This window comes from Streptomyces sp. NPDC048172 (assembly GCF_043202595.1).
Lineage (GTDB): Bacteria > Actinomycetota > Actinomycetes > Streptomycetales > Streptomycetaceae > Streptomyces.
Map to the genome: position 1 here is coordinate 50,543 of NZ_JBIDAT010000016.1, position 57,671 is coordinate 108,213.

General features: G+C 71.6%; 39 protein-coding genes and 2 pseudogenes (1 of these 41 cut by a window edge). 30 read left to right on the plus strand and 11 right to left on the minus strand.

The window, feature by feature from the left end; genetic code table 11:
• Positions 1-101 precede the first annotated feature (101 nt).
• Both ACGF3A_RS42195 and ACGF3A_RS42200 read right to left on the minus strand, forming a co-directional pair.
• Positions 102-338: an antitoxin gene (locus ACGF3A_RS42195; RefSeq protein WP_393736327.1), complete on the minus strand. Its 237-nt coding sequence runs from the start codon at positions 336-338 to the stop codon at positions 102-104.
• A gap of 45 nt (positions 339-383) precedes the next feature.
• Entirely contained in the window at positions 384-896 is a 513-nt protein-coding gene (locus ACGF3A_RS42200; RefSeq protein WP_393736329.1) for a hypothetical protein, read from the minus strand.
• A 187-nt stretch (positions 897-1,083) separates the two neighbouring features.
• Between ACGF3A_RS42200 and miaA the strand changes: the two genes are divergently transcribed.
• The 6 genes from miaA to hflX all read left to right on the plus strand — a co-directional run bounded on the left by miaA (position 1,084) and on the right by hflX (position 9,187).
• Positions 1,084-2,034, plus strand: a complete 951-nt coding sequence (gene miaA, locus ACGF3A_RS42205) for a tRNA (adenosine(37)-N6)-dimethylallyltransferase MiaA (protein WP_393736331.1) — start codon at positions 1,084-1,086, stop codon at positions 2,032-2,034.
• Positions 2,035-2,142: 108 nt separating this feature from the next.
• Positions 2,143-2,706 (plus strand): hypothetical protein, encoded by a 564-nt coding sequence (locus ACGF3A_RS42210; protein ID WP_393736333.1) that lies wholly within the window; start codon positions 2,143-2,145, stop codon positions 2,704-2,706.
• A gap of 35 nt (positions 2,707-2,741) precedes the next feature.
• Positions 2,742-3,617, plus strand: a complete 876-nt coding sequence (gene dapF / locus ACGF3A_RS42215; protein WP_393736335.1) for a diaminopimelate epimerase — start codon at positions 2,742-2,744, stop codon at positions 3,615-3,617.
• Between the two features lie 130 nt (positions 3,618-3,747).
• Positions 3,748-5,904, plus strand: coding sequence for a RelA/SpoT family protein (locus ACGF3A_RS42220; protein ID WP_393736337.1), 2,157 nt, complete (start codon positions 3,748-3,750; stop codon positions 5,902-5,904).
• 91 nt (positions 5,905-5,995) lie between these two features.
• A complete protein-coding gene (locus ACGF3A_RS42225) occupies positions 5,996-7,531 on the plus strand; it encodes a M1 family metallopeptidase (RefSeq protein WP_393736339.1) in 1,536 nt (511 codons plus the stop codon).
• Positions 7,532-7,696: 165 nt separating this feature from the next.
• The gene (gene hflX / locus ACGF3A_RS42230) at positions 7,697-9,187 is read left to right on the plus strand and encodes a GTPase HflX (protein WP_393736342.1); all 1,491 of its coding nucleotides are present in this window, start codon (positions 7,697-7,699) and stop codon (positions 9,185-9,187) included.
• A gap of 121 nt (positions 9,188-9,308) precedes the next feature.
• On the opposite strand, the gene ACGF3A_RS42235 is transcribed toward hflX, so the two are convergent.
• Together ACGF3A_RS42235 and ACGF3A_RS42240 are read right to left on the minus strand one after the other, a co-directional pair.
• Positions 9,309-10,532, minus strand: coding sequence for a trypsin-like serine peptidase (locus ACGF3A_RS42235; RefSeq protein WP_393736344.1), 1,224 nt, complete (start codon positions 10,530-10,532; stop codon positions 9,309-9,311).
• A 152-nt stretch (positions 10,533-10,684) separates the two neighbouring features.
• A complete protein-coding gene (locus tag ACGF3A_RS42240; RefSeq protein ID WP_393736346.1) occupies positions 10,685-11,905 on the minus strand; it encodes a trypsin-like serine peptidase in 1,221 nt (406 codons plus the stop codon).
• 312 nt (positions 11,906-12,217) lie between these two features.
• On the opposite strand from ACGF3A_RS42240, the gene ACGF3A_RS42245 reads away from it, so the two are divergent.
• The 4 genes from ACGF3A_RS42245 to ACGF3A_RS42260 all read left to right on the plus strand — a co-directional run bounded on the left by ACGF3A_RS42245 (position 12,218) and on the right by ACGF3A_RS42260 (position 19,381).
• Positions 12,218-14,416, plus strand: coding sequence for an IucA/IucC family protein (locus ACGF3A_RS42245; RefSeq protein WP_393736348.1), 2,199 nt, complete (start codon positions 12,218-12,220; stop codon positions 14,414-14,416).
• Positions 14,417-14,460: 44 nt separating this feature from the next.
• Positions 14,461-15,234 carry a GNAT family N-acetyltransferase gene (locus tag ACGF3A_RS42250; protein ID WP_393736350.1) on the plus strand — a complete coding sequence of 258 codons (774 nt, stop codon included), beginning with the start codon at positions 14,461-14,463 and terminating at the stop codon, positions 15,232-15,234.
• Positions 15,235-15,352: 118 nt separating this feature from the next.
• Positions 15,353-17,155 (plus strand): IucA/IucC family protein, encoded by a 1,803-nt coding sequence (locus tag ACGF3A_RS42255; RefSeq protein WP_393736353.1) that lies wholly within the window; start codon positions 15,353-15,355, stop codon positions 17,153-17,155.
• Between the two features lie 156 nt (positions 17,156-17,311).
• Positions 17,312-19,381 (plus strand): ATP-dependent DNA helicase, encoded by a 2,070-nt coding sequence (locus ACGF3A_RS42260; protein ID WP_393736355.1) that lies wholly within the window; start codon positions 17,312-17,314, stop codon positions 19,379-19,381.
• 162 nt (positions 19,382-19,543) lie between these two features.
• On the opposite strand, the gene lexA is transcribed toward ACGF3A_RS42260, so the two are convergent.
• Entirely contained in the window at positions 19,544-20,338 is a 795-nt protein-coding gene (gene lexA / locus ACGF3A_RS42265; protein ID WP_393736357.1) for a transcriptional repressor LexA, read from the minus strand.
• A 463-nt stretch (positions 20,339-20,801) separates the two neighbouring features.
• Here lexA and nrdR point away from each other — a divergent pair, with 463 nt between their 5' ends.
• The 8 genes from nrdR to ACGF3A_RS42305 all read left to right on the plus strand — a co-directional run bounded on the left by nrdR (position 20,802) and on the right by ACGF3A_RS42305 (position 29,430).
• On the plus strand, positions 20,802-21,398 hold the full coding sequence (nrdR, locus tag ACGF3A_RS42270; RefSeq protein ID WP_393736359.1) for a transcriptional regulator NrdR: 597 nt from the start codon (positions 20,802-20,804) through the stop codon (positions 21,396-21,398).
• A gap of 144 nt (positions 21,399-21,542) precedes the next feature.
• Positions 21,543-24,455 carry a vitamin B12-dependent ribonucleotide reductase gene (locus tag ACGF3A_RS42275; protein ID WP_393736362.1) on the plus strand — a complete coding sequence of 971 codons (2,913 nt, stop codon included), beginning with the start codon at positions 21,543-21,545 and terminating at the stop codon, positions 24,453-24,455.
• A 196-nt stretch (positions 24,456-24,651) separates the two neighbouring features.
• Entirely contained in the window at positions 24,652-25,443 is a 792-nt protein-coding gene (locus ACGF3A_RS42280) for an SDR family oxidoreductase (protein WP_393736364.1), read from the plus strand.
• A gap of 93 nt (positions 25,444-25,536) precedes the next feature.
• A complete protein-coding gene (locus ACGF3A_RS42285; protein ID WP_393736366.1) occupies positions 25,537-26,145 on the plus strand; it encodes a YdbC family protein in 609 nt (202 codons plus the stop codon).
• 15 nt (positions 26,146-26,160) lie between these two features.
• The gene (locus ACGF3A_RS42290; protein ID WP_393736368.1) at positions 26,161-26,829 is read left to right on the plus strand and encodes a histidine phosphatase family protein; all 669 of its coding nucleotides are present in this window, start codon (positions 26,161-26,163) and stop codon (positions 26,827-26,829) included.
• A 196-nt stretch (positions 26,830-27,025) separates the two neighbouring features.
• Entirely contained in the window at positions 27,026-27,976 is a 951-nt protein-coding gene (locus ACGF3A_RS42295) for an ADP-ribosylglycohydrolase family protein (protein ID WP_393736370.1), read from the plus strand.
• Positions 27,977-28,012: 36 nt separating this feature from the next.
• Positions 28,013-28,690: a ribonuclease HII gene (locus tag ACGF3A_RS42300; protein ID WP_393736372.1), complete on the plus strand. Its 678-nt coding sequence runs from the start codon at positions 28,013-28,015 to the stop codon at positions 28,688-28,690.
• Between the two features lie 404 nt (positions 28,691-29,094).
• On the plus strand, positions 29,095-29,430 hold the full coding sequence (locus ACGF3A_RS42305; RefSeq protein ID WP_393736374.1) for a hypothetical protein: 336 nt from the start codon (positions 29,095-29,097) through the stop codon (positions 29,428-29,430).
• A 553-nt stretch (positions 29,431-29,983) separates the two neighbouring features.
• On the opposite strand, the pseudogene ACGF3A_RS42310 reads toward ACGF3A_RS42305, so the two are convergent.
• Together ACGF3A_RS42310 and ACGF3A_RS42315 are read right to left on the minus strand one after the other, a co-directional pair.
• Positions 29,984-30,604, minus strand: a pseudogene (locus tag ACGF3A_RS42310) (hypothetical protein); the annotation flags it as partial.
• 264 nt (positions 30,605-30,868) lie between these two features.
• Positions 30,869-33,076 (minus strand): DEAD/DEAH box helicase, encoded by a 2,208-nt coding sequence (locus tag ACGF3A_RS42315; protein ID WP_393736376.1) that lies wholly within the window; start codon positions 33,074-33,076, stop codon positions 30,869-30,871.
• A gap of 140 nt (positions 33,077-33,216) precedes the next feature.
• Between ACGF3A_RS42315 and ACGF3A_RS42320 the strand changes: the two genes are divergently transcribed.
• From ACGF3A_RS42320 to ACGF3A_RS42350, 7 genes and pseudogenes are all read left to right on the plus strand, one after another.
• The gene (locus ACGF3A_RS42320; RefSeq protein WP_393736378.1) at positions 33,217-34,524 is read left to right on the plus strand and encodes a DUF4192 domain-containing protein; all 1,308 of its coding nucleotides are present in this window, start codon (positions 33,217-33,219) and stop codon (positions 34,522-34,524) included.
• 107 nt (positions 34,525-34,631) lie between these two features.
• Positions 34,632-36,794 (plus strand): glycogen debranching N-terminal domain-containing protein, encoded by a 2,163-nt coding sequence (locus tag ACGF3A_RS42325; RefSeq protein WP_393736380.1) that lies wholly within the window; start codon positions 34,632-34,634, stop codon positions 36,792-36,794.
• Positions 36,795-36,982: 188 nt separating this feature from the next.
• Positions 36,983-37,738, plus strand: a complete 756-nt coding sequence (locus tag ACGF3A_RS42330) for an NUDIX domain-containing protein (RefSeq protein WP_393736382.1) — start codon at positions 36,983-36,985, stop codon at positions 37,736-37,738.
• 88 nt (positions 37,739-37,826) lie between these two features.
• Positions 37,827-40,094: an ATP-binding cassette domain-containing protein gene (locus tag ACGF3A_RS42335; RefSeq protein ID WP_393736384.1), complete on the plus strand. Its 2,268-nt coding sequence runs from the start codon at positions 37,827-37,829 to the stop codon at positions 40,092-40,094.
• Positions 40,095-40,335: 241 nt separating this feature from the next.
• A pseudogene (locus ACGF3A_RS42340) lies at positions 40,336-41,193 on the plus strand (FadR/GntR family transcriptional regulator); the annotation flags it as partial.
• Between the two features lie 731 nt (positions 41,194-41,924).
• On the plus strand, positions 41,925-43,547 hold the full coding sequence (locus ACGF3A_RS42345) for an RNA polymerase sigma factor (RefSeq protein ID WP_393736386.1): 1,623 nt from the start codon (positions 41,925-41,927) through the stop codon (positions 43,545-43,547).
• 244 nt (positions 43,548-43,791) lie between these two features.
• Positions 43,792-44,625 carry a serine protease gene (locus tag ACGF3A_RS42350; RefSeq protein ID WP_393736388.1) on the plus strand — a complete coding sequence of 278 codons (834 nt, stop codon included), beginning with the start codon at positions 43,792-43,794 and terminating at the stop codon, positions 44,623-44,625.
• A gap of 581 nt (positions 44,626-45,206) precedes the next feature.
• On the opposite strand, the gene ACGF3A_RS42355 is transcribed toward ACGF3A_RS42350, so the two are convergent.
• Positions 45,207-45,437, minus strand: a complete 231-nt coding sequence (locus tag ACGF3A_RS42355; RefSeq protein WP_136182056.1) for a hypothetical protein — start codon at positions 45,435-45,437, stop codon at positions 45,207-45,209.
• Positions 45,438-45,893: 456 nt separating this feature from the next.
• On the opposite strand from ACGF3A_RS42355, the gene ACGF3A_RS42360 reads away from it, so the two are divergent.
• The 3 genes from ACGF3A_RS42360 to ACGF3A_RS42370 all read left to right on the plus strand — a co-directional run bounded on the left by ACGF3A_RS42360 (position 45,894) and on the right by ACGF3A_RS42370 (position 50,215).
• Positions 45,894-48,017 carry a type IIA DNA topoisomerase subunit B gene (locus ACGF3A_RS42360; protein ID WP_393736391.1) on the plus strand — a complete coding sequence of 708 codons (2,124 nt, stop codon included), beginning with the start codon at positions 45,894-45,896 and terminating at the stop codon, positions 48,015-48,017.
• 111 nt (positions 48,018-48,128) lie between these two features.
• The gene (locus ACGF3A_RS42365) at positions 48,129-48,611 is read left to right on the plus strand and encodes a DUF485 domain-containing protein (RefSeq protein WP_393736393.1); all 483 of its coding nucleotides are present in this window, start codon (positions 48,129-48,131) and stop codon (positions 48,609-48,611) included.
• A 5-nt stretch (positions 48,612-48,616) separates the two neighbouring features.
• Positions 48,617-50,215 carry a cation acetate symporter gene (locus ACGF3A_RS42370; protein WP_393736434.1) on the plus strand — a complete coding sequence of 533 codons (1,599 nt, stop codon included), beginning with the start codon at positions 48,617-48,619 and terminating at the stop codon, positions 50,213-50,215.
• On the opposite strand, the gene ACGF3A_RS42375 is transcribed toward ACGF3A_RS42370, so the two are convergent.
• A complete protein-coding gene (locus ACGF3A_RS42375; protein WP_393736437.1) occupies positions 50,193-51,779 on the minus strand; it encodes an ATP-binding protein in 1,587 nt (528 codons plus the stop codon). The genes ACGF3A_RS42370 and ACGF3A_RS42375 overlap by 23 nt on opposite strands.
• A gap of 203 nt (positions 51,780-51,982) precedes the next feature.
• Positions 51,983-52,954: a sucrase ferredoxin gene (locus ACGF3A_RS42380; protein ID WP_393736395.1), complete on the minus strand. Its 972-nt coding sequence runs from the start codon at positions 52,952-52,954 to the stop codon at positions 51,983-51,985.
• Between the two features lie 138 nt (positions 52,955-53,092).
• On the opposite strand from ACGF3A_RS42380, the gene ACGF3A_RS42385 reads away from it, so the two are divergent.
• The gene (locus ACGF3A_RS42385) at positions 53,093-54,184 is read left to right on the plus strand and encodes a CobW family GTP-binding protein (protein ID WP_393736397.1); all 1,092 of its coding nucleotides are present in this window, start codon (positions 53,093-53,095) and stop codon (positions 54,182-54,184) included.
• Positions 54,185-54,235: 51 nt separating this feature from the next.
• On the opposite strand, the gene ACGF3A_RS42390 is transcribed toward ACGF3A_RS42385, so the two are convergent.
• The gene (locus tag ACGF3A_RS42390; RefSeq protein WP_393736399.1) at positions 54,236-56,701 is read right to left on the minus strand and encodes a DNA topoisomerase (ATP-hydrolyzing) subunit A; all 2,466 of its coding nucleotides are present in this window, start codon (positions 56,699-56,701) and stop codon (positions 54,236-54,238) included.
• 337 nt (positions 56,702-57,038) lie between these two features.
• On the opposite strand from ACGF3A_RS42390, the gene ACGF3A_RS42395 reads away from it, so the two are divergent.
• On the plus strand, positions 57,039-57,671 hold the beginning of the coding sequence (locus ACGF3A_RS42395) for a M16 family metallopeptidase (RefSeq protein WP_393736401.1). The gene runs 729 nt beyond the window's last position; 633 of the gene's 1,362 nt are visible here — the first part of the coding sequence; it begins with the start codon at positions 57,039-57,041; its stop codon lies beyond the right edge, outside the window.

Consider the following 57,671-nt stretch of genomic DNA (forward strand, 5'->3'; position numbering starts at 1 on the left):
GGGGGGGCGGGGGCCCCCGCCCCCGGCCCGCGGGGGGGGGGGGGGGGGGGGGGGGCCCCCCCCCCCCCCCCCCCCCCCCCCCCCCCCACCGCGGGGACCTCTTAGGAGGCGGGGCCTGAGCCCGGGCCGCCCGGTCCGTCGCCCTTCTTGCCGTCGCCCTTGCCGTCGTCCGAGAGCTTGCCGGCCGCGTCCTTGGCCTTCTGGGTCCCGGACTTGATCTGGTTGGTGTACTTGCCCTTGGTCTTGGAGTCCGCCACCTGCGCGGCCTTGTCCAGCCCCTGCTGAACCTTGTCCCCGTGCTGGCCCATCAGACCCTTGACCTTGTCCATGAAGCCCATCGCGGTCACCTTCCTCCCAGCCTGTCCGGGCGGTCCCCGGACGGCTTACTTACGGGCGCTCTCGCCGGCCCCGCTGTCAGCGGCCTCCTCGGCCGACTGCTGCTTGGGGATGCCGACTCCGCCGTCACCGGCTTCGACAGTAGCGCCAGAGCCCTCGTCACCGCTCCGGGAGTCCTCGTCAGGGCCCGCTTCCGCGCCCTTGGCGGCGTCCGCTGTGGCGCCCTCCGTGGTGCCCTCCGCGCCCGTCTCGTCCGCGCCGTCCGCCTTGTCCTCGCCGTCGGCGCCGCTGCCGCTGTCGGTGCTGTTCGAGGTGTCGGTGCTGTCCTTGCCGCCTTCCGTGCCGTCCGGGCTTTCGGCGGCCTCCTTAGAGGCTTCCGTAGAGGCGTCCGTGGCCTTCGCGGAGGCGGTGGCGCCCTCCGTGTCCTTCCGCTCGCCCTCGGGGGCGGGAGCGGGCTCCTCCGCGGGTCGCGCGTCCGCCGCTGATTCCTCCGCGGGAGTGGCCGTGGAGGCGTCCTCCGTTGACTTGCCGGACGAACGTCGGAGAAGCTTCGCAAACACGCCCATATTTACTCCAGACCTTACTCGTGTGGGCGAAATCCCGCGCCTTGCGGAGCGTCTCTTTGCGCCGCTCCGAGGCACCGGTCCGGAACCGGCTGTCGGAACCTCGCAACTGGCAACGACCCCATGAGGGGGGCGTCACGTCGCTCGTTCGAGAAGGCGGGTGGAGGTTTGCGAGACTTACGGGGTGAACTCCCCGACCCCCTCCCTCCCCTCCGCCCCGCCCGTGGTGGCCGTCGTCGGCCCCACCGCGGCGGGCAAGTCCGACCTGGGCGTCTTCCTCGCCCGTGAGCTGGGCGGCGAGGTCATCAACGCGGACTCGATGCAGCTGTACCGCGGCATGGACATCGGCACGGCCAAACTGACCGTCGAGGAACGGCAGGGAGTGCCGCACCACCTGCTGGACATCTGGGACGTGACCGTGGCGGCGAGCGTCGCCGAGTACCAGAAGCTCGCCCGCGCGGAGATCGACAGGCTCCGCGCCGAGGGCCGCTTCCCGGTCCTCGTCGGCGGCTCCGGGCTGTACGTGCGGGGCGCGATCGACACCATGGACTTCCCCGGCACCGACCCGGCCGTCAGAGCGCGTCTGGAGGCGGAACTCGCGGAGCACGGCACCGGACCGCTGCACGCCCGCCTGGCGCACGACGACCCCGAGGCGGCGCGGGCCATCCTGCCCAGCAACGGCCGCCGCATCGTCCGCGCCCTGGAGGTCATCGAAATCACCGGCCGTCCCTTCACGGCCAACCTGCCGGGGCACGAGTCGGTCTACGACACGGTCCAGATCGGCGTCGACGTGGCCCGCCCCGAGCTGGACGAGCGGATCGCCGACCGCGTCGACCGTATGTGGGAGGACGGGCTCGTCGACGAGGTGCGCGAGCTGGAGGCCGCCGGGCTGCGCGAGGGGCGCACGGCCTCGCGCGCGCTGGGGTACCAGCAGGTGCTGTCGGCGCTCGCCGGGGAGTGCGCGGAGGACGTCGCGCGGGCCGAGACCGTACGCGCCACCAAGCGCTTCGCGCGCCGTCAGGATTCGTGGTTCCGGAGGGATCCCCGGGTGCATTGGCTCAGTGGGGCGGAGGCGGACCGCGGGGAACTCGCGGGACAGGCGATGGCGTTGCTCGAAAGGGCGGTCACAGCCTGATCACGTGATGGCATCGGGAAGCCCTGGGCGACGTTGGCAGCTGTCTGGGCGTGCCATCATCGACCATCGTTCGGAGCCGTTAAGCCGGAGTTGGGAGGGCGTGTGGCGATGGATGCCAGCCCTCGTGACGACGACGGGACGCCGGGGGACGGCGTGCGCCGGGTGAAGGACGGGCCGCACCTCCCGGACGCCCGGCGGGGCGCTCCCGAAGATCTTCCCGTCGAGCCGCTCGACGCCTCCCCGGCCCTCGGCGGGCCCGTGGACATCGAGGCGGACCTCGACGAGGACGAGGCGGATCCGGAAGCTCCGCAGGACCTCTCCGAGACCCCCGTGGAGCCGCACGAGCTCCGGCCGCAGCGCAAGCTGCGCCTGTGGCAGCTCGCCCCGATCGTGGCGCTGGGCGCGCTCGGCTCGCTGATGTTCGCCTTCCCGCTGGCCTTCGAGCCCGGGGGCAGCTCGGGCGCCGTCGTCTCGATGCTCGGCCTGCTCATCTGCGGCTGCGCGGCGGGCTGGGGCGTCATGGCCGCCCGCAGGGTCGGGCACACCTGGCCGGGCCTGCCCCCGCGCGGCTCGGGCCGCCGCCCCGACTGGCGCGTGGTCGCGGTGTACGCGGTGGTGGTCTGCACCGTCGTCGTGCTGGCCGTGCTGCGGGTCGCCCGGCTCAGGAGCTGACGAGCTGTATGCGCCGGTCCCGTACGATCGTCGGTGTGACCAGCGCGCAGGGAGTGCCGTTCCTCAAGGGACACGGCACGGAGAACGATTTCGTGATCATTCCCGACCCGGACGGGACGCTCGACCTGTCCCCCGGGGCGGTGGCCCGGCTGTGCGACAGGAGGGCCGGGATCGGCGGCGACGGCCTGCTCAGGGTCGTCCGGTCGGCCGCGCACCCCGAGGCGCGCGCGATGGCCGGGGAAGCCGAATGGTTCATGGACTACCGCAACGGTGACGGTTCGGTCGCCGAGATGTGCGGCAACGGCGTGCGGGTCTTCGCGCGCTATCTGGAACACGCGGGACTGGCCGAGCCCGGCGACTTCGCCGTGGCGACCCGCGCGGGTGTGCGCACGCTGCACCTCGCGAAGGAGGGCGGGGACATCACCGTCGGCATGGGGAAGGCCGAGGTGCCCGAGGGCCCCGAGGGCGAGGTCACCGTCGGCGTGGACGGGCGGACCTGGAGCGCCCGCAAGATCGGCATGGGCAATCCGCACGCGGTCGCCTTCGTGGACGACCTCGCGGACGCCGGGCCGCTGTACGAGGCCCCTGACGTGGCCCCCGCCTCCGCCTACCCCCACGGGACGAACGTCGAGTTCGTCGTCGACAGGGGCCCCTGCCACGTCGCCCTGAGGGTGCACGAGCGGGGCTCGGGGGAGACGCGTTCGTGCGGTACGGGCGCCTGCGCGGTGATGGTGGCCGCCGCCCGGCGCGACGGCGCGCGGCCCGAGCGGGACGGCATGCCCGTGACGTACACCGTGGACGTTCCCGGAGGCCGGCTCGTCATCACCGAACGGGCCGACGGGGAGATCGAGATGACCGGGCCCGCCGTGATCGTCGCGGAGGGCAGAATCGATTCCAGCCTGCTTCCGTAAGAAGCCGGGCGTAAACGTCGCACGATGGGGTGATCCCGCTCACGGCGGGCAATGTCCCGTCAGCGGCGCGTGATGGGGTCGGAGAGCAACACCCCCGAGCCCGGGGCGTGTGCGGAAGCGGGAGGTGCCCATGAGCGCGGTGCGCAGTCTGCGGAAGCTCAGCAGGGCGGCGTTGCTGAGCGCCACACCGCGGGACTCGCTGCCCGACGCCATCGAGCATGTCGCCAAGGTCCACAAGGCGCACCATCCCGGGGCCGACCTGCGCGCGCTGCGCCGGGCGTACGTCCTCGCGGAGTCCTCGCACCGGGGACAGATGCGCAAGAGCGGCGAGCCCTACATCACGCACCCCCTCGCCGTCACGCTGCTCCTCGCCCAGCTGGGCGCCGAGACGACGACGCTGACCGCGTCCCTGCTGCACGACACGGTCGAGGACACCGAGGTCACCCTCGACCAGGTGCGCGGCGAGTTCGGCCCCGAGGTCTGCTATCTGGTCGACGGCGTCACCAAGCTGGAGAAGGTCGACTACGGCGCGGCGGCCGAGCCCGAGACCTTCCGCAAGATGCTGGTGGCGGCGGGCAACGACGTCCGGGTGATGTCCATCAAGCTCGCCGACCGGCTGCACAACATGCGCACCCTCGGCGTGATGCGCCCCGAGAAGCAGGCCCGTATCGCGAAGGTCACCCGGGACGTGCTCATCCCGCTGGCCGAGCGGCTCGGGGTGCAGGCGCTCAAGAGCGAGCTGGAGGACCTCGTCTTCGCGATCCTCCACCCCGAAGAGCACTCCCGTACGCGCGAGTTGATCCGCGAGAACGTCAAGCAGCCCGATCCGCTCACCGAGATCGCCACCGAGGCGCGCAGGCTGGTGCGCGAGGCCGGGATCACGGCCCAGGTGCTCATCCGCCCCCGGCACACCCTCTCGGTCCACAAACTTCTGCTGAAACGTGGCGAGCTGGGCACCTGCGACTTCGGGCGGCTGCTGATCCTGGTCGGCGAGGACGCCGACTGCTACGCGGTGCTGGGCGAGCTGCACACCTGCTTCACGCCGGTGATCTCCGAGTTCAAGGACTTCATCGCGGCCCCCAAGTTCAACCTGTACCAGTCGCTGCACACCGCCATCGCCGACGAGCGGGGACGGGTGGCGGAGGTCCTGGTGCGTACGCGCAGGATGCACCGGGTCGCCGAGGCCGGGGTCATCGCCCTGGGCGACCCGCATGACGGGGGCGACTCCCGGGACGCCCCGGGGGAGACGGGCGAGCGGGCCGACCCCACGCGCCCGGGCTGGCTCTCCCGGCTCCTGGAGTGGCAGAGCCACGCCCCCGACCCGGACACGTTCTGGACGGAGCTGCGGGACGAGCTGGCCCAGGACCGTGAGATCACCGTCTACTGCGCCGCTCCCGGCAGCTCCGCCGCCACGGGCGGCGCCCTGCCGCTCCCCGCCGGGGCCTCCTGCGTGGACGCGGCGTACGCCTGCCTGGGCGAGGCCGCGCACCGATGTATCGGCGTACGGGTCAACGGGAGGCTCACCGCGCTCAGCACGGTGCTGCGGGACGGGGACGCCGTCCAGCTCTTCCTGGAGCCCGCCGCCGCGGCCGGGCTCTCCGGTCCGTCGCCGGAATGGCTCGACCATGTGCGTACGCCAGCGGCCCGTATCGCCATCCGTACGTGGCTGGCCGCGCACGGCTCCGGCCAGAAGGGCGAGGAGGAGCCCGCAGAGGGTGCGTCCACCGTGCCGGGGGAGCACTCCGCGGCCCCCCAGGGCGCGTCGTCCGACGACGGGGCGGACGGGCAGGACGTGCCGGACGCCCAGGACGGCCTGAACGGTCTGGAGGAGAGCGTCCCGCTCGTCGTGGACCTCCCGGACGCGCCCGTACGGCTCGCCCGCTGCTGCACGCCCGTGCCGCCCGACGCGGTCACGGGGTTCGCCGTGCGGGGCGGGGCCGTGACCGTCCACCGTGACACCTGCCAGACGGTGGCCCGGATGGCCTCGTCGGGGCGGGCTCCGCTGGACGTGCGCTGGCAGCAGGGCACGACCGGCTGCCGCGTCACCCTGCGCGCCGAGGCGCTCGGGCGGGCCCATCTGCTGGCCGACCTCACCGAGGCCATCGCGGCCGAGGGGGCCGCGGTGATCTCCGCCGACGTCGAACCCCCGCGCGAGCAGCGCGTCCGGCACACGTACACGCTCCAACTGCCCGACGCGCGGGGCCTTCCCTCGCTGATGCGCGCCATGCTGCGCGTTCCCGGGGTGTACGACGTGACGCGCGCGGCACGGCCGCTGCCCACCGGCTGACGGCGCGTCCCGGGGCGGTCGGCGGCCCCATTCGGGTGGGCCGTCCACGCGTCGCCCCGGCGGCGGTGCCGGGCGCTGATAGCGATGTCCCATGGTCCGCCGCACAGCCTCCACGGCTCTTCCCACAGCCCTTCCCGCACTCGCCCGTGCCCTGCCCCCGCGGCTGCGGCGCGGCGGCGCCGTGGCCGCCGGTGTCACCGTGACGGTGCTCTCCCTCGTCGCGGCCGCGCTCCCGGCGCCCGAACCGCTCGGCATCGGGGACCGTCTCTTCCCGACGCTCGGCAACCCGGGCTACGACATCGGCTCCTACGACATCGCGTTCCGCTACAGCGGCGACAAGAACAAGCCGCTCCAGGCGCGTACGGTCATCGACGCCCGTGTCACCGCGGACCAACTGGACCGCTTCAACCTGGACTTCGCCGCGGGCACCGTCCGCTCCGTCCAGGTCAACGGAATGGACGCGCGGTACGAGCGCACCGGTGAGGACCTCGTCGTCACTCCCGCCGTCCCGCTGCACAAGGGGACGAACCTGCGGGTCGACGTCCGGCACACCAGCCGCACCAAGGGCATCGCCCATGGCGCGTGGGTGCACACCAAGGACGGTCTCGCCATGGCCGCGCAGGCCGACGCGGCGCACCGCGCGTTCCCGTCCAACGACCACCCGTCCGACAAGGCGCGCTTCACCTTCCGCCTGACCGCGCCGAAGGGCATCACCGCCGCCTCCGGCGGCACCCTGACCCGCCGCGACCGCGCGGGCTCCGCGACGACCTGGACGTACCGTCTGGCGCACCCGATGGCGACCGAACTGGCACAGGTGTCGTTCGGCCGTTCCGTCGTCCCGCGCAGGACAGGGCCGAACGGCGTGCCCGTACGGGACGTCGTCCCCAGGGATCAGCGGAAGGCCCTGGAGCCCTGGCTGAAGAAGACCCCGGCCCAGATGGAGTGGATGGAGCGCAGGGTCGGCCGGTACCCGTTCGAGAACTACGGGCTGCTCGTCGCCGAGGCGCGGACCGGGTTCGAGCTGGAGACCCAGACGCTCTCCCTCTTCGAGAGGGACCTGTTGACCTCCAGCGCGTACCCCTCCTGGTACAAGCAGTCGGTCATGATGCACGAACTGGCGCACCAGTGGTTCGGCAACAGCGTCTCCCCGCGCGAATGGAGCGACCTGTGGCTCAACGAGGGCCACGCCACCTGGTACGAGTGGAACTACGGCGCCGGACTGGGCGGCACCCCCCTGACACGCAGGGTGCGCGCCGCCTACGGCCAGTCCGACGACTGGCGCGCCCGGTACGGGCCGCCCGCCGCGCCGCGCGCCGCCAAGGACGGCAAGCGGTCGGAGATCTTCCGGCCCACGGTCTACGACGGCTCGGCCGTGGTGCTCTACGCGCTGCGCCAGAAGATCGGCAAGGCCGCCTTCGACCGGCTCCAGCGCGTCTGGGTCGCCGAGCACCGGGACGGCAACGCCTCCACGGCCGACTTCACCCGGCTGGCCAGCCGGATCTCCGGCCAGGATCTCGGCGGATTCCTGCACGCGTGGCTGTACGACAGGAAGACCCCGCCGATGCCGGGCCACCCGGACTGGAAGCAGGCCGAGAAGCCGAAGCGGAGCGGTCCCCAGGGCCGCTAATACGGGTGACGGGGCCCGCGCGGCGTGCGACCATCGCTGGGCCGGACGCCGCGCGGACGGGACAGTGAACCGTTCAGGCGGGAGCGCCAGCAGGTCACGGGGAATCTTCTCCGGGGCACGGGCGTTCTTCCGGTACAGAAGATTTCCCTCGACGTAAGGATGCACTTGACCCTCTCCTCCTCCCTTCCACAGAACGGCAAGCGCCTCTCCCAGACGGACCGCCGAGCCGACGCCCTGATGGAAGAGGACGTCGCACGGAGTGACGTGTTCGACGGGGACCGTGACGGTGAGCAGTTCGACCGCTCGGACCGTGCGGCACTGCGACGGGTAGCGGGCCTCTCCACCGAGCTGGAGGACGTCACAGAGGTCGAGTACCGGCAGCTCCGCCTGGAGCGCGTGGTGCTGGTCGGCGTCTGGACCTCGGGCACGGCGACCGACGCGGAGAACTCCCTCGCGGAGCTCGCGGCCCTGGCCGAGACCGCCGGAGCCCTCGTGCTCGACGGCGTCGTCCAGCGGCGCGACAAGCCCGACGCGGCGACGTACATCGGTTCGGGCAAGGCCATCGAGCTGCGGGACATCGTCCTGGAGACCGGTGCGGACACCGTCGTCTGCGACGGTGAGCTGACCCCGGGCCAGCTCATCCACCTGGAAGACGTCGTCAAGGTCAAGGTGGTCGACCGCACCGCGCTGATCCTCGACATCTTCGCCCAGCACGCCAAGTCCCGAGAGGGCAAGGCCCAGGTCGCCCTGGCGCAGATGAACTACATGCTGCCCAGGCTGCGGGGCTGGGGCCAGTCGCTCTCCCGGCAGATGGGTGGCGGTGGCTCCGGTTCCGCGGGCGGCGGCATGGCCACGCGTGGTCCCGGTGAGACCAAGATCGAGACGGACCGGCGGCGGATCCGCGAGAAGATGGCGAAGATGCGCCGGGAGATCGCGGAGATGAAGACCGGCCGCGACATCCAGCGCCAGGACCGCAAGCGCCACAAGGTGCCCTCGGTCGCCATCGCCGGATACACCAACGCGGGCAAGTCCTCGCTGCTCAACCGCCTCACCGGCGCGGGCGTCCTGGTGGAGAACGCGCTGTTCGCCACCCTGGACCCCACGGTCCGCAAGGCGGAGACCCCGAGCGGGCGGGCGTACACGCTGGCGGACACCGTCGGCTTCGTGCGCCACCTTCCGCACCACCTCGTCGAGGCGTTCCGCTCGACCATGGAGGAGGTCGGCGACGCCGACCTGATCCTCCATGTGGTCGACGGCGCGCACCCGGCGCCGGAGGAGCAGCTCGCCTCGGTCCGCGAGGTCATCCGCGACGTGGGCGCGGCCGATGTCCCGGAGATCGTGGTGATCAACAAGGCGGATGCCGCCGATCCCCTCGTCCTCCAGCGGCTGCTGCGCGCCGAGAAGCACGCGCTGCTCGTCTCGGCCCGCTCCGGCCAGGGCATCGACGACCTGCGCGAGCTGATCGACAACGAGCTGCCGCGTCCCTCGGTAGAGCTGGAGGTCCTCCTGCCGTACACGGAGGGCAAGCTCGTCTCCCGGGTGCACACCCAGGGCGAGGTGCTCTCCGAGGAGCACACCGACACGGGCACGCTGCTGAAGGCACGCGTCCACGAGGAGCTCGCCGCCGAGCTGCGGAAGTTCCTCCCGGTCGCCTGACGGAGCGCACGTACGGTCCGCGCGCGGACCGTACCGACGTACCGCATGCGGAAGGCCCGCCCCCTCGCCGTGAGGGGGCGGGCCTTCGCCGTTCTCTTTCCCGGGCGGTGCTATGACCGGGTCAGTTCGCGCCCGCGTACTTCTTGCTGATCGCGTCGAAGACGCCCTTGGCCGTCGAGCCGAGGCGCGGTCCCGCGAGCCACTTGGCGGGCACCGGGCCGATCGAGTTGACCGAGATCAGCTCGGGCTTGCCGCCCGCGCCCTTGATGAGCCAGCCGCCACCCGAGGAGCCGCCCGTCATGGTGCAGCCGATGCGGTACAGCGGCGGCTGCTGCGGGTCGAGGGTCAGCTTGCCCGGCTTGTCGGTGCACCGGTACATCTTCGCGCCGTTGAAGGGCGCCGCCGCCGGGTAGCCGTACGAGCTGACGCCCGCGATACGGGAGGCCGTCGGAGCCTTGAAGTTGACCTTCACGGCCGCGCCGACCGACTCCTCCAGGGACTTGCCGCCCTTGTTCACCGGCTCGACGCGCAGCACGGCGAAGTCCTGCTGGGAGCCGCCGCCACCGGACTTGGCGCCCTTCTTGATCCAGTAGTTGGAGGTCTGCGCCCACTTCGCCCAGAACTGGCCGTACGGGGCGACCTCCTGCGGGCTCGCGTTCTCCACGGCCGAGGGGGACAGGCCCTTGTCGTTGTAGGCCGGGATGAAGGAGATGTTGCGCAGCCAGCCGCCGCTCTTGCCCGAGTGGACGCAGTGTCCCGCGGTGGCGACCAGGTTGGACTTCCCCGGGTTGCGGGGGTCCTTCACGACCGTTCCGGAGCAGACCATGGGCCCGGACGGGGTGTCCATGAACACCTTGCCCGCGGGAGCGGCGTTCCGGGTGTACGGCGTCGGTACGCCCTTCGCGCCGACCGGACGGGGCTCTGCCTCGGTGGCAGGGGATCCCGAGGCGCTCTGGACGTCGGCGGCGACGTGCTTCTCGTTGTCCTCCGCCTTCTTCATCCGCTCCGGCTTCCAGTGACCCTTGATGTACGGGTTGAGGAAGTCACCCGCCTCACGGAGCCACTGGTCCTTGTCCCAGTTCTTCCACGCCCCGCCCCGCCACTTGTCGAGGTCCTCCAAAGAGGTGGGCAGATCGTCCGGCAGGTCCTTGGGAAGACCGAGCCGGTCCTTGGCCTCCTTGGCCTTGTCGGCCGCGTCCGCCGAGGCTCCGGCCTTGGCGCCGTCCGACTTGGTGTCGTCACCGCCGCCCGAGTCACAGGCTGTCGCGGTCACGGCCAGGGCCGCCACCGCGGCGAATGCGGCCAGTGCCCGCCGCCTGTTCCCGGGTCTGCGTATCAGTGACATGGGTGAGAGATCCCCCTTGATGGCTCGGCGCGCGAGGGCGCCGTCGTCGTTCTCCGTACTGGCGTGACTGGACGTGCTGTGTGCGGGGCGCGGGACGCGAGGTGCGTCAGCCCCGCGGGCCGAGGTGCGTCAGCCCCGCGGGCCGAGGTGCGTCAGCCCTGCTTGCTGACGACGTCGAAGACGCCCTTCGCCTCCTTGCCGAGGCGCGCCCCGGCGAGCCAGTCCCGCGTGGCGGGACCGATGGAGGTCACCGAGAGCAGCCGCTTGCCCGAGGCGTCGAGCCAGCCGCCGCCGGACGAGCCGGCCGTCATGGTGCAGCCGATGCGGTACATCGTCGGCTGCGTGGTGTCGAGCGTCAGCCGTCCCGGCCTGTCGGTGCACTGGTACATCTTCGCCCCGTCGAACGGCGGCGCGGCCGGGTAGCCGACGGCCTTCAGGCTCGACAGGGACTTCACGCGCGGGGTGCTGAACGTGGCCTGGACGGCGCTGCCCACCGTCTGCTCCAGCGTCGCGCTGCCCTTGTTCTCGGGCTGCACCTTGATCACGGCGAAGTCCTGGGGCGCGCCCTTGCCGCCCTTGTCGGCGCCGTTGTTGATCCAGAAGTCCGTCGTCCGCGCGTGCTTGGCCCACCAGATGCCCTTGGGCGCCACGTCCTGCTTGGGGGCGTTCTCCAGCTGCGCGTTGGGCATGCCCTTGGGGTTGTAGTCCGGCACGAACACGACGTTGCGGAACCAGCCCTTGCCCTTGCCGCCGTGGACGCAGTGTCCGGCGGTGGCGACCAGGTTGGACTTGCCCGGGTTGCGCGGGTCCTTCACCACGGTGCCCGAGCAGACCATCGCGCCCTTCGGGGTGTCCATGAAGACCTTGCCGACCGGCATGTCGTCCTGGTCGTACGGGGTCTTGACCGCGGCCGCCTTGACCTCGCGAGGCGTGGGGTCGGTGACGCCCTGGTCCTCGCCCGAGCCGTCGCGGCCCCCGCCGCCGTCCTCGATGTCGCCGTCATCGACCTCGCGGTCGTTGCCGTCGGCGTCCTTCATCCGGTCGGGGTTCCACAGGTCCTTGATGATCGGGTTGAAGAACTCCTTGGCCTCGTCCAGCCACTTGTCCTTGTCCCAGTTCTTCCAGTCCCCGTCGCGCCACTTGTCGAGGTCGTCGAGGGAGGTGGGGAGCTCATCGGGCAGGTCGTCCGGCAGCCCCAGGTCGTCCTTGAGGCTCTTTCCGGGCTTGTCCGTCTGCGTCGCCGAGGGAGTGGGCTTTTCGTCCGCTTTATCCTCTTCCGGGCCGCAGGCGGTGGCGGTCACCGTCAGCACGGCTGCGACCGCTGTCGCGGCCAGCGCCGACCGGCGCCACGCGGGCCTGGCTATCGATGGCATGGCTGAACTCCCCCTGAAAGTGGATCGTCGTGCCGTGAAATTGTCATGCACCTCGTCGGGCGGGGCGGCCCCCACTATGCCCGGTGAGGTTGGGGACGGGGACAGCAGGGTCATCGGTTCCCCCGGCCCGCGCGGCCACGCGATCGCCGTTCTCCGCCGCCGCCTCGGCCGCTGCCTCCGCCCTCGCCTCGGCCTCCGCGAAGGGATCTTCGGACCGGCCGTGATCCCGGGCCCTCCGCTTCGTTGGTACGTACGGGGGAGAGTGGCTCGCTGCTCAGCGCGCCCAGTCGACACCAGCAGGAGGAGACCTCAGTGAACGCGCGCTCCGGACCTGAAGGCGCCCCGAAGGGCCCGGTCCGTAAACGCCTTGCCCGGCTGATCGACCCGGCCGTGCCCAGGCAGTCGCGTCGCGGCCCGCGCCACGAGGAGCTGGGCACGGGGCCGTACGCGCACGAGCTCGCGCATCCCCGCCCGGAGGGCCCCCACGGGACCGAGGACCCCAGATCCACCGCGACGGACGCGTGGGAGCCGGTCGGCGACGGTGACGGCCCCGCCCGCACGGACGCTGGAGCCGCTGGAGCCGGTAACCCCTCCCTCACGTCCACGACGCCCCTCACGCCCGCCGGAGGCCCGTACGGCGCGTCCGAGGGCCCCGGTGCGACCGACGTGACCGGCGTGACCGGCGGGCTCGCAGGGGACCCGCTGGAGGCCGTCGACGCCCAGGTGGCCGCCGATGCCGCCGCCGTCGAGAACCTGCTGCGCTGCTGGGTGCGCGAGACCGGGCTGACCAGCCCGGACGACGGCGCCCTCGTCGTCCCGCTCGCCGCCTCGGGTACGAGCCTGCGGGTGCCCGTACTGCACTGGTCCGCGACAGGGTGGCACCGGTTCGGGGCGCCCCGTATGGACAGCGCCCCCGAGGGAGCGGCCCCCGTCGACGCGGTCGCGCTCGCGGCCCTCATCGGGCGCGAGGCCTCGCACAGGGCCGTACGGGAAGCCTCATCTCGTACGGCGGCGGAAGCACCGTCCCCCGTCCCCGCGCCCGGGGAGAGCGCCGCGCTGGTCGGGCGGGTGGCCGACTCCGTGCGGCGTACGGCCGGATTCCTCGCCGAGCGGCGGACGGCCGTACGGAGCGCGCCGCACGGGGACGTGTTCCTCGACGCCGAACAGTCGCTCCTTTTCGGGCACCCACTCCACCCCACGCCGAAGAGCCGCGAGGGACTGTCGGAGGCCGAGTCGCGGGCGTACTCGCCGGAGACGCGGGGCGCGTTCCCGCTGCACTGGATGGCCGCCGAACCGTCCGTCCTGGCGGGCGACTCGGCGTGGACGGACAAGGGCAAGCCCGTACCGGCACAGGCCCTCGTCACCCGTCTCGCGGGGAAGGCGGTGGCGGAACGGCTGCCCGAGGGGACCGTTCCCGTACCGCTGCACCCCTGGCAGGCACGGGAACTGGGCCATGACCCCGCCGTGACGGCCCTGCTGGACGCGGGGCTGCTGCACGACCTGGGGACCGGCGGCGAGATGTGGCACCCCACCTCGTCCGTGCGCACCGTGTACCAGTCGGGCGGCAGCGCCATGCTCAAGCTGTCGCTCGGCCTCCGTATCACCAACTCGCGCAGGGAGAACCTCCGCAAGGAGCTGCTGCGCGGCGTGGAGGTGCACCGGCTGCTGCGCAGCGGGCTGGCCTCGGCCTGGCACGCGGTTCACCCGTCCTTCGACATCGTGCGCGACCCCGCCTGGATCGGCGTCCAGGGCCCGGACGGCGAGCGGATGGGCGGCTTCGACACCGTCGTCCGGCACAACCCGTTCGCCCCGTCCGACGCCGCCCTGTGCGTGGCCGGACTGGTGTCGCCACGGCCCGGACGGGAAGTGGGGGGAACGGCGCTCCGTTCGCGCCTCTCGGAACTGGTCGCCGGGCTCGCCGCCCGTACGGGCAAACCGGCGGCCGCCGTCGCGGCGGAGTGGTTCCTGCGCTACCTCGACGCCGTCGTGCGTCCCGTCCTCTGGCTGGACGCGCACGCGGGCGTCGCCCTGGAGGCGCACCAGCAGAACACCCTGGTCCTGCTCGACGCGGACGGCTGGCCCGACGGAGGGCGCTACCGGGACAACCAGGGCTACTACTTCCGTGCCTCCCGCCGCGACGAACTCGCCCGGCGGCTGCCGGGGACGCGCCTCGGCGAGGACAGCGACACCTTCGTCGACGACGACGTCGCGACCGAACGGTTCGCGTACTACCTCGGCATCAACAACATCCTCGGCCTCATCGGCGCCTTCGGCGCCCAGGGGCTCGCCGACGAGCAGCTGCTGCTGGCCGCCTTCCGGCGCTTCCTGGAGCACGAGGCACGTGGTACGGACGGCGCTCCCGTCTCACCGCTTCCCGCGCTCCTTCTGGACTCGCCCACCCTGCGCTGCAAGGCGAACCTGCTCACCAGGCTGCACGGACTCGACGAACTGGTCGGACCCGTCGACACCCAGTCCGTCTACGTCACCCTCGACAACCCCCTCGTGCCCTAGCGACCGGAACAGAGCAGCCGAAAGAGACGAGAAGAGACGTCGTCATGTCGCACCCCCGACCCCAGCCGGCGCCACGCGCGCACTCCAGCAGCGACGACACGGTCACCGCCGACAGCGGGGACGACACCCTCGACCTCGAACTCCCGCAGGAGCTCACCGAACTGCTCGCCGCACGCGACGGGTACACCGCACAGGAGCCCCCGGCCCCGGAAGGGCGGGCAGGGAGGGAGGAGAGGGAGGACCGGGAAGACCTTCTCGACTCCCTCGCCCGCTGGCCCGCCACGGAGACGGCCGCGGGGCTCCTCCAGCTCGTCCCGGTCCATCTGGGCCGGGATCTGCCTCTGATCTCCGCCTGGATGAACGACCCCGCCGTGGCGGCCTTCTGGGAGCTGGAAGGGGCCGAGGAGGTCACCTCCGCGCATCTGCGCCCCCAGCTCGACGGCGACGGGCGCAGCGTGCCCTGTCTCGGCGTGCTGGACGGCACTCCCATGAGCTACTGGGAGATCTACCGCGCCGACCTCGACCCCCTCGCGCGCCACTGCCGCACCCAGCCGCACGACACGGGCCTCCACCTGCTGATCGGCGGCGTCGCCCACCGCGGGCGCGGCGTCGGTACGGCCCTGCTGCGCGCCGTCGCCGACCTCGTGCTCGACCAGCGCCCGCTGTGCACCCGTGTCCTCGCCGAACCGGACGTACGCAACACCCCGTCCGTCGCGGCGTTCCTGGGCGCGGGGTTCCGCTACAGCGCCGAGGTCGAACTCCCCGGAAAGCGCGCCGCGCTGATGGTCCGCGACCGCGCGCTGCGCGGCGCGCTCTGACCCCGCCCCGGCCGCACCGCCGCCCACCCGGGCGCGCGAGCGGCCCCGCCGTTCCCCGCCACTCCCACCCCCCACCCCGGAACCCATCCGCCCCCAACCCCCAGCAAGGAGCCAGTCCGTGCCGCTACCCTCCGCCGACTCCTCCAACGACCCCGCCCCGCTAGCGGTCCCCCCGGGACTCGACCAGGACACCTGGGCCCGCTCGTCCCGGCGGCTGCTCGCCAAGATGCTCGGTGAGTTCTCCTATGAGGAGATCCTCAGCCCCCAGCCGGAACCCGGCGCCGCGCCGGACGCGTACCGCCTGCCCGTCGACGACGAGCTGACCCTCCACTTCCGCGCGCGGCGCGGCGCGTACGGTCACTGGACCGTCGATCCCGCGTCGTTCAGCGAGGACCTCGACCCGTTCGCCTTCGTCTCCCGCGCGCACGGCACCCTGCTGGGCCTCGGCCACGACACCACCGGCCACTACCTGCGCGAGCTGACCGCGACGGTCACGGCCGACGCCCAGCTCGCCGCCACCGAACTGCCCGCCGCCGACATGGCGGCCCTCGGCTACGCCGACCTGGAGGGCCACATGGCGGGCCACCCCTGGCTCGTCGCCAACAAGGGACGGCTCGGCTTCTCCTCCGCCGACGCGGCCCGCTGGGCGCCCGAGTCCCGCCGCCCGCAGCGGCTCCCGTGGATCGCCGTGCACCGCTCGCTCGCCGAGTACCGGGGAGTGACCGCACTGGCCGCGCCTCACCGGCTGTACGCCCGCGAGCTGGGCCCCGACACCCTCCTCGGCTTCCACCGCACCCTGCGCGCGCGGGGGCTCGCCCCCGAGGAGTACCTCTACCTTCCGGTGCACCCCTGGCAGTGGGACGAGACGGTCGTGCCCCTCTTCGCCGCCTCCCTCGCGCAGGACGCCGTCGTCCCGCTCCGTACGGACGGAGATCTGCGGCTGCCCCAGCAGTCCATCCGGACGTTCCTCAACACCAGCCGCCCTGACCGCCATACGGTGAAGCTTCCGCTGGCCATCCTCAACACCCTGGTGTGGCGCGGACTTCCGACGGAGCGCACCAAGGCCGCTCCGGCCGTCACGTCATGGGTGCACTCCCTGCGGGAGAACGATCCGTTCCTGTCGGAGGAGTGCCGTGTCGTCCTGCTCGGCGAGGTCGCCTCCGTAGCGGTCGAACACCCGGTCTTCGACGCCCTTCCGGACGTGCCCTACCAGTACCGGGAACTGCTCGGCTGCATCTGGCGCGAGCCCCTCGCGCCCTATCTCGCCCCGGACGAGCGCGCCCGTACGCTCGCCTCCCTCATCCACACGGACGCGCGGGGGCGCGCGTTCACCGCCGAACTGGTGGCCCGTTCGGGCCTGGAGGCGCACGTATGGCTGCGCCGTCTGTTCGCGGCACTGCTGCCGCCCCTGCTGCACTTCCTCTACCGGTACGGCACGGTCTTCTCGCCGCACGGGGAGAACACCATCGTCGTCTTCGACGAGAGCGACGTGCCCGTACGGCTCGCCATCAAGGACTTCGTCGACGACGTCAACGTCAGCGCCCAGCCGCTGCCCGAGCTGGACTCCATGCCGGAGGACGTGCGCGCGGTGCTGCTCACCGAACCACCGGGATTCCTCCCGCAGTTCATCCACGCGGGGCTCTTCGTCGGCGTGTTCCGCTTCCTCGCCCCGCTGTGCGAGGACCAGCTCGACGTGCCGGAGGACGTGTTCTGGTCACTCGTGCGGGCGGAGATCGACCGCTACCACCGGCGCTTCCCCGACCTGAAGCACCGGTTCGAGACCTTCGACCTGCTCACGCCCCGCATCGAGCGGCTCTGCCTCAACCGCAACCGGCTGCACCTCGACGGCTACCGCGACCGGCCCGAGCGCCCGCACGCCGCCGTGCACGGCACCGTGCCGAACCCGCTCCACGGCCCGTAGCGGCGTAAGCCACGTGAGCTGTGTGAACCGCGTGAACCGTGTGAGCTGTGTGAGCTGTGTGAGCCATGTGCCACGGACAGTGACGGGGTGGCGGGGCGGTGGCGTGCGGCTGGAGATGAGCGGGCTGTCAGTGGGGCCGCGTAAGGTGTCGGACCTATGAGCAAGCCCGCCCTCACCGATCTTCTCCAGGCCGCCGTCACCGCTGTCGGCGGCACGGAACGCCCAGGCCAGGCCGCGATGGCCGAGGCGGTCGCCGAGGCCGTCGACGACGGCCATCACCTCCTCGTGCAGGCGGGCACCGGCACCGGCAAGTCGCTCGGCTATCTGGTGCCCGCGCTCGCGCACGGCGAGCGCGTCGTGGTCGCCACGGCCACGCTCGCGCTGCAGCGCCAGCTCGTGGAGCGTGACCTTCCGCGCACGGTCGACGCGCTCCATCCGCTGCTGCGCCGCCGCCCCGAGTTCGCCATGCTCAAGGGCCGGTCGAACTATCTGTGTCTGCACCGGCTGCACGAGGGCGTCCCGCAGGAAGAGGAGGAGGGGCTCTTCGACCCGTTCGAGAGCGCGGCCCCCACCTCCCGCCTGGGCAAGGATCTCCTCCGGCTGCGCGACTGGTCGGACGAGACGGAGACGGGCGACCGCGACGACCTCACACCGGGTGTCTCCGACCGCGCCTGGGCGCAGGTGTCGGTCTCGTCCCGCGAGTGCCTGGGCGCAGCCAAGTGTGCGTACGGGCCGGACTGCTTCGCGGAGGCCGCCCGGGAGCGCGCCAAGCTCGCCGAGGTCATCGTGACCAACCACGCGCTGCTCGCCATCGACGCGATCGAGGGCGCTCCGGTGCTGCCGGGCCACGAGGTCCTGATCGTGGACGAGGCGCACGAGCTGGTCTCCCGGGTCACGGGCGTGGCCACGGGCGAGCTGACCCCCGGGAGCGTCAACCGGGCGGTGCGCCGCGCGGCCAAGCTGGTGGACGAGAAGGCGGCCGACCAGCTCCAGACCGCCGCCGAGACCTTCGAGCGCATCATGGAGCTGGCCCTCCCGGGCCGCCTGGAGTCGGTGCCGGACGATCTCGGATACGCGCTGATGGCGCTCCGTGACGCCGCCCGCACCTGCCTGAGCGCGCTGGGGAACACGCGCGACAAGTCCGTCCAGGACGAGGACGCGGTGCGCAAGCAGGCCAAGGCCTCGGTCGAGACCGTGCACGACGTGGCCGAACGGGTCCTGGAGGGCTCCGAGTTCGACGTCCTCTGGTACGAGCGGCACGACCGTTTCGGTGCCTCCCTGCGCGTCGCCCCGCTCAATGTCTCGGGGCTGCTCCGCGAGAAGCTCTTCACGGACCGCTCGGTCGTCCTCACCTCGGCCACGCTGAAGCTCGGCGGGGACTTCAACGGGGTGGGGGCCTCCCTGGGCCTCTCCCCGGAGGGCGCGCTGACGACCGCTTCCTCGTCCGCTTCCGCGTCCCCGTCTCCGTCTCCGGAGCGGAAGGACGAGGCCGAGGGGAAGGGCGACGGGGACGACGAGGAGGGCGCGGACGGCGCGACGTACGCCCCGCCGTGGCGCGGGCTCGACGTGGGCTCCCCGTTCGACTACCGCAAGCAGGGCATCCTCTACGTCGCGAAGCACCTCTCACCGCCCGGACGGGACAGCTCCCGCTCGGACATGCTGGACGAGCTGGAGGAGCTGGTGGGGGCCGCGGGCGGGCGTACGCTCGGCCTCTTCTCCTCCATGCGCGGCGCCCAGGCGGCGGCGGAGGAGCTGAGGGGGCGGCTGGGCCTGCCGATCCTGCTCCAGGGCGAGGAGACGCTGGGCGAGCTGATCCGCCGCTTCGCGGCCGACGCGGAGACGTGTCTGTTCGGCACGCTCTCGCTCTGGCAGGGCGTCGACGTGCCGGGGCCGAACTGCCAGCTCGTGGTCATGGACCGGGTGCCCTTCCCGCGCCCGGACGACCCGCTGATGAGCGCCCGCCAGAAGGCGGTGGAGGAGGCGGGGGGCAACGGATTCATGGCCGTGGCCGCGAGCCATGCGGCGCTGCTGATGGCCCAGGGCGCGGGCAGGCTGGTGCGGGCGTCGGGGGACCGGGGCGTGGTCGCCGTCCTCGACCCGAGGCTGGAGCGCGCCCGCTACGGCAGCTTCCTGCGCGCCTCCATGCCCGACTTCTGGTACACGACGGACCGTAACCAGGTGCGCCGCTCGCTCGCCGCCATCGACGAGGCGGCGAAGAAGGCGTAGGCGCTCGGCGGCAAACGGAGAACGGCACACGGGGAACGGCAAACGGAAACGGCACACGGAAACGGCACACGGAAAACGGGCCGCTGGTTCCAGAGCGGAGAGAACCAGTGACCCGTTTCGTCGTGCTGCCGTGTCGAGAACAGCCGTATCGGGAGCGGGAGTTCAGACCCTGCGCAGAACGGCGACGACCTTGCCCAGGATGGTGGCGTCGTCACCGGGGATGGGCTGGTAGGCCGAGTTGTGCGGCAGCAGCCACACATGGCCGTCCTCGCGCTTGAAACGCTTGACGGTGGCTTCCCCGTCGAGCATCGCGGCGACGATGTCCCCGTTCTCGGCGACGGGCTGGCGGCGGACGGTCACCCAGTCCCCGTCGCAGATCGCGGCCTCGATCATCGAGTCTCCGATGACCTTGAGGACGAACAGCTCGCCGTCGCCCACGAGTTGGCGCGGCAGCGGGAAGACGTCCTCGACCGACTCCTCCGCGAGGATCGGCCCGCCCGCGGCGATACGGCCGACCAGCGGCACGTACGAAGCGGAGGGCTTGCCCGTGGTGTCGGCCGCGGTCTGGGTGCTGGGCGTGTCCGAGCCGCGCACCTCGTACGCGCGCGGGCGGTGCGGGTCGCGCCGCAGGAAGCCCTTGCGCTCCAGGGCCATCAGCTGGTGCGCCACGGACGAGGTGCTGGACAGGCCGACGGCCTGCCCGATCTCGCGCATGGACGGTGGGTAACCCCTCCGCTGCACGGAGTCCCTGATCACCTCGATCACCCTGCGCTGCCGGTCGGTGAGACCGGAGCTGTCTGCCCTGATGCCTGGAGGTCGGCCGGGCAGTGAGCGCCTGGCTTGTTGTCCGTCCTGGGTCTCTGCGTTCATGGCGTCATTCACCGGCTGGATCTGGTCGAGCGACTGCGCGGAGCGGTTCTGGGAGGTGATGGTGGCGCTGTCTGCTGTGGTGGTCACGTCGGCCCCTCTCGACTGGCTTCTCCCTAGTTGGACAACGGTAGTTGGTTTCGAAAGGTTGCGCCAAACACACGTTCGAGTGAAAATTCGGCGTTCGTCTGACTTCGCCAGCTCGATGGGTGTATGGCTCCCGCCCCGCCCCACGCGTCCCGGTCCCGCGCCCGGCACGCCGTCGTCCCGCACAGTTTCGCAGGCGTGCCCCGGCCGTCTCGCGGCACCCCGCTTCGCGTACGCTCGGGTGGCCGCGGGCCTGTGGCGACACGCTGAGCCATGTTGACGTCTGGATACCAGATCTAGTGGTTTGATGAGCGCACGCCACCACAAGTTGTGGTCCCCCGTGCTCATCCCGGGAGAACTTCACCTATGCTGGTGGCTGCTTCGAGGGGCTCCTGAGACGGGGCTTTCGAGGCGTTGTCAGTCATGCGCGGTGAGGGCCACGAGGGTCCTGGGAGGGTGGATACCGATGCACTGCCCCTTCTGCAGGCACCCCGACAGCCGCGTCGTCGACAGCCGCACGACGGACGACGGGGCCGCCATCAGGCGACGGCGCCAGTGTCCGCACTGCTCCCGCCGCTTCACCACGGTGGAGAACGCGTCACTGACCGTGATCAAGCGCAGCGGCGTCACCGAGCCCTTCAGCCGGGACAAGGTGATCGCCGGTGTGCGCAAGGCCTGCCAGGGGCGGCCGGTCACCGAGGACGCCCTCGCCCAGCTCGGCCAGCGGGTCGAGGAGGCGGTGCGCGCCACCGGGAGCGCCGAGCTGTCCACGCACGACGTCGGGCTCGCCATACTCGGTCCCCTCCAGGACCTGGACCTCGTGGCCTACCTGCGGTTCGCGTCGGTCTACAAGGCCTTCGAGTCGCTGGAGGACTTCGAGACCGCCGTCGCGGAGCTGCGGGGGGTCCAGGGGGCCTCGGATTCCGGCTCCGGCGCGGCGGACTGCGGCTGCGACCACGATCGCGACTGTGAGGGCAGCCGTGACGGTGGCCGCGACGAGGACGAGAAGACGGGAACGGGCGGGGACACCGAGGTCCCGGCCCCCAGCGCCGCCGCCGACTGAGCGGCGCCACAGCGCCGCGTGAGCGGCGGATCAACGAGACCTGGCCGGAGCGCCCACCCGCGGCGCTCGGGCCATCAAACAGGCACGGTATCCCGGGAAGAACCGGGGCACGTCGGGGCGTTATGCCCTAAACAGGGAGGCGGAATGACCGAGACGACGAGCGGCCCGGCACGCGGCTCACGCGCGAAGGGCAGCGCCAAGGCGAGCAAGGGACTGCGGATCGAGCGGATCCACACGACCCCCGGTGTCCACCCCTACGAAGAGGTGACCTGGGAGAGCCGCGACGTCGTCATGACCAATTGGCGCGACGGCTCGATCAACTTTGAGCAGCGTGGCGTCGAGTTCCCCGACTTCTGGTCGGTGAACGCGGTCAACATCGTCACGAGCAAGTACTTCCGCGGCGCCGTCGGCACCCCGCAGCGCGAGAAGAGCCTCAAGCAGCTCATCGACCGCGTGGTGAAGACGTACCGCAAGGCCGGCGAGGAGAACGGGTACTTCGCGTCGCCCGAGGACGCCGAGATCTTCGAGCACGAGCTGGCGTACGCGGTGCTGCACCAGATCTTCGCCTTCAACTCCCCGGTGTGGTTCAACGTCGGCACGAAGCAGCCGCAGCAGGTCAGCGCCTGTTTCATCCTCTCCGTCGACGACTCCATGGAGTCGATCCTCGACTGGTACAAGGAAGAGGGGATGATCTTCAAGGGCGGCTCGGGCGCGGGGCTGAACCTGTCCCGGATCCGCTCCTCCAAGGAGCTCCTCTCCTCGGGCGGCAACGCCTCGGGTCCCGTCTCCTTCATGCGCGGCGCCGACGCCTCCGCCGGGACGATCAAGTCCGGCGGCGCCACCCGCCGCGCGGCCAAGATGGTCGTGCTCGACGTCGACCACCCCGACGTCGAGGCCTTCATCGAGACCAAGGTCAAGGAGGAGGAGAAGATCCGCGCCCTGCGCGACGCGGGCTTCGACATGGACCTGGGCGGGGACGACATCACCTCCGTCCAGTACCAGAACGCGAACAACTCGGTCCGGGTGAACGACGAGTTCATGAAGGCCGTCGAGTCCGGCTCGAAGTTCGGCCTCCGCTCGCGGATGACCGGCGAGGTGCTGGAGGAGGTCGACGCCAAGGCGCTCTTCCGCAAGATGGCCGAGGCCGCCCACGTCTGCGCCGACCCCGGCATCCAGTACGACGACATCATCAACCGCTGGCACACCTCGCCGGAGACGGGCCGCATCACCGCCTCCAACCCGTGCAGCGAGTACATGCACCTGGACAACTCCTCGTGCAACCTGGCCTCGCTCAACCTCATGAAGTTCCTGCGCGACGACGACAAGGGCAACCAGTCGTTCGACGCGGAGCGCTTCGCCAAGGTCACCGAGCTGGTCATCACGGCGATGGACATCTCCATCTGCTTCGCGGACTTCCCCACCGAGAAGATCGGCGAGACCACCCGCGCCTTCCGCCAGCTCGGCATCGGGTACGCGAACCTGGGCGCCCTGCTCATGGCCACCGGTCACGCCTACGACAGCGACGGCGGCCGTGCCCTCGCGGGCGCCATCACCTCCCTGATGACCGGCCAGTCGTACAAGCGCTCGGCCGAGCTCGCCGCGGTCGTCGGCGCGTACGAGGGCTACGCCCGTAACGCCGAGGCCCACAAGCGCGTCATGAAGCAGCACGCCGACGCGAACGACGCGGCGACCCGTACGGACGACCTGGACACCCCGGTCTGGGCCGCGGCCACCGAGGCGTGGCAGGACGTGCAGCGTCTCGGCAAGAAGAACGGCTTCCGGAACGCCCAGGCGTCGGTGCTGGCCCCGACCGGCACCATCGGCCTGATGATGGACTGCGACACCACCGGCGTCGAGCCCGACCTGGCCCTGGTCAAGTTCAAGAAGCTCGTCGGCGGCGGCTCGATGCAGATCGTGAACAACACGGTCCCGAAGGCCCTCAAGCGCCTCGGCTACCAGCCGGAGCAGGTCGAGGCGATCGTCGAGCACATCGCCGAGCACGGCAATGTCGTGGACGCGCCCAGCCTCCGCCCCGAGCACTACGAGGTCTTCGACTGCGCCATGGGCGAGCGCTCCATCTCGCCGATGGGGCACGTGCGGATGATGGCCGCGGCCCAGCCGTTCCTCTCCGGAGCCATCTCCAAGACGGTCAACATGCCCGCGAGCAGCACCGTCGAGGACGTCGAGGAGATCTACCTCCAGGGCTGGAAGCTCGGCACCAAGGCCCTCGCGGTCTACGTCGAGAACAGCAAGGTCGGCCAGCCGCTCTCCGCGAAGTCCAAGGAGGAGAAGAAGGACGAGGCCGAGGCCCCGTCGAGCGAGCCGGAGAAGGTCGTCGAGTACCGCCCGGTCCGCCGCCGGCTGCCCAAGGGCCGCCCCGGCATCACCACGTCCTTCACCGTGGGCGGCGCCGAGGGCTACATCACGGCGAACTCCTACCCGGACGACGGTCTCGGTGAGGTCTTCCTCAAGATGTCCAAGCAGGGCTCGACCCTCGCGGGCATGATGGACGCCTTCTCGATCGCCGTCTCGGTCGGCCTCCAGTACGGCGTGCCGCTGGAGACCTACGTCTCGAAGTTCACCAACATGCGCTTCGAGCCCGCCGGGATGACGGACGACTCGGACGTGCGGATGGCGCAGTCCATCGTGGACTACATCTTCCGCCGCCTCGCGCTCGACTTCCTGCCCTTCGAGACGCGTTCGGCCCTCGGCATCCACTCGGCGGCCGAGCGCCAGCGCCACCTGGAGACGGGTTCCTACGAGCCGTCCGAGGACGAGATCGACGTCGAGGGCCTGGCCCAGTCGGCGCCGAAGGCGGAGCAGGCGCGGCAGTCCGCGTCCGGCACGAAGGACGCCAAGGACGCCGAGCGCACCGCGGCGGAGCCGCAGGCTCCGGCCCCGGCCCCGAAGGAGGCGCACAACTCCACGGAGCTGATGGAGATGCAGCTCGGGCTGAACGCCGACGCGCCGCTCTGCTTCTCCTGCGGCACCAAGATGCGCCGCGCGGGCAGCTGCTACCTCTGCGAGGGCTGCGGCTCGACGAGCGGCTGCAGCTAGTCGCTGCAGTTAGTCACCGGCCGCACGGGGTGGGGGTGGAGTCCCTAGCGACTCGTAACCCCCGCTGAGGGCGGGGAACCGGCCGTACGTCACGGACGTACGGACAGGTTCCCCGCCCTCGCGCGTGCGCCTGTGTGCCGTACGGCCAACGCGCGTACCGTGCGGGTCACAGGCATCGGAGAGGGCGTGGTGCGACATGGCGAGGGAACGGACCGTTCTGGTGACCGGTGGGACCGGCACGCTCGGACGGCACGTCGTGCGGGGGCTGCTGGACGCCGGGCAGCGAGTGCGGGTGCTCAGCCGCCGCCCCCGGCGGGCGAAGGACGACGGGGCGCAGGAGTGGGCGACGGGCGACCTGCTGAGCGGGGACGGCATCGCGGAGGCGGTGGACGGCGCCGAGGTGATCGTGCACTGCGCGACCGGCCGTAAGGACGTGCAGGCGCTGCGCCATCTCCTCGCCGCCTGCCAGCACACGGGCGGGAACCCGCACCTCGTCTACGTCTCGATCGTCGGCATCGACCGGGTGCGGTTCTTCTACTACGACGCCAAGCTCGCCTGCGAGCGGGCCGTCGAGCGCTCCGGTCTGCCGTGGACGGTGCTGCGGGCGACGCAGTTCCACGACCTGGTGGAGCGGCTGACCACGAGCCAGTTCCGGCTCCCCGTGTCGCTCACGCTGTCCGGCGCGCGGTTCCAGCCGGTCGACGCGGGGGAGGTCGCCGAGCGGCTCGTCACGCTGGCGCTGGGGGAGCCCGCCGGACGGGCCGAGGACATGGGCGGACCGTTGGTCCACACCTCGCGCGAACTGGCGTCGATGACACTGCGCGCGTACGGGCGGCGACGGCGGGTGGTCGGTCTGCGGCTGCCCGGCAAGGCGGTCCGTGCCCTGCGCGCGGGCGGAAACCTCGTACCGGACCGCGCGGTCGGCACGCTCACCTATGCCGAACATCTGGAGCGCGTGGCAGGGGAGAGGGGCGTACGGAAGGGGTGAGGACGGCGCCCCGGTGCGCGGCCCGGCGCTCGGGGGCGCGAACGCCCCGGCGTACGCGCGAAGCGGTCACTGGGATGGCCGTACGATAGCGCGGTGCTGGTCAAGTGGATGCGTTGCACAGTGGTCGACCGTCGCGGCTTCGAGCGCGGGCAGCGGAAGTGGGCGGGGCTGCTCGGCGAACCCGGATTCCGTGGGCAGGGGGGCGGCTGGAGCCGGGCGCGGGAGGGCGTTGCGCATCTGTTCGGCTTCTGGGAGAGCAGGGCGTTCTACGACTCGTTCATGGCCCGCTCGCACGACAGGCTGCATTCCTCGCAGGTCGGCACGTACAAGGACATGCAGGTGCGGCTCTTCGAATACCGCTTCGAGGTGAAGTCCGGATTCCGCCCGGTCTTCACCGACGCCGATCTGCTGCGCGTCGCCCACTGCCGGGTGCGCCCCGAGCGCGCCGAGCACTACACGCTCATGCAGGAGAAGGTCTGGAACCCGGCGATGGCCGGCTCGCCCGGAATGCTGCGCGGAGTCTTCGCGCAAGCACATACGGAGGAGGAGTTCCTGGTGCTCTCGATGTGGGACTCCACGGCCGAGCACGGCAAGTACCGCACCGAACGCGTCGAGCGGCTGGCCCTGCGCGCCCAGACGGGAGCGGACGTGGCCGCCGTGGCCGGGGACGTGATCGACCTTGAGCCTTCCTGGACCGTCTGACCTACTGTGGGACGCATGGGACGTCCCGTTCGTATCATCCTGCTCCGCCACGGGGAGTCGGAGGGCAACTTCGACGACAGCATCTACGAACGGGTCCCCGACCACGCGCTCGCGCTGACCGACCGCGGCGTACGGCAGGCCGAGGATGCCGGAAAGCGGCTGCGCGAGGTCCTCGGGAACGAGCGCGTCTCCGCGTACGTCTCGCCGTACCGCCGCACCCGCGACACGTTCGCCGCGCTCGGGCTCGACCCCTCCCGGGTGCGCGCCCGCGAGGAGCCGCGGCTGCGCGAGCAGGACTGGGGCAACTGGCAGGACCGGGAGGACGTGCGCCAGCAGAAGAAGTACCGCGACGCGTACGGCCACTTCTTCTACCGCTTCGCCCAGGGCGAGTCCGGCGCCGACGTGTACGACCGCGTGGGCGCCTTCCTGGAGAGCCTCTGGCGCAGCTTCCAGGCCCCCGACCACCCGCCCAATGTGCTGCTGGTGTCGCATGGGCTGACCATGCGGCTGTTCTGCATGCGCTGGCTGCACTGGACGGTCGACGAGTTCGAGGCCCTCTCCAACCCGGGGAACGGGGAGACCAGGGCCCTGGTCCTCGGCTCCGACGGCCGCTACCACCTGGACCGCCCCTTCGAACGCTGGCGGACCCCCGAGTCCTCGGGGCTCTGGGGCTACGGGGTCTGAGCAGGCCCTGAGCAGGCCCTGAGCAGGCCCTGAGCAGGCCCTGAGCAGGCCTTGAGTGGAGGTCTGAGGGGGCCCTGAGCGGAGGTCTGAGGGGGCAGGTGCGGGGCCGACGGGGGATTGGATCACGCCAATCACACGCCGTTGTGCCGGGCGAGGGCCGACCGGGCCGACCGTGTCCGGTTAGAGTCGTCGCACCATGAGCGCTGACCCCCATGACCTCGCACGCAGTGAGCGGGTAGCACGCGCCCTCGCCAGCCTGCGCGGACTGGCCGTGGGCGACGCCCTGGGCTCACAGTTCTTCGTCCCCGCCCACCACGCACTGCCGCGCCGGAACGAACTGCCGCCCGGCACCTGGCAGTGGACCGACGACACCGAAATGGCCTGCTCGGTGGTGGCCGTGCTCGCCGCGCACGGCGCGATCGACCAGGACGCCCTGGCCGCCTCCTTCGCCGAGCACCACGACTTCGACCGGGGCTACGGGCCCGCGGTGAACCGGATGCTGCGGCTCATCCGGCAGGAGGGCGCCGACTGGAGCGAGTTGGCCGCCGCGCTCTTCGACGGTGAGGGCTCGTGGGGGAACGGCGCCGCGATGCGCGTCGCCCCGCTCGGCGCCTGGTACGCGGGCGACCCGGAGCGCGCGGCGGCGGAAGCCGAACGCTCCGCCTACGTCACGCACCAGCACCGCGAAGCCGTGGCGGGCGCCCGCGCGGTCGCCGCGGCGTCTTCGCTGCTGGCGGCGGAGGCGGGCCGACCGGAAGCGCAGCCCCCGGCTCCGGGGGCCGAACTCCTCGACGCCGTACGGGACCTGGTGCCGCGCAGCGCCGTCCAGGCCGGAGTCCGCCGCGCCCGCGACATGTTCGACTACGCGGACGTCGGCACCGTCGCCGCCGTCCTGGGCTGCGGACGGCGCACGAGCGCGCACGACACGGTGCCCTTCACGCTCTGGGCCGCCGCCCGGTACGCGGACGACTACCAGGGCGCCTTCTGGGCCGCCGCCCGGGCGGGCGGTGACGTCGACACGACCTGCGCCATCGTCGGCGGCATCGTGGCCTCGGGCGGGCCCTCCGTGGCGCCGCCCCAGGCGTGGACCGACCGCACCGAGGGCCTCCCGGAGTGGCTGGACGCCGTCCTTACCGGAGTCGGCTGAACTCACGCCGACAACAGCGGATACGCTGGAACTGTCATGCCCTACGAGCCGCCTACTCACCGCGTCGAGCGTTCGCTCCGCGCCACCACCGGAGCGAAAATCGTCGCTGGAGTCGACGAGGTCGGCCGTGGCGCCTGGGCGGGCCCCGTGACCGTCTGCGCGGCCGTCACCGGACTGCGCCGTCCACCCGAGGGCCTGACCGACTCCAAGCTGATCCCGCCCCCTCGGCGCGCGGAACTCGCTGAGGAGCTGAACGGCTGGGTCACCGCCCACGCCCTCGGCCACGCCTCCCCCGAGGAGATCGACGAACTGGGCATGACGGCCTCTCTCCGGCTGGCCGCCGTCCGGGCGCTGGAGGGGCTGCCCGTACGCCCCGACGCCGTGATCCTCGACGGCAAGCACGACTACCTCGGCCGCCCCTGGCGGGTCCGCACAGTCATCAAGGGCGACCAGTCCTGCGTCGCCGTGGCCGCCGCTTCGGTGATCGCCAAGGTCCACCGGGACGCGATGATGGCCCAACTGCCCGAGGACTACGCGGACTTCGCCTTCCACGACAACGCCGGCTACCCCTCTCCCGTCCACCGGGCGGCCCTGGAGGTACGGGGACCCACCCCGTACCACCGACTGTCCTGGTCCTACATGGACGCCCTGACCCGCTGGAAGCACCTCAAGCGCACCCGGAACGAGCCCACGGAGCAGATCGAGCTCTTCTAGATCCGCCACCGCCGTGCCCGTATCCCGGAAGCACCCACCCAGGCCACGGAATGTCCGTCCGGATCCCGTACCCGCTGACGCGCCCCATTCCGTCATTTGATAGACATCACCTCATGCCTCTCACCCCCGAGGAGCCACAGATTTACGAGAGCGTCCCGGGCCCCCGCAACGCAGCGGGAGCAGCCCGAACTCCGCAGGCATCCCGAACAGCAGCACCCCTTCCCGGCCCCCGGCCCTCGCCGCGCCCCGCACCGCCGCGCGCGGACAGCAAGGGACCGAGCACGCCCGGCCGCCCGGGCGCTCCCCGGCAGGGGAACCCTCCGGCTCCGCCCACGCCTGCCGCCCCTACCACTGCCGCCGCCACGGCGCAGATCCAACTGGTCGCCGCGACCGACGCGACGGCCGTGGAGATCGCCGACGAGACGGTCGACAAGCTTCTCGACGAGGGCCGCGCCCCCGGCGAGATCCTGCTGCTGACCACCGGCGAACAGCACCCCTGGGCCCAGCACGAACTCTCCTTCGGCGAGGACGCCTACTGGCGCCAACTCTCCGAGGGCGAAGACGTGTTCTGCGCCCACACCTCAGCCGTCGCCCGCACCAGCCCCCGCACCATCGTGCTGCTCGCGGTCAACGGAGGCACGGACCCGGAGGCCGCCGCGGCCCTCCCCGCCGCGCTCGAGAAGGCGGGCGAACAGCTCATCGTCTGCGGCGACCCCCAGCGCCTCCGCGCCCTGCTCTGACCCCTTCCTCTCCCTCCGTCGGACCCCGCTCCATCGCTCCACCGACGCGGCCCGCACGGAGGGGAGGCCGGGAACCCCACAGGCACAGGCCGACAGGCGCAGCCGGTGAAGCAAGGACAGAGCAGGGACAGGCGTGCGCCAACGCCTACCCTTACGCCCGTGCCCACGCCTGCTCCTAGGCACTGGCTGGCCGACCCGGTACTCGTCCTACGCGACCACCCGGCCTGCCGGAGCAGGGCAGCGTAGGGGGCGGTCGGGCCGGAGTCGGGTTGGACCCCGCTCGATCCGCTGGCCCTACGGGAGACCCGCTGGACGCCGGATCCGCTCGTGGGCCCTATGACGCCGCAGCCCCCGCAGCCGCACCTGCCTCCGCTCCCGTGCCCGCTCCCGCGCGGGCGGCAGCGGCCGAGCCCCCACCGCGGCCAGGCGCCGACGACGTGCCTCTCCTGCTCCCCCGCCCACCACTCACCTCAAGCGGCGTCGCAGGCACGGGCGCCGGAGATGCCGTCGCGGGAGAAGCCGGAGCCGAAGGCGCAGAGGCCGACGGCACGGGTGCAGCGGCCGACGGGGCTTCCGAGGCGGCAGGCTCCGAGGCCGGAGGCGCCGGCGAAGCCTGCTTCCCGAACACTGGCCCGGGCGCGGGGGGCGACTCCGCTGACAGGGTGGCCACGGCTGAGGGACGGCGGCCGCCGCGCCCCTCACCGAGCACCTGCCAACCGGAGAGCGTCAGCGTGACGTACGCGCCGCAACGAAGTCCGTGCAGCGTGCAGGCGTCCCGCAGCCCCCACATCCAGGCCCCGTCGATCTCCGTCCAGCCTTGCTCACCCGTCCGGCAGTAGAGCAGGATCGCCGTTCGAACCGGGGACCGGCGGCGCAGGTCGTGCGGGATGACCCGGCGCAACTGGTCGAGCAGGGCGTTACGGAACTCCCAGCCATCCGGGCGCGCACTGCGCTGGTCGAACGACGCGCTGGCGACGAGCCGTTCGTCCGGTCCGATCACCGCCAGGACGGCGGTGGACAGACGCGGTGAGTGACGTTCGCAGAGTCCGGTGACGGTATCTCGTGGGTCGCGGAGCAGGGGAATCCCGGCGGCTGCCCACTCGGCGGGTTCGAGTGTGCGGCCGAGCCGTGAGGGGGAGTCGGGCGCGGGTGGCGGAGCAAAGCCGAAGGTCACGTCTCTCCCTTCGTCCTGGAACCGCTTCAATTCTCGCGGCCGCTCGGCGATGCGGCAATGAACATTCAGCGCATCACGCGGCCTTCCCGAGCCGTCTCCTCCCATTCTTCCCGTTCTGCCTCAGCTCTCCCCCTCCTCGCAGCGACTTCCGGACTCTTTCTCTCCGTCTCTCGCCGCTCTCCGTCTCCCCGTCCCTTTCTCCTCCCTCCTCGCCCGGTGCCGTGACCGAGCATCCGGCAACCTGGACCTGCCGGGGGCCGAACCTCAGCCCTGCACCGCGAGGACCAGCGGCAACACCCCCTCCGCGCCTGCCTGGCGGAGCATCCGGGCCGCGACGGCGATCGTCCATCCCGTCTCCGTGAAGTCGTCCACCAGGAGCACCGGGCCGGACGCCGCCGCGATCGACTCCGCGACCTCCGGCGGCACGGTGAAGGCCCCGTTCAGGGCGCGCAGCCGCTGGGCGCTGTTGCTGCGTGGGAATCCGGACGGGTGCGCCCCCTCCGCATAGGTCACGGCACCCAGCAGGGGCATCCGGCCGATCTCCGCGATGCGCTCCGCGAGCGACCGCACCAACTGCGGGCGGTTCAGCGAATCGACCGCGATCACACCCACCGGTCGGGTGAGGGCATCAGGCTCGCCCGAGGCCCAGCCGCCCGGCCCCTTCGCCCAGTCGGCCAGCACCGTCACCGCACCGTCGAGCACCTCCTCGGGAACGGGACCGTCTCCTGCCTGCGGGGAGAGCAGGGGACGCAGCTTGTTCCCCCAACCGATGTCCGAGAGCCTGCCCAGCGCCCGCCCTTCCGCGGCCTGCTGCTTCTCGGGGATCCGGCCCTTCAGATCCATCCCGACCGACGGCATCCCGGTGGGCCACATCCGGCGCGGCTCGACCTGTATCCCCGGCCGTCCCAGTTCACCGCGGGCAGCCGACACCAGCGCGTCGCTCACCGTGGCCGTGAACCGTGGACCCGCGCAGTTGTCGCACCGGCCGCAGGGGGCCGCTTCCTCGTCGTCGAGTTGTTCGCGGAGGAACTCCATCCGGCAGGCCGAGGTCTCCGCGTAGGACTGCATGGCACGCTGCTCCGCCTTGCGCTGCCGGTCCACCCACGCATAGCGGTCGGCGTCATATGTCCAAGGGGTGCCCGTGGCGACCCAGCCGCCCTTCACCCGCCGGACGGCGCCGTCCACGTCGAGCACCTTCAACATCATTTCGAGTCTTGTCCTGCGCAGCTCCACCTGAGGCTCCAGTGCGGGGAGCGACAGCGGCCTGTCGGACGCCGAGAGCACATCCAGCGTGCGGCGCACCTGATCCTCGGGCGGGAAGCTGAGCGAGGCGAAATACCTCCAGATCGCCTCGTCCTCCGGGCCGGGCAGCAGCAGCACCTCGGCGTGATCGACACCGCGCCCGGCACGTCCGACCTGCTGGTAATAGGCGATGGGGGAGGAGGGGGAGCCGAGGTGGACCACGAAGCCGAGGTCGGGCTTGTCGAAGCCCATGCCCAGCGCCGAGGTGGCGACCAGGGCCTTCACTCGGTTCGCCAGCAGGTCGGCCTCCGCTGCTTCCCGGTCGGCATTCTCCGTCCTGCCCGTGTACGAGGTGACCTTGTGGCCGTGCTGGCGGAGGAACGCCGTCACCTCACCGGCGGCGGCCACCGTCAGCGTGTAGATGATCCCGGAGCCGGGGAGCGAGTCGAGATTCTCCGCCAGCCAGGCCAGGCGGTGTGCGGCATCGGGCATCCGCAGCACCCCGAGGCTGAGGCTCTCCCTGTCCAGGGAACCACGCAGGACAAGCGCCCCGGACGACCTCGGACCGCTCTCATCCGCTGCTCCCCGCCCCGCTGGCTCCTGTCCGCCGGTGCCCAACTGCTCGGCGACGTCCGCCGTCACCCGCGCGTTGGCGGTCGCCGTCGTGGCCAGGACGGGCACGCCGGGGGGCAGCTCCGCGAGCATCGTGCGCAGCCGTCGGTAGTCGGGCCGGAAATCATGGCCCCAGTCGGAGATGCAGTGCGCCTCGTCGACGACTAGCAGGCCGGTGGAGGCGGTGAGCTTGGGCAGAACCTGGTCCCGGAAGTCCGGATTGTTGAGCCGCTCGGGGCTGACCAGCAGGACGTCGACGGCGCCGGCGGCCACCTCTGCCTCGATCGCTTCCCAGTCTTCGGGGTTGGCGGAATTGATCGTGCGCGCGTGGATCCCGGCCCGTGACGCCGCCTCCACCTGATTTCGCATCAGGGCGAGCAGCGGCGAGACGATCACGGTCGGCCCCGAACCTCGCCTGCGCAGGAGCGCGGTCGCGACGAAATACACCGCGGACTTGCCCCAGCCGGTGCGCTGGACCACCAGGGCTCGGCGCCGCTCGGCCACCAGGGCCTCGATGGCTCGCCACTGATCGGTGCGCAGCCGGGCCGTTCCCTCGCGGTCGCCCACGAGACCGGACAGCACGGCATCGGCCTCTTGGCGCAGGTCTGTGTCACTCATGCGTCCATGCAACCCGATGGCGGCGGTGGTGGGCGAATGAAGCTGTGGATAACTCGTGATTCTTATGATTAATACGAATAACGACCTTGCCTGTGGATAACGCGCGACGGCGACCTCGCCGCGACCGGCACCGTCGAGGCATGAATCAGCACAGCAGCGATCCCGACGGCATCGAGCCGGATCCGTCAGCGCCGCACGACACCGACTGCCCACGGCATCCCAGCTCGAAGGATGGAGAAGCGGACCAGGCCGACCGACCCGGCCATGCCGAGCGGTCCGGGCCGCACGCGGGGTCGGCAGACGTCTTCCTGCGCGGGCCTGCCGAGCTGGCCGACGCTCTCCCCTATCTCCTGGGTTTCTATCCCGACGACTCGATCGTGGCTGTGTCCCTGCACGGGGAGCGAGGAAGGTTCGGCGCTCGGATCCGGATCGGGATTCCGGACTCCCCGGATGAGTGGCCCGCCATCGCTTCCCAGGTCGCCGAGTGCATGGAGGCGACCGCGCTGGCCCGCGGCCCCCGTCCCGACGGCGCGCTCATCTTCTTGTGCCAGGAGCCCGCCTTCGGCGAGTCGGGCACGGATGTGCAGGAGAGGCTGGCGCCTCTGGCCCAGCGGCTCCGCCTGGCCTGCGGCGAGCTGGACATGCCCGTCTACGAGGCGCTCTGCCTCTCCACCAGGCACTACTGGTCGTACTGCTGCCCGGACGCTCAGTGCTGTTCCGCCGACGGCACTCCGCTCGCGGCGCCGGGCACCTCGGCCATGGCCGCGGCTGCGGCGTACTCCGGTATGCGGGTCCATGGCTCTCTGCGCGACATGGAAGAGCGGCTCAGTGCACTCGGGCCTCCGCAGGCGGAGCAGCAGGAGAAGGCCCTCGACGCTGTCGGTGCCCGCCTCGTCTCCCGCATGCTCACCTCCGAGGGACGCGATCAGGTGCGCGACGAGACCATGGCTCTCGCCGGTCGGTTGATGGACCGTTTTCATCGCATCGTCGCCCCGAACGGCGGCACCTCTCAGGAGGAGGATGTCCACGACGACGGCCTGCTCAGCCACGAAGAGGCCGCCTCGCTGGTCCTCGGCCTCCAGGACCGCAGGACACGCGACTTGGCCGCCGAGTGGATGGAAGGGCTCGATGTCCACCCGGCGCTGCGCCTCTGGCGGGCACTCGCACGCCGCTGCGTCGGGCCGTACTCCGAGCATGCGGTGGCGCTGCTCACCCTCGCCGGCTGGGTCGCGTGGTCCGGAGGCGACTCGGCGACTGCCCGCGTAGCCCTCGCCAAGGCGCTGCGCACCGACCCCGACTACATCTTCGCCCAGCTCCTCAACCAGGCCTGCAACGAGGGCCTCGACCCGGAGCTGCTCCGACGCTGCATGCGGCGGGACCAGGCGGCGCGCACCGAGAGCACCGAGCGGCACGAGCATCCGGATCCAACCCGGCGCCCGGCCCCGTGACCCCCGCGCCCGCCCGCCGTTCACCTGAGTGGCGGATACCGCGCACCCAATACCCGACCCCCACCCGGCCTCACCGGAGCACGGAAGAGGAAGCGGAGGAACGCGTTATGTCCCTGATCTCTCAGTCGAAGGCCCGTAGGCGCACGCCACCGGAGCCCTCCGCCGAACGCGCCCCAGGACGAGCCTCTCGCCCTGCTCCGCCCCCACGACGTGGCATTGAGTATCAGCCGGCGCACGCCTCCCTCATCTGCGTCGCCGCCCCCGCGCTGGTGATCTCGCTCGACCATGGGCAGCTACGGGGCGCGGGCTTGGAGGGCTTCTACCGGTCCGGTACGCGTGTGCTCTCGCGCTGCCAGGTCCGACTCTCGGGGCAGGAGCCGGTGCCCGTGCAGGGGCGGATGGTCGATTCGGCGCAGGCGCGTTTCCTGTCAACGGCCCGTGCCTCGGTCGACAGCGGCCCCGATCCGGAGCTCACGGTCGAGCGTCTTCGCTCGGCGGACGGGGCGGAGCACATCACCGTTCGGAACGCCGGCGAGGGGATCGTGCGGATGCCTCTGGAGGTGAGGCTCGGCACCGACCTGGGCGAACTCGGCGCCATCGCGGTCGGCAGGCCAGGCGCGGAACTCGCGGCGGCGGTGCACGGCCGTGGTCTCCGCTGGACCAGGGGACAGCTGCATGCCACGGTGACGGCTCGCCCCGCTCCCGACACCTCCTGGGCCGCCGCAGGGGTGCTCAGGTGGGACTTGGAGCTGCCACCCGGAGAGAGCCGCAGTCTGGCCCTCAGCGTCGAGCTGGAGTGCTCTTCGGACTCGGCCCGAACTCGCGCCGACAACAACAGCGACGCACTCCCTGAGGGAAGGGGACGGACGGGCGCTGCCCCGCTTGGCGGCGCTGCCTCACCGGCGAGCACCTCATCGGCGGGTGCCCGGACGAGCGGGCTGCTCGCCCACTGGGCCGAAGCGGAGGCAGAGGGAGACGACGCCCGGATCCGACAGCTCTTCCGTTCGAGTCTCGACGACCTGAGCGCGCTTCTGCTCCGTGATCCGGCGACGCCGTCCGAGGTCCACCTCGCGGGCGGGGTCCCCTGGCGGTGCGCCCTCGCCCCTGCCGAGTCCCTTCACGCGGCCAGGATGCTCCTTCCACTCGGCACCCGTCTCGCAGCCGGGACCCTGAGCACGCTCGCCAGGAGGCAGAACACGGACGCGGGGCCGGACCGCGGACGGATTCCCGGGACGCTGCGTCATGGCGGTCCGCGCGCTGCCCCCAGTTGCACAGGGATCGAGGCGACCCTGCTCTTCCCCACGGTGCTCGCCGAAGCCTGGCGCTGGGGGCTCCCTGAAAGCGACACGGAACGGCTCCTCCCGGCTGCGGAGCGCTGCCTGGAGTGGATGCGTGGGGCGGCGGGAGAGGAGGGCTATGTGCCGGACCCCGTGCCGGAAGGCCCGTATCGCTGCGAGGTCCAGGCGCACGCTCATCGGGCCGCCGTGCTGGGAGCAGGGCTGCTCGATGCCCACGGCCGGAGCGGCGGAGACGCGTTCCGGGAGTGGGCGGGGGAACTGCGGCTGCGCTTCGCCGAGGACTTCTGGTGCGAGGACAGGGGTGGTGGGAGGCCGGTTGTGCTCCGGACGCGGGGCGGGGCCAGGGAGAGTTCGCTGTGCTCGTCGTCCGTCGATCTTCTGGACACCGGGCTCGTGGGAGGCGGGGAGCACGCTCCCGGACTGCTGGACAAGGTGCGTACCGAACAGCTCGCACGGCTGCTGGGAGGACCGTCGCTGGACTCGGGCTGGGGACTGCGGAGTCTGGGGAGCGGGGAGCCGGGCTACAACCCGTTCGGCCACCGCGGGGGCGCCGTCAGGGTGCGGGAGACGGCGACGGCAGTCGCCGGGCTGGTTGTCGCGGGGTACGAGAAGGAGGCGTGCTCGCTGTTGCGGGGGTTGGTCGACGCGGCGGAGGCGTTCGGGCAGCGGCTTCCTGAGATGTACGCGGCCGAGCAGCGGACAGAGGGGAGCGCGCCGATTCCCCACCCGGCCGCGTGCCGTCCCGCAGCCGTGGCGGCGGCCGGGGCGGTGCAGGCGCTGACCGCGTTGGCGGGGATCCGCCCCGACGTTCCGGCCGGGACTGTAGCCGTACAAGCGGTGAGCAGCGCTCCGCTCGGGGAGGTGCGGCTCTCCGGTCTGCGGGTGGCCGAGGAGCCCTTCGCGGTGCGGATCAGCAGGCTCGGCATGGCGATGGTGGAGGAGGCGGCCGACGGGCTTCAGCTCTGCGGCTGACACCGAGGCGGGCGGAGGCGGAGCCCGCCGGAGGCGCAGACCGAGGCGGCGCATGCGACGGGGACCGAAGCTGTTCCGGAGGCACGGACCGAGGCGGTTCCGGAGACGGGACGGGAGGAGGCGAAGGAGGTGAGCGGGGTGCGGGAGAACGGACTGTTTATCGTCAGGGAGACGACTATGATCGCGCCATGCCCTACGACCCGTCGGCCTTCCCGCCCTTTGCCGTCACCGTCGATCTGGTGGTGCTCACAGTCCGCAGTCACGCGCTGTGCGCGCTGGTCGTCCGACGTGGGGAGTCCCCGTACCAGGGGCGGTGGGCGCTTCCCGGGGGGTTCGTTCGGGCCGAGGAGGACCTTGAGGCCGCCGCCGCGCGAGAGCTCAAGGAGGAGACGGGGCTGCGGTCGCACGAGCCGGACGGCCGCGACGCGGCGGCCCATCTCGAACAGCTCGCCACCTACGGCGATCCGCAGCGGGATCCGCGGATGCGAGTGGTCAGCGTCGCGCATCTCGTGCTTGCCCCCGATCTGCCCTCGCCGACCGCCGGAGGCGATGCGCGCAGTGCCCGCTGGGCGCCCGCCGACTCGCTGCTCGGCTCGGGGGACGGTATGGCGCGGGAGGGCGATCAGCCGGTGCCGCTCGCCTTCGATCACGACCGGATCCTGCTGGACGGGGTGGAGCGGGCGCGTTCCAAGATCGAGTACTCCTCGCTCGCCACCGCGTTCTGCCCGCCCGAGTTCACGGTGGGGGAGCTGCGCCGGGTGTACGAGGCAGTGTGGGGCGTGGCGCTCGACCCGAGGAACTTCCACCGCAAGGTGACCGGTACGCCGGGGTTCCTGGTGCCGACCGGGGGAACGACGACGCGTCAGGGCGGGCGGCCCGCGCAGTTGTTCAGGGCGGGCGGCGCGACACTGCTCAACCCGCCGATGCTGCGGCCAGAGGTCTGATTCCGGCGTCAGCGCGCGTTGCCCGGAAAGACGGAAATGTCGCGTTATCTTGCTGAGGTGCGTCCCCACGCGTCCAGCGGGAGAAGCGATGATCCAGGCCATTGGGCTCACCAGCATGTCCCGTCGACGGCGGCCGCCCGCCGTTGACGACCTCACCTTTGAGGCACGTCCGGGCAAGGTCACCGTGCTGTTGGGGTCCTCGGATGCGGGTTCGGGGGCGGGTACGAGCGACGCGTTGCGGCTCATGCTGCAGCTGCTGCCGGGGCGGGGGGTCGCGCTCTTCCGGGGGCGGCCCATGCACCGGGTGCCGCATCCGGCGCGGGAGGTCGGGGTGCTGCTCGGGGATGTTCCGGGGCACCCGGCGCGCACGGCGCGGGGGCATTTGAGGATGCTGACCGCCGTCGCGGGCGTTCCTGCCCGTCGGGCGGACGATGTGCTGGACGTCGTCGGCTTGAGCGGGCTGGCCGATCAGCGGCTCGGGGACTTCTCGCTCGGGATGGACCGGCGGCTGGGGATCGCGTCGGCGTTGCTGGGGGACCCGCACACGCTCGTTCTGGACGATCCCGCGCGAGGGCTGTCGCCCCGGGAGGCGAGTTGGCTCCACGGGCTGCTGCGTGGGTACGCCGACCAGGGCGGACTGGTGCTCACCACCTCGCACGACCCCAAGGAGGCCGCGAGGATCGCGGACCGGGTGGTGTCGGTCGAGGACGGACGGCTGGTCGCCGATCAGGATGCCGCCGACTTCCGGCGGACACGGCTGCGGCCGAGGGTGGCGGTGCGGACGCCGCACGCCGAGCGGCTGGCCGCCGTGCTCGCTCAGGAGGCCCGTGCGGAGGCGGCGGAGCAGAAGAAGGCGCGGCCTGTGGAGGTGGTGCGGGACGGCAGCGGCCGGGTGTCGGTGTACGGGAGCAGTTGTGCGGCGGTCGGGGAGTCGGCCTACCGCAACGGCATCCTTATCCATCAGCTCGCCGAGGAGATCGGGGACAGCGGGGACGCGTACCCGCCCCGTCCGCTCGTGCGGGCGGACGGCAGAGGTGCCGCGCGGCCCGCGCTCTCGCAGGCTCAGCCTTCTGCGGGGGAACGGGGCGCGGGTGAGTTCTCGTCGGCCACCCTTCCCCAGCCTTCCGAGTCCCGTGAGTTGCGTGAGTCGCATGGGCTGTCCGAGTTCTCTGGGGCTGGCGAGTCTTCCGGGGTCTCTGGGGCTTCCGGGGTGGTGGAGGCGTCGGAGGCTCCGACTGTGCCGGTGCCCGCGCTCACGCCGGTGCCAGCCAGTGCTGCCACCGCGTCCTCCGCCGTCACTGGTCCCCAGGCCGTCGTTCGCTCCTCCCATGGCGTCGCTTCCTCGTACTCCTCGGCCTCCTCCCACTCCGCCCCGACGTCCTCTTCATCCTCTTCGTCCTCCTCGGCCATCGCGATCAGGGCCGGTGCCGCTGCGGCCGTAGCTCCCGGTTCCCGGGCGGACGCGGTTGCGCAGGGGCGGGACGTCGTCGCTCGTTCGCTGTCGCCTGTCGTGCCTCGGCCGGGGCCTGCCGCGCCGTTGCGGTACGAGTTCCGGCGGGTGTTCGGGGTGCGGACGCCGTGGGTCGTGATGGCGATGGCGCTGCTCGGTGCCGTCGCGGTCGGAGCCGTGCTCGTACGGGCCGGGGTGGGCTCGGACGGGGGCTCGGGCGGGGACGGGGGAGGGCTGGCGACCGGAGTGCGGTTGCTGGTCGGGTGGCCGCCCGGGTCGCCGTTCTTCGTGCCGCCCGCTGCGGTGGCGGCGGGGCTGCTGGGGGCGTTCGCGTTCGGGCAGGAGTTCCGTTATCCCGCGCTGGCCCCCGCGCAGGCGCCCGTGCCGCGGCGGCTGGGGATGCTGCTGGCGAAGCTGTTCGTGTCGGCGCTGACCGCGGTCGTCCTCTGCCTCACGACGGCGGTGCTCAACGCGGCGGTGCTCACGCTGCTGTTCGGGGCTGACAGTGGGGCGTTCGCGCTGCCGTCCGGGACGGGGAGGTCGTTCTCGCCGCTCGTCCAGGCCGTCGCCGTGCTCGCCGTCTGTGTGGGGTGCGCGTGGGCGGGGCTGCTCGCGGCCGGGGTGTTCCGTTCAACGTGGGCCGGTACGGCGGCTGTTGTGGCCGTGCCGCTGCTGGTGGCTCCGGCGGTGCGGAAGTTGCTCGACGGGCCCGCTGCCCGTTCGCTGGAGGGGCTTCCGGAGCGACTGCAAAGGGCCATTCTTGTTCCGTGGCCTTCCGCTGTTGATCAGTGGGTGACAGTTGCTGTGCGCTTGGCGTCCCAACCACTCGGCCGTGCCCTCGCGTTGTCGCTCACCGTGCTGCTCTGCGCGTACGCGCTCACCTCGCTGCGCAGCAGGCCGCGCTAGGCACTGGCGGCTCGGTTTCCTTGCGAGAAGAGTTCGAGGGAATGCGGCAGGTGTTCACCTGAGGTCACCGCCAACGCCTCGCTGTGTGCGACGAGATGGCGCTGACGAGCGCCGTTCTTTCCGATAAGGCGTCAATTGTGCGGAAGTCATTGATCACCCTTTCGTGTGCTTTTCACCAAAGCCCTCAAGGCCGTCCCGAGCGCCGCCGACACAAGGAGGCGTGACTACCCTTGCGCACTCCATGATGACCGCGGCTCGTCCCGTCGACACCGGCCTCGTCGGCCCGGGCGAGCTGGACCGCTACGCGTACGCCGAGTCGACCGGCACGGCGCGCCCCACCACCAACGCCCCCGCGTGGGAAGGCTCCGAGGCCGATATGAACCGTGTGGGCCGCCGCGCCGCCGGCAGCCGCGGGCGCGGCCTGCACGGCCAACTCGTGCAGCAGCTGGGCCAGATGATCGTCTCCGGTGACCTGGGCGCCGACCGCCCGCTCGTCCCCGAGGAGATCGGTCAGCGCTTCGAGGTGTCCCGTACAGTCGTGCGCGAGTCTCTGCGCGTCCTGGAGGCGAAGGGACTCGTCAGCGCGCGTCCCAACGTCGGCACGCGCGTCCGCCCGGTCAGCGACTGGAACCTGCTGGACCCCGACATCATCGAGTGGCGTGCCTTCGGGCCGCAGCGGGAGGGCCAGCGGCGCGAGCTGTGCGAGCTGCGCTGGACCATCGAGCCCCTCGCCGCCCGGCTCGCCGCCGGGCAGAGCCGCGAGGACGTCCAGCAGCGCCTCGCCGACATGGTGGAGATCATGGGCCACGCGCTGGCCCAGGGCGACACGCTGACCTTCTCGCGCGCCGACGCCGAGTTCCACAGCCTCGTCCTCCAGGCCGCGGGGAACCGGATGCTGGAGCACCTCTCCGGCATCGTCTCCTCCGCGCTCCAGGTCTCCGGCGGCCCCGCGACGGGCTGCGAGCACCCGACCGAGAGTGCGGTCGGCCATCACCGGCGCGTCGTCGAGGCGCTCGTCGCCGGAGAGGCCGCCGTGGCCGAGGCCGCGATGCGTCAGCTCCTCAGCGTGCACAGCGAGTCCGCGCAGGCCGGTCAGCCGGGCCAGCCCGTCCAGGCCGGACAGGCGGCAGGGGCGACCGGCCCCGCCGCGGCCGCCGGAGCGGGCGCGGCGGCTCACCCGGGTCACCCCGGCCACGCCGGTCAGCCCGGCCAGTCCGCCCAGCCGGGTCAGCCCGTGCAGCACGGCCAGGTGGGACAGGTGCCCGCGGCCGGTGCCCCGGGCGGCGCCGACCATGTGGTTCCGGCTCCGCGCGAGCACTGACGCGGGCGGGCCCGCACCCGGCCCGCACGACAGGCCCGCGCTTCCGGCCCGTATCCCCGGTCGCCGGTCCCTCCGCGTCGGCTCATCCCCCGCCCCTCGTACGTACGGCCGCGCCTCCCGCACCCGGCGGCGCGGCCGTACGTACGGACAGCCAGGCCAGCCGTGGTCATACGTACGGAGAGCCGTGGCGGGTAGGGATGGAAGCAGCAGAGCCGAACCCGAAGTGGAGGACGCAGCAGTGGGGATGGAGGCAATTCGTCCGGTTCTAGCCGCATACACGTGGGTACACGGTGTGACTCGGGCCACGTGAATTGGGCGTAACGCTTCTCGCCCCAGCGCGATGACTCAAGAGGTGACAGCCGCGGAGGGAATACGGGCGCCCCGTGAGGGGCTGTTCTCAGAGTCGATCCCAGTCGAATCTCAGAGCCGTGTTTCTCCACTGCTCCGCCCGCGCCGTCGGTTCATCCCCATCGACGGTCCGCCGTTTCCATCGTTCCGAGAGGTTGTTCGTGTCGGCCAGCACATCCCGTACGCTCCCTGCGGAGATCGCCGAGTCCGAGTCCGTGATGGCGCTCATCGAGCGGGGAAAGGCTGAGGGGCAGATCGCCGGCGATGACGTGCGTCGTGCCTTCGAGGCTGACCAGATTCCGCCAACCCAGTGGAAGAACGTTCTGCGCAGCCTCAACCAGATCCTCGACGAGGAGGGTGTGACGCTGATGGTGAGTGCCGCGGAGGCGCCCAAGCGCACCCGAAAGAGCGTCGCAGCGAAGACCCCGGCCAAGCGCACCGCCACCAAGACGGTCGCCGCCAAGACCACCGCCAAGAAGTCCACCCCGGCGAGCACGGCCGCGCCGTCCGCCGTGACCGCGGGGGCCGACATGGCCGCGCCGAAGGAGTCCGCCGCCCCCATGGCCGCCGACGTGTCCTCGGCCGACGCGGTGGCGAGCGCCGCCGCGAAGAAGGCCGCCCCGGCCAAGAAGGCGGCGGCGAAGAAGACCGCCGCCAAGAAGGCCGCGGCCCCGAAGAAGACCACCGCCAAGAAGTCGGTCGTCGACGAGCTGCTCGAAGGTGACGAGGAGCTGGTCGAGGAGATCCCGGCGAAGCCCGCGGGCAAGGCGGGACCGGAGGACGGTCCGGTCGAGCCGAAGAACGAGAACGAGGGCTTCGTCCTCTCCGACGACGACGAGGACGACGCGCCGGCCCAGCAGGTCGCCGCCGCGGGCGCCACGGCCGACCCGGTCAAGGACTACCTCAAGCAGATCGGCAAGGTCCCGCTCCTCAACGCGGAGCAGGAGGTGGAGCTGGCCAAGCGCATCGAGGCGGGCCTCTTCGCCGAGGACAAGCTGGCCGCCGCGGACAAGCTCGCGCCGAAGCTCGAGCGCGAGCTGGAGATCATCGCCGAGGACGGCCGCCGCGCCAAGAACCACCTGCTGGAGGCCAACCTCCGACTGGTCGTCTCCCTCGCCAAGCGCTACACCGGCCGCGGCATGCTCTTCCTGGACCTGATCCAGGAGGGGAACCTCGGTCTGATCCGTGCGGTCGAGAAGTTCGACTACACGAAGGGCTACAAGTTCTCGACCTACGCGACGTGGTGGATCCGTCAGGCCATCACCCGCGCGATGGCCGACCAGGCCCGCACCATCCGTATCCCGGTGCACATGGTCGAGGTCATCAACAAGCTGGCACGTGTGCAGCGTCAGATGCTCCAGGACCTGGGCCGCGAGCCCACCCCGGAGGAGCTGGCCAAGGAGCTGGACATGACGCCCGAGAAGGTCGTCGAGGTCCAGAAGTACGGTCGTGAGCCGATCTCGCTCCACACTCCGCTGGGCGAGGACGGCGACAGCGAGTTCGGTGACCTGATCGAGGACTCCGAGGCGGTCGTTCCGGCCGACGCGGTGAGCTTCACGCTCCTCCAGGAGCAGCTCCACTCCGTCCTCGACACGCTCAGCGAGCGCGAGGCGGGCGTGGTCTCGATGCGCTTCGGCCTCACCGACGGGCAGCCGAAGACCCTGGACGAGATCGGCAAGGTCTACGGCGTCACGCGTGAGCGCATCCGCCAGATCGAGTCCAAGACGATGTCGAAGCTGCGCCACCCCTCCCGCTCCCAGGTCCTGCGGGACTACCTGGACTGAGCGGAGCCAGCACGCAGCAGGACGAAGAAGGCCGACGCGCCCCTCACCGGGCCGTCGGCCTTCTCGTGTGCGGCACCCGAGACGGCAGCCGGGTACGTCGTTCGGCGGTACGGACCGAACTCCCGTGCCGCCCGATCTCTCCGGATGCGGGGGGAGTGCGCCGGGAACACCCTGGGTGGTCACGGAGCCCCGTACGGTGAGGAGGTCGGGCGTGAAGCGCTGTGAACGAACTGTTGGTGTCCGAATGCTTGTGCCCGCGCTGCTGAGTGTCCTGCTGGCGGCGTTGCTCGCCCCCCAGGCATCCGCGGCGACCGCGGCGTCCACCCGTGACCGGGACGCCGACCGCGCGGTGATCGGCGGTGCGGCGGTGCGCGCGGAGGATCATCCCTGGGTGGTGGCGCTGTCCAGCCGGGCCCTGTTCGGCGGTACGCGATCGGGGCAGTTCTGCGGGGGAGCGGTGGTCGGTCCGCGGACGGCGATCACGGCGGCGCACTGCATGAGCCGTGAGGTGCTGGGGGTGGACCGGCGTACGGTCCGCGATTTGCGGGTCATCACGGGCCGCGGTGACCTGCGCGGCAAGACCGGCAAGGAGATCCCCGTCGCCTCGGTGTGGGTCAACCCGGACTACGACAGCCGGACCAACCGGGGCGATGTCGCGGTGCTGCGGCTGAAGTCGGCGCTGCCCAAGAGCGCGGTCCTCCCGATGGCCGGGCGCGGGGACGGGGCGTACCACGCGGGGACCACGGCCTCGGTCTTCGGCTGGGGGGACACCACGGGCAGCGGAAGTTACGCGGCCTCGCTGCGGGCCGCTCGGGTGGACATGGTGAAGGACGACTCGTGCGCACGCGCCTATCCGGGGTCGTCCGAGGGCAAGTTCGACGCCGCGTCCATGGTGTGCGCGGGCATCCCGCAGGGCGGGCGCGACGCCTGCCAGGGGGACAGCGGCGGGCCGCTGATCGCCCGGGGGAAGCTGGTCGGCCTCGTCTCCTGGGGCGTGGGCTGCGGCGAACGCGGGCGTCCGGGCGTCTATACGCGCGTCTCCGCCGTCGCGGACATGGTCCGCCAGCACGGGTCCTGACGGGAGGCCCCGGGCGCTCCTCGGGGCGGTCTCCGGGCCCTGCGGGCCCCGTACGGGGCCCGGGAGCCGGGCCTCGGGCCCCGGGGGCGTCGGCCCTCGGGGCCCGCCCTCAGATCCGGGCCCTCAGATCCGGGCCCTCGGGGCCGGGGCTCGGCTTCTCGGGTCCCGCTTCGGGCCCGAGGAGCCCCGGAGGTCTCGTGGACTTCACGGACCTCACGGGCCCCATGGGCTCCACCGGCCTCGAATGTCGCCCAGGGGCGGCCTCGGTCCAGAGCGCCGGGCGGCGGTCCCGGAGGAGGGCACTCCGGAGTGCGGGAGCGGCGTCCCCGCACGCACGGAATTGCGCCGCGCGGGTCAAGAGCGAAGCCCGTATCAAGCCCGGCGACCATAGAGCGGTAGCGCGCGGATACCCATTTCGCTCTCAGCGAAAAGCCGCGTAAATGACGAGAGCGGGCGGTCTCTCCCGGAATTCGGGGAGAGACCGCCCGCTACGTTCCGGCCCTGGGCCGGTCCGAGCTCGTCGGATGCGGACGCGATACGCGCGGAACGCGCGAACGCGCGTCAGGCGTCAGGTCGCCACGTCATCGTTCGTCTTCGCCTGCGGTCGCGGGAGTCGCGGTGAGCTTCTCCGTCTCGTCCTGTATCTCCGCGGCGATCTTCTTGAGCTCCGGCTCGAACTTACGGCCGTGGTGGGCGCAGAACAGCAGCTCACCACCGCTGAGCAGCACGACGCGCAGGTACGCCTGAGCGTTGCACCGGTCGCAGCGGTCAGCGGCCGTCAGCGGGGTCGCGGGGGTCAGAACTGTAGTCACGTCGCCTCTTCTCTAGCTCGACGAGCTGTCGTACCAGGGTCAACATCCAACCAGGCCGAAAACGTTCCCGCTCTGGCCTTCATTCCCTGACTTTTTTCTCCGGGAGGCCGGAATGCTGCCGGGTGGCGGCGAATGGGCCGTATTGCAGGGGATGGATCGTCTTCACACTGTTGTCGGTCGGTCCTGTGAAGTTGTGACGGTGCGGGTGGCTGTCGCTGCCGACGGTTGTCGGCGATGCGCCCTTCGTTCAGGAGGACGTGCCCGGAGCCTAAATGGTTCATGCCTGGAAGGGAACGTGATGTGTGCGTCACCCGGTCGAGTTATCGAACAGGCTATCGAAAGTGGGCTAACATGGCACTTCTCCTGGGTCGCACGACACGCGCTGTCCTGGGCCTCGGTACCCTCTGACGCGGCAGCCCAGCCGTCTCAAGCAGAATTAAGCGAGGAGCGAACCGCGTGACCGCCGATACGTCCGTGCCGTCCACCGCACTGCTGACCGGGGCAGACCGCGATGGCGGGTCCAATTACACCGCGCGGCATCTGCTCGTCCTTGAGGGGCTTGAGGCGGTGCGCAAGCGCCCAGGCATGTACATCGGCTCGACGGACAGTCGAGGCCTGATGCACTGCCTCTGGGAGATCATCGACAACTCCGTCGACGAGGCCCTGGGTGGCTACTGCGACCGCATCGAGGTCATCCTCCACGAGGACGGATCGGTCGAGGTCCGGGACAACGGGCGCGGGATCCCCGTCGACGTCGAGCCCAAGACGGGCCTGTCCGGCGTCGAGGTCGTGATGACCAAGCTGCACGCGGGCGGCAAGTTCGGAGGCGGCGCGTACGCGGCCTCCGGCGGCCTCCACGGCGTCGGCGCCTCCGTGGTCAACGCGCTCTCCGCCCGCCTCGACGTCGAGGTCGACCTGAACAGCCGTACGCACACGGTCAGCTTCCGGCGTGGCGTGCCCGGCATCTTCACCGAGCAGGGCCCCGAGGCGCCGTTCGACCCGGCCACCGGGCTGCTCAAGGGGAAGAAGATCCCCAAGACCCGTACCGGCACCCGGGTGCGGTACTGGGCGGACCGGCAGATCTTCCTCAAGGACGCGCGGCTCTCCCTGGAGACGCTGTACGCCCGTGCCCGCCAGACCGCGTTCCTGGTGCCGGGGCTGACCCTGCTCGTACGGGACGAGCGCGGCGTGGACGGCACCGAGCCGACCGAGGAGACCTTCCGGTACGACGGCGGGATCAGCGAATTCTGCGAGTACCTGGCGCCGGACCGGCCCGTGTGTGACGTCGTGCGCCTCCAGGGGCAGGGCAACTTCAAGGAGACCGTGCCCGTCCTGGACGACCAGGGGCACATGATCCCCACCGAGGTGCAGCGCGAGCTGGGCGTGGACATCGCGCTGCGCTGGGGCACGGGGTACGACACGACCCTGAAGTCCTTCGTCAACATCATCGCGACGCCCAAGGGCGGCACCCACGTCTCCGGATTCGAACGTTCGGTGACGAAGACCGTGAACGAGGCGCTGCGGGCCAAGAAGCTGCTCCGCGTCGCGGACGACGATGTCGTCAAGGACGACGCCACCGAGGGCCTGACCGCGGTGGTGACCGTGCGGCTGGCGGAGCCGCAGTTCGAGGGGCAGACCAAGGAGGTGCTGGGCACCTCGGCCGCCTCGCGGATCGTCGCGCAGGTGGTGGCCAAGGAGCTCAAGGACTTCCTGACCTCCTCCAAGCGGGACGCCAAGGCGCAGGCCAACGCCGTGCTGGAGAAGGTCGTCGCGGCGGCCCGTACGCGGATCGCGGCGCGGCAGCACAAGGAGGCGCAGCGGCGCAAGACCGCGCTGGAGTCCTCCGCGCTGCCGGCCAAGCTCGCGGACTGCCGCAACGACGACGTGGACCGGGCCGAGCTCTTCATCGTCGAGGGCGACTCGGCGCTGGGTACGGCCAAGCTCGCGCGGAACTCGGAGTTCCAGGCGCTGCTGCCGATCCGGGGCAAGATCCTCAACGTCCAGAAGTCCTCGGTCTCCGACATGCTCAAGAACGCCGAGTGCGGCGCGATCATCCAGGTGATAGGAGCCGGGTCCGGGCGGACCTTCGACATCGACCAGGCGCGCTACGGGAAGGTCATCTTCCTCGCCGACGCCGATGTGGACGGGGCGCACATCCGCACCCTGCTGCTCACGCTCTTCCAGCGGTACATGCGGCCGATGGTCGAGGAGGGGCGCGTCTTCTCCGCCGTGCCCCCGCTGCACCGGATCGAGCTGGTCAACCCCAAGAAGGGGCAGGACAAGTACCTGTACACGTACTCGGACAACGAGCTGCGGCAGACCCTGCTGGAGCTGGAGCGGACCAAGACGCGGTACAAGGACTCGATCCAGCGCTACAAGGGCCTCGGTGAGATGGACGCCGATCAGCTCGCCGAGACGACGATGGATCCGCGCCACCGCACGCTGCGCCGGATCAACATCAGCGACCTGGAGGCCGCCGAGCAGGTGTTCGACCTGCTCATGGGGAGCGACGTCGCGCCGCGCAGGGAGTTCATCAGCTCCTCGGCGTCCACGCTGGACCGCTCGCGCATCGACGTGTGAGACCCCTCCTGTGAGGCCCCTTCTGCGGGGCTTTCACAGGTCCATCACCTGAAGGGGTGAAGGGGCGGGATTGTCCTGACCGGGCTCCCGCCCCTCTGTCCATCCTGGGGCATGCGGATCGAAGACCCCTGGTACGACGCCCTGGCCTCCGGCCGGGAGGCGCCGCCCGCGCGGCTGCCGGAGAGCAGAAACGGTCAGTCCCCGGCGCCGGAGGCCCATGAGGCGGCCCCGGCGGCCACGCCGGGCCCGGCGGCCCAGGAGGCCGTCTACCTCACCGTGCAGCGCAGCGCGGCGTTCCAGCAGGTGCGGCGGCGCTACCGCCGCTTCGCGCTGCCCGCCACCGTCGCGTTCCTCGTCTGGTATCTCGCGTACGTCACCGCCGCGACCTGCGCCCCCGGGCTGATGGCGCGCCCGGTGGCGGGGGTGCTCAACGTCGCGATGGCCGCCGGTCTCGCGCAGTTCGCCACCACCTTCCTGCTCACCTGGGCCTACGCCCGGCACGCGCGGCTGCGCCGGGACCGGCTCGCGCTCGAACTGCGCTGGGAGACCCAGGACATGGCCAGAACCGCCGCGCACGGGGAGCCGGTCTCGTGAACCATCTGACCGGAAGTCACCAGACGCTCACCCTGCTGCTGTTCAGCGCCGTCGTCGCCACCACGCTCGCGATCACGAGCTGGGCGGGCAGCAGGCGCCACGGCTCGGCCGAGGAGTTCTACGCGGGCGGCAGGCTCTTCACGCCCATGGAGAACGGATTCGCCATCGCGGGGGACTACATGTCCGCCGCCTCGTTCCTCGGCATCTCCGGCCTCATCGCGCTCTACGGGTACGACGGAATGCTCTACTCCATCGGCTTCCTCGTCGCCTGGCTCGTCGTGCTGCTGCTCGTCGCCGAACTGGTCCGCAACTGCGGCCGGTTCACCCTCGCCGACGTCGTCGCCGCGCGCGTACGGGAACGGCCCGTCCGGATCGCGCTGGGCGCGTCCTCCGTCACCGTCTCCGTGCTCTATCTGGTCGCGCAGATGGTCGGCGCGGGCAGCCTCGTCGCGCTGCTCCTCGGGGGCGCGGGCGGCGCCGCGCACACCTGGACGGTGCTCGGCGTCGGCGCCCTGATGGTGACGTACGTGTGCTTCGGCGGGATGCGGGCCACCACCTGGATCCAGATCGTCAAGGCCGTGCTGCTGATGGGCGGGGCCCTGGCGCTGACCGTCATGGTGCTCGTGCGGTTCGGCGGCGACATGGGCGCGCTGCTCACCAGCGCGGCCGAACACAGCGGGCACGGCCGGGACTTCCTCGCGCCCGGCCTGAAGTACGGGGGCGACTGGTCGGCCCGGCTCGACTTCATCAGCCTCGGCCTGGCGCTCGTGCTGGGCACGGCGGGGCTGCCGCACATCCTCGCGCGGTTCTACACCGTGCCGACCGCGCGGGCAGCGCGCAGGTCCGTCGTGTGGTCCATCGGACTCATCGGGAGCTTCTACCTGATGACGATCGTGCTCGGTACGGGCGCCGCGGCGCTGGTCGGCACCGGAGCGGTGCGCGAGTCGAGCCCGGCCGGGAACACCGCCATCCCGCTGCTCTCCGTGGAGCTGGGCGGCGGCGCGGGCTCCCGGGGCGGTGCCGCGCTCTCCGCGCTGGCGGCGGCCGTCGCGTTCGCCACGATCCTGGCCGTCGTCGCGGGCATCACGCTGGCCGCGTCCGCCGCCGTGGCCCACGACCTGTACGCCTCGCTGCGCAAGCGCGCGCGGGCGGCGAGTGCCCGTGAGGAGGTGGGGGTCGCGCGGATCGCCGCCGCCGTGATCGGTGCCGTCGCGATCGCGCTGAGCCTCCTCGCGCAGGAGCTGAACGTGGCCTTCCTGGTCGGCCTCGCCTTCGCGGTCGCCGCCTCCGCCAACCTGCCGGTGCTGCTCTACGCGCTCTTCTGGCGCAGATTCACCACGCGGGGCGCCGTATGGGCCGTCTACGGCGGGCTGGTCCCCGCCGTGGCGCTCGTGCTGCTCTCTCCCGTCGTGTCGGGCGCTCCGCACGCGCTCTTCCCCGGGGTCGACTTCGCGCTCTTCCCGCTGGAGAACCCCGGGCTGGTCTCCATCCCGCTCGGGTTCCTCGCGGGCTGGCTCGGCACCGTCACCTCTCAGGAGGGCCCGGACGCGGCGCGGCACGCGGAGACGGAGGTCCGCTCGCTCACGGGCGCCGGGGCGGTGTAGCCGCCCCCACGCGGGCGGGAGCGGGGTGCAGCGCGTCCGGCAGGACGACGGTGAACTCCGCGCCGCCGTGCGGCCCTTCGGACACCGTCGCGCTCCCTCCGTGCCGTTCGGCCAGCCGACGCACCAGAGCGAGGCCCAGGCCGCGTTTTCCGTGCGCCGGGGGCTGTTTGGTCGACCAGCCCTCGGCGAAGACCATTTCGCGCCGGTCGGGCGGGATGCCGGGCCCGCTGTCGCTCACACTGAGCGTCACGCCCGTCGCGTCCTCCCCGGACAGCGCGACCTCCACGCGGGCGTCGGGCGAGCCCGCCGTGGCGTCGAGCGCGTTGTCCACCAGGTTGCCGAGGACGGTCGCCAGCTCGGACGGATCCACCAGCCGGTCCGGCAGCAGCGTGCCGGGGGAGACGTCCAGGGCGACGCCCCGTTCCGCCGCGACCGTCGCCTTGCCGACCAGAAGGGCCGCGAGGAGCGGATCACGCACCCGTTCGGAGATCTGCTCGGCCGTCGCCCTGTGCACCCCGACGGCCTCGCTCAGGTACTCGACCGCCTCGTCGTACATCTCCAGCTGGAGCAGCCCCAGCAGGATGTGCATCCGGTTGGCGTGCTCGTGGTCCTGGGCGCGCAGGGCGTCGATCAGGCCGTGCGAACCGTCCAGTTCGCGCCCCAGCAGCTCCAGCTCCGTACGGTCGCGGAGGGTGGCGACGGCGCCCCCGTCGTCCGTGGGCATGTGGTTGGCGACCAGCACCCTGCCGCCCTGGACGGCCAGCAGGTCGGAGCCGGGCACGCGGCCCGCCAGCACCTCGGTCGTACGGCCGGTGCCGAGCGCGTCCTCCAGGGGGAGCCCCTTGTGCTCGGGGCGCAGCTCCAGGAGTCGCTGGGCCTCGTCGTTCATCAGCCGGATCCTGCCCCGGGGGTCGAGCGCCACGACGCCCTCGCGGATGCCGTGCAGCATCGCCTCGCGCTCGGACAGCAGCGCGGAGATGTCGGAGAAGGCCAGGTCGTGGGTGCGTTTCTGGAGCCGCCGGGAGATCAGCAGCGCCGCGAGCGCGCCGACGCCGAGCGCGCCCCCGGCGTACGCCATGAGCCCCGGCAGCGCGCTCAGGAGCCGGGCGCGCACGCTGTCGTAGGCGATGCCGACCGACACCGCCCCGACGACGTCTCCGTCCGCGTCGCGCAGCGGCACCTTGCCGCGCGCGGAGCGGCCCAGGGTGCCGTCGTCTATGTGGCGCACCTCGCGCCCCGCGAGCGCCTCCCCGGGGTCGGTGGAGACGTGCTTGCCGACGCGTTCGGGCTCGGCGTGGGACCAGCGGATGCCCCGGGTGTCCATCACGACGACATAGCTCGCGCCGGTCGCGCGCCGTACGCGCTCGGCGACGTGCTGCACGGGCCCCTCGGGGTCGGGCCCCTTGCCCTCGGTGACCAGGTTGTCCAGCCCCGGTTCGGCCGCCGTCGACTGGGCGATGGCCAGCGCGCGCCGCATCGCCTGGTCGTCGAGCTGGTCGCTGAACGGGGCCAGGAACAGGCCCGTGGCCACCGCCGTCACGCCGGTGACGATCGCGAGCTGCATGAGCAGCACCTGCGAGAAGACCCGCTGCGGCCAGCCGATACGGGCGAGACGGAACGGGAAGCGGCGGCGCGCGCCTGCGGCGCGTGGCTGTGCGGTCACGGGGGCACCCTCGGGGTGGGGCGATGGCGGTGTTGCGGCACTGGCGGTGCGGGCGGCACGGATGCCGTCCGACGGAACCGGATACTGCCCCGGGACGGTAACCGTCAGACGGGGGTCTCCGCTGTGACCTGAGCGATGCTCTCCACCTGCGCCCGGGCGGGCGCGCCCGGCACGGCGCCGCAGCTCGCGGGGACCGGCGGCGCGTCGTCGACGGACACGACCGTCACGCGCCAGCGCCGCCCGTCCCGGTGGGCGACGGTGACCTCCCAGCGCCCGGCGGCCTCCTCGGCCACGTCTGTCACATCTGTCGTGTCCGTCACGTTCGTCACGGTCAGCGCGTCCGCGCCGTCCTCGCCCGTCCGCTCGCGGACCGCGAGGTCGGCGGCCTGGCCCGGGCGGTCCCAGGTCGAGCGGCCGCGGCACCCCTCGGTCCGTACGCGTCCCTCCCGTACGGCCTCCAGCACGTCCTTGACCGCCGCAGCGCCGGTCCGCCCGTACGCGTAGCCGTACGGCAGCACCAGCAGCGTGGGGGAGAAGCGGTGGCCGCCGATGTGGGTGATCTCCCAGACCTCGCCGGTGCCGGAGGCGGTCAGCTCGGCGGCGAGCGGCCTGCCGAGGAGGGCGCAGCAGCGGTCGCGCTTGCCGTTGGTGCACACGAGGGCGAGCGGTTCGCCCTCGTACGGCCGCCACGGATCCGGCAGGGTGTCCGGGCCGCCCGCGGCGAGCGCGGCGAAGTCGAGGGCGCGCAGCGCCTCGTCGCCGTCCGGGCTGTCGGGCAGGACGGCCGTACGGATCCACGAGTCGCCCGGCTCCGTATGCGCGAGAAACGCGCGGCGGCTGGCCGTGCCCGCGCAGTCGGCGTGCCGTCCGGGGCGGCGGATGAGCGCGACGCGCGCGCCGTGCGCCCCCGCCGCGGCTTCGAGCGCCCGGCCGAGTTCGGGGTCGAAATGGCTCTCCGTCAGGGCTTTCGCGCCCCACGGACCGGGCTGCTCGACCAGCAGCCACGTCCGGGCGGTGGCCGCCGTGGCGGCGAGAGGTTCGGCCAGCACTCGGGAGGCCGTCGCACACGTGCTCACACAGGCGAGCCTAACCTCCGGGTGAGGGCCGCGCCCGGCCGCGTTCCCGCTGCTGAGCCGGTGAACCACTGTCGGTGCTGTGTCAGTGCCGTTCGCTACGATCGGCAGCCTTCGGTCCCTGGAGAGTGAGGCGCGGCGTTGGGCAGCAGAAGGATTCCGGTCGTCATCCTGGCGGGCTTCCTGGGGTCCGGGAAGACCACGCTCCTGAACCATCTGCTGAGGCGCAGCAGAGGCACCCGCATCGGCGCGGTCGTGAACGATTTCGGGAGCATCGAGATCGACGCCATGACCGTCGCGGGCCAGGTCGACTCGATGGTGTCGCTCGGTGACGGCTGCCTGTGCTGCGCGGTCGACACGAGCGACATGGACGAGGTCCTGGAGGTCCTGGCCAGCCCCTCGGCCGGGATGGACGTGATCGTCATCGAGGCCAGCGGCGTGGCCGAGCCCGAGACCCTGATCCGGATGATCCTCGCCAGCGAGAGCCCGCACATCACGTACGGCGGACTGGTCGAGGTCGTCGACGCCGCCGAGTTCACGGCCGTACGGGAGCGGCACCGAGAGCTGGACCGGCACGTCGCCGCGGCCGACCTCCTGGTGCTGAACAAGGCCGACAGGGTGGACGCGGAGCCCCTGCGCGCCCTGCGCGCGACCCTGGAGGAGCTGAGTCCGGGGACGCCGGTGGTGGAGGCGTCGTACGGGCGGATCGACCCCGAGCTGCTCTTCGACCGGACGCGGCGCGAGCGGGCCGACGTGGAGCAGCTCTCCTTCGACATGCTGCTGTACGAGGAGGAAGAGGCGGCGGGGGAGGACCACGAAGGGCATCTGCACGCCTCTTATGAGGTCGTGGAGTTCCGCGAGAAGGAGCCGCTGGACCCGCGCCGCTTCCTGGACTTCCTCGACAGCCGCCCCGCCGGGCTCTACCGGATGAAGGGATTTGTCGACTTCGGCGCCGCCGACCCCGCGCGGAAGTACGCGCTGCACGCGGTGGGCGGCTTCTTGCGGTTCGCGCCGATGGAGTGGGAGCGCGGCGAGGCGCGGGGGAGCCAGGTCGTGATGATCGGCTCGGGGCTGGACGGGGACGCGCTGCGCGCGGGCGCCGCCGCGTGCGTCTCCGCCGGTTCCGGAGCGGCCGACGAGCGCGCCATGTGGGGCGTCCTGCGGTACGTCGAGGCGGACCCTGAGGCCGCGCGGGAGGACGGGGCGGAGGTCGAGGAGCCGGACCTGGTGTAGGGCCGGCCCCTCTGCGTACCGTTCGGAACTCCCTGCCGCCCGGGGCGGCTGCTACACCGGGCCCGCGATCGCCGCCACCGGCTTGGCCAGGGGCAGGCCCGAGCCGTCGCGGCGTGGGTCGGGCTCGGGGAGCTCGGCCGCGGCGCCCGCCTTGGTCGCCGCGCGGGCGGGCGTCGGGCCCGCCCAGGCCATGACCAGCCTGCCCTCGCCCTTGAGGAAGCGCTGGCAGCGCACGCCGCCCGTCGCGCGCCCCTTGCGGGGGTACTGGTCGAAGGGTGTGAACTTGGCGGTGCTCATCGAGTCGTCCAGCGTGCCCTCGGCGCCCGCGGCCGTGAAGACGGCGCCCTCGGCCGACGGGTCGACGGCGCCGAAGAAGAGGACCTTCGCGTCACCCGTCAGCTTGACCCCGGCCATGCCGCCCGCCGCGCGGCCCTGCGGCCGCACCTGGCCGGCGGGGTACCGCAGCAGCTGGGCCTCGTCGGTGATGAAGACCAGGTCCTCCTCGCCGGTGCGCAGCTCGACGGCGCCCACGATGCGGTCGCCGTCCTTGAGCGTGATGACCTCCAACTCCTCCTTGTTCGAGGGATAGTCGGGGACCACGCGCTTGACGACGCCCTGCTCCGTGCCGAGCGCGAGGCCCGGCGAGGACTCGTCCAGCGTCGTCAGGCAGACCAGCGTCTCGCCGTCCCCCAGCGAGAGGAACTCCGAGATCTGGGCGCCGCCCGCCAGGTTGGAGGCGGTCTCGGGGAGCTGCGGCAGGTCCACGACCGTGAGCCGCAGCAGCCGCCCCTCCGAGGTGACCGCGCCGACCTCGCCGCGCGTCGTGGCGGGCACGGCGGAGACGATCACGTCGTGCTTGACCCGCTTGGCGGCCTCCTCGAACGACGTCTCCCCGTTCGCCGTGCGCGCCAGCAGGCCCGTGGAGGACAGCAGCACCCGGCACGGGTCGTCGGCGATCTCCAGCGGGACGGCCGCGACGGGGGCCTCGGCGGAGTCCAGCAGCTCGGTACGGCGCGGCGTGGCGTACTTCTTCGCGATGGCGGCGAGCTCGGTGGAGACCAGCTTGCGCAGCTCGGCGTCCGACTCCAGGATCCGGGTCAGCTCGTCGATCTCGGCGCGCAGCCTGTCGCGCTCGCTCTCCAGCTCCAGCCGGTCGAACTTGGTCAGCCGGCGCAGCGGGGTGTCGAGGATGTACTGCGTCTGGATCTCGCTCAGCGAGAAGTGGGAGATGAGGGACGCCTTGGCCTCGGCCGCGTTGTCACTCGACCGGATGATCCTGATGACCTCGTCGATGTCGAGCAGCGCGACCAGCAGGCCCTCGACCAGGTGCAGCCTGTCGCGCCGCTTGGTGCGCCGGAACTCGCTGCGCCGCCGGACCACTTCGAAGCGGTGGTCGACATAGACCTCCAGGAGCTCCTTGAGGCCCAGCGTGAGGGGCTGGCCGTCGACCAGCGCCACATTGTTGATCCCGAAGGACTCCTCCATGGGCGTCAGCTTGTAGAGCTGCGCGAGGACCGCCTCCGGGTTGAACCCGTTCTTGATCTCGATGACCAGGCGGAGGCCGTGGGCGCGGTCGGTGAGGTCCTTGACATCGGCGATGCCCTGGAGCTTCTTCGCGTTGACCAGGTCCTTGATCTTGGAGATGACCTTCTCCGGGCCGACCGCGAACGGCAGCTCGGTCACCACCAGGCCCTTGCGGCGGGCCGTGACCTGCTCGACGGCGGTCGTCGCGCGGATCTTGAAGGTGCCGCGGCCCGTCGCGTACCCGTCCTTGATGCCGTCCATGCCCACGATCCGGCCGCCCGTGGGCAGGTCGGGGCCGGGCACGAAGCGCATCAGGGTGTCCAGGTCGGCGCCCGGGTGCTTGATCAGGTGCCGGGCCGCGGCGATGACCTCGCCGAGATTGTGCGGCGGCATGTTGGTCGCCATGCCGACGGCGATGCCGGAGGCCCCGTTCACCAGCAGGTTCGGATACGCGGCGGGGAGCGCGACCGGCTCGTCCTGGCTGCCGTCGTAGTTCGGCGCGAAGTCGACCGTCTCCTCGTCGATCGAGTCGACCAGGAGTCCGGCGGCGGGCGCGGAGCGGCACTCGGTGTACCGCATGGCGGCGGGCGGGTCGTCGTTGCCCAGCGAGCCGAAGTTTCCGTGGCCGTCCACCAGGGGGAGGCGCATGGAGAAGGACTGGGCCATGCGGACCAGCGCGTCGTAGATCGCGCTGTCACCGTGGGGGTGGAGGCGGCCCATCACCTCACCGACGACGCGGGCGCACTTCACGTACGACCTGTCGGGGCGGAGGCCCATCTCGTGCATCTGATAGAGGATCCGGCGCTGGACCGGCTTCATCCCGTCGCGTGCGTCGGGCAGCGCGCGCGAATAGATCACCGAGTACGCGTACTCCAGGTAGGAGCTCTGCATCTCGTCGACGACGTCGATGTCGAGGATGCGCTCCTCGAAGTCCTCCCCGGACCCAGGACCTGACGCGCCCCCGGGCGTCCTGTTCTTACTGCGGCGGGCCATCGCGGCTGCGGCTCCTTCGCTGCTTCGGTGCTGTGCTGCTGCTCTTGTCGGTGCTGCTGGCGGTGCTGCCGACAGCGCTGCTGTCGGTGCTTCAGTGGTGCTTCCGTGCGTCCGTGCCGCGGACCATTGTGGACCTCGGCACTGACACGGGGCCCTCCGACCCGGCGGACGTACGAGCGGGAGCCCAGCTCATGGGCGTACCGTACGGGAACTTCGCACGTAGTCGGCGCGGTTGCATACAGTGACAGGGCCGCCCGCCGCGCCGCGCGCGCCGGGCGGTCCGGAACAAGTCCCGGCGTTCGCCGGGAATCCCCGCGATCGAAGGGACTCCACGCCCATGGGTCACACGGCCACGCCCCCGCCGGCCACCGGTGGGCTGACAGCGACGGAGCACCGGCTGGCCAACGGCCTGCGTGTGGTGCTCTCCGAGGATCATCTGACCCCCGTCGCCGCTGTCTGCCTCTGGTACGACGTCGGTTCCCGTCACGAGGTGGAGGGCCGTACAGGACTGGCCCACCTCTTCGAGCACTTGATGTTCCAGGGCTCGGGCCAGGTGAAGGGGAACGGGCACTTCGAGCTGGTGCAGGGCGCGGGCGGCTCGCTCAACGGCACGACCAGTTTCGAGCGCACCAACTATTTCGAGACGATGCCGACGCACGAGCTGGAGCTCGCCCTCTGGCTGGAGGCCGACCGCATGGGCTCGCTGCTCTCCGCCCTCGACGAGGAGTCGATGGAGAACCAGCGGGACGTCGTCAAGAACGAGCGCCGCCAGCGGTACGACAACGTGCCGTACGGCACCGCCTTCGAGCGCCTCACCGCGATGCTCTACCCCGAGGGCCACCCGTACCACCACACGCCCATCGGCTCGATGGCAGACCTGGACGCGGCCTCCCTCCAGGACGCCCAGGAGTTCTTCCGTACGTACTACGCGCCGGGGAACGCGGTGCTGGCCGTCGTCGGCGACATCGAC

Excerpts from the sequence above, each read along its gene's own strand:
- ACGF3A_RS42210 (WP_393736333.1), top strand. The coding sequence starts at position 2,143 with ATGGATGCCAGCCCTCGTGACGACGACGGGACGCCGGGGGACGGCGTG.
- ACGF3A_RS42290 (WP_393736368.1), top strand. The coding sequence starts at position 26,161 with ATGGGACGTCCCGTTCGTATCATCCTGCTCCGCCACGGGGAGTCGGAG.
- ACGF3A_RS42275 (WP_393736362.1), top strand. The coding sequence starts at position 21,543 with ATGACCGAGACGACGAGCGGCCCGGCACGCGGCTCACGCGCGAAGGGC.
- ACGF3A_RS42225 (WP_393736339.1), top strand. The coding sequence starts at position 5,996 with ATGGTCCGCCGCACAGCCTCCACGGCTCTTCCCACAGCCCTTCCCGCA.
- ACGF3A_RS42240 (WP_393736346.1), bottom strand. The coding sequence starts at position 11,905 with ATGCCATCGATAGCCAGGCCCGCGTGGCGCCGGTCGGCGCTGGCCGCG.
- ACGF3A_RS42320 (WP_393736378.1), top strand. The coding sequence starts at position 33,217 with ATGAATCAGCACAGCAGCGATCCCGACGGCATCGAGCCGGATCCGTCA.
- ACGF3A_RS42335 (WP_393736384.1), top strand. The coding sequence starts at position 37,827 with ATGATCCAGGCCATTGGGCTCACCAGCATGTCCCGTCGACGGCGGCCG.
- ACGF3A_RS42280 (WP_393736364.1), top strand. The coding sequence starts at position 24,652 with ATGGCGAGGGAACGGACCGTTCTGGTGACCGGTGGGACCGGCACGCTC.
- ACGF3A_RS42325 (WP_393736380.1), top strand. The coding sequence starts at position 34,632 with ATGTCCCTGATCTCTCAGTCGAAGGCCCGTAGGCGCACGCCACCGGAG.
- ACGF3A_RS42260 (WP_393736355.1), top strand. The coding sequence starts at position 17,312 with ATGAGCAAGCCCGCCCTCACCGATCTTCTCCAGGCCGCCGTCACCGCT.
- ACGF3A_RS42350 (WP_393736388.1), top strand. The coding sequence starts at position 43,792 with ATGCTTGTGCCCGCGCTGCTGAGTGTCCTGCTGGCGGCGTTGCTCGCC.
- ACGF3A_RS42220 (WP_393736337.1), top strand. The coding sequence starts at position 3,748 with ATGAGCGCGGTGCGCAGTCTGCGGAAGCTCAGCAGGGCGGCGTTGCTG.
- ACGF3A_RS42235 (WP_393736344.1), bottom strand. The coding sequence starts at position 10,532 with ATGTCACTGATACGCAGACCCGGGAACAGGCGGCGGGCACTGGCCGCA.
- ACGF3A_RS42365 (WP_393736393.1), top strand. The coding sequence starts at position 48,129 with ATGCGGATCGAAGACCCCTGGTACGACGCCCTGGCCTCCGGCCGGGAG.
- ACGF3A_RS42375 (WP_393736437.1), bottom strand. The coding sequence starts at position 51,779 with ATGCAGCTCGCGATCGTCACCGGCGTGACGGCGGTGGCCACGGGCCTG.
- ACGF3A_RS42330 (WP_393736382.1), top strand. The coding sequence starts at position 36,983 with ATGCCCTACGACCCGTCGGCCTTCCCGCCCTTTGCCGTCACCGTCGAT.
- ACGF3A_RS42295 (WP_393736370.1), top strand. The coding sequence starts at position 27,026 with ATGAGCGCTGACCCCCATGACCTCGCACGCAGTGAGCGGGTAGCACGC.
- ACGF3A_RS42195 (WP_393736327.1), bottom strand. The coding sequence starts at position 338 with ATGGGCTTCATGGACAAGGTCAAGGGTCTGATGGGCCAGCACGGGGAC.
- ACGF3A_RS42390 (WP_393736399.1), bottom strand. The coding sequence starts at position 56,701 with ATGGCCCGCCGCAGTAAGAACAGGACGCCCGGGGGCGCGTCAGGTCCT.
- ACGF3A_RS42250 (WP_393736350.1), top strand. The coding sequence starts at position 14,461 with ATGTCGCACCCCCGACCCCAGCCGGCGCCACGCGCGCACTCCAGCAGC.
- ACGF3A_RS42300 (WP_393736372.1), top strand. The coding sequence starts at position 28,013 with ATGCCCTACGAGCCGCCTACTCACCGCGTCGAGCGTTCGCTCCGCGCC.
- nrdR (WP_393736359.1), top strand. The coding sequence starts at position 20,802 with ATGCACTGCCCCTTCTGCAGGCACCCCGACAGCCGCGTCGTCGACAGC.
- ACGF3A_RS42315 (WP_393736376.1), bottom strand. The coding sequence starts at position 33,076 with ATGAGTGACACAGACCTGCGCCAAGAGGCCGATGCCGTGCTGTCCGGT.